Origin of the sequence: Bartonella sp. CL71SXKL, assembly GCF_042194935.1 — a bacterium.
Lineage (GTDB): Bacteria > Pseudomonadota > Alphaproteobacteria > Rhizobiales > Rhizobiaceae > Bartonella.
Genome location: NZ_JBHINI010000012.1, coordinates 1 through 57,036, shown reverse-complemented (window position 1 = coordinate 57,036; position 57,036 = coordinate 1). Strand labels below are relative to the sequence as shown.

The 57,036-nt window shown below is 37.1% G+C and carries 46 protein-coding genes, 3 tRNA genes and 2 pseudogenes; 10 read left to right on the top strand and 41 right to left on the bottom strand.

The window, feature by feature from the left end:
* The 3 genes and pseudogenes from ACFILA_RS07160 to ACFILA_RS07150 form a co-directional block, all read right to left on the bottom strand.
* Positions 1-76 (bottom strand): annotated as a pseudogene (locus ACFILA_RS07160) (elongation factor Tu); the annotation flags it as partial.
* Between the two features lie 180 nt (positions 77-256).
* Positions 257-330: transfer RNA gene (locus ACFILA_RS07155), tRNA-Gly, on the bottom strand.
* Between the two features lie 31 nt (positions 331-361).
* A tRNA-Tyr gene (locus tag ACFILA_RS07150) sits at positions 362-445 on the bottom strand.
* Positions 446-651: 206 nt separating this feature from the next.
* On the opposite strand from ACFILA_RS07150, the gene ACFILA_RS07145 reads away from it, so the two are divergent.
* The gene (locus ACFILA_RS07145) at positions 652-1,482 is read left to right on the top strand and encodes an RNA methyltransferase (protein ID WP_273791163.1); all 831 of its coding nucleotides are present in this window, start codon (positions 652-654) and stop codon (positions 1,480-1,482) included.
* Here the strand turns inward: ACFILA_RS07145 and ACFILA_RS07140 are convergent.
* The 6 genes from ACFILA_RS07140 to ACFILA_RS07115 all read right to left on the bottom strand — a co-directional run bounded on the left by ACFILA_RS07140 (position 1,479) and on the right by ACFILA_RS07115 (position 7,466).
* The gene (locus ACFILA_RS07140) at positions 1,479-2,210 is read right to left on the bottom strand and encodes a rhomboid family intramembrane serine protease (protein WP_375660888.1); all 732 of its coding nucleotides are present in this window, start codon (positions 2,208-2,210) and stop codon (positions 1,479-1,481) included. The two genes, ACFILA_RS07145 and ACFILA_RS07140, sit on opposite strands and share 4 nt — an antisense overlap.
* A gap of 884 nt (positions 2,211-3,094) precedes the next feature.
* Positions 3,095-3,520, bottom strand: a complete 426-nt coding sequence (locus ACFILA_RS07135) for a DUF2155 domain-containing protein (protein ID WP_273791166.1) — start codon at positions 3,518-3,520, stop codon at positions 3,095-3,097.
* Positions 3,521-3,610: 90 nt separating this feature from the next.
* Positions 3,611-4,009, bottom strand: a complete 399-nt coding sequence (locus ACFILA_RS07130; RefSeq protein ID WP_012755018.1) for an NADH:ubiquinone oxidoreductase subunit NDUFA12 — start codon at positions 4,007-4,009, stop codon at positions 3,611-3,613.
* A 182-nt stretch (positions 4,010-4,191) separates the two neighbouring features.
* Positions 4,192-5,691 (bottom strand): Asp-tRNA(Asn)/Glu-tRNA(Gln) amidotransferase subunit GatB, encoded by a 1,500-nt coding sequence (gene gatB / locus ACFILA_RS07125; RefSeq protein WP_273791161.1) that lies wholly within the window; start codon positions 5,689-5,691, stop codon positions 4,192-4,194.
* 129 nt (positions 5,692-5,820) lie between these two features.
* Positions 5,821-7,248 carry a trigger factor gene (gene tig, locus ACFILA_RS07120; RefSeq protein WP_375660887.1) on the bottom strand — a complete coding sequence of 476 codons (1,428 nt, stop codon included), beginning with the start codon at positions 7,246-7,248 and terminating at the stop codon, positions 5,821-5,823.
* Between the two features lie 135 nt (positions 7,249-7,383).
* A tRNA-Leu gene (locus ACFILA_RS07115) sits at positions 7,384-7,466 on the bottom strand.
* A 134-nt stretch (positions 7,467-7,600) separates the two neighbouring features.
* On the opposite strand from ACFILA_RS07115, the gene trmFO reads away from it, so the two are divergent.
* Positions 7,601-9,013, top strand: a complete 1,413-nt coding sequence (trmFO, locus tag ACFILA_RS07110; RefSeq protein ID WP_273791159.1) for a methylenetetrahydrofolate--tRNA-(uracil(54)-C(5))-methyltransferase (FADH(2)-oxidizing) TrmFO — start codon at positions 7,601-7,603, stop codon at positions 9,011-9,013.
* Positions 9,014-10,112: 1,099 nt separating this feature from the next.
* On the opposite strand, the gene ACFILA_RS07105 is transcribed toward trmFO, so the two are convergent.
* The 8 genes from ACFILA_RS07105 to ACFILA_RS07070 form a co-directional block, all read right to left on the bottom strand.
* A complete protein-coding gene (locus ACFILA_RS07105; protein ID WP_273791158.1) occupies positions 10,113-10,391 on the bottom strand; it encodes an HU family DNA-binding protein in 279 nt (92 codons plus the stop codon).
* A gap of 229 nt (positions 10,392-10,620) precedes the next feature.
* Positions 10,621-13,047 carry an endopeptidase La gene (gene lon, locus ACFILA_RS07100; protein ID WP_375660886.1) on the bottom strand — a complete coding sequence of 809 codons (2,427 nt, stop codon included), beginning with the start codon at positions 13,045-13,047 and terminating at the stop codon, positions 10,621-10,623.
* Between the two features lie 183 nt (positions 13,048-13,230).
* The gene (gene clpX / locus ACFILA_RS07095; protein WP_273723371.1) at positions 13,231-14,505 is read right to left on the bottom strand and encodes an ATP-dependent Clp protease ATP-binding subunit ClpX; all 1,275 of its coding nucleotides are present in this window, start codon (positions 14,503-14,505) and stop codon (positions 13,231-13,233) included.
* 183 nt (positions 14,506-14,688) lie between these two features.
* Positions 14,689-15,321, bottom strand: a complete 633-nt coding sequence (clpP, locus tag ACFILA_RS07090) for an ATP-dependent Clp endopeptidase proteolytic subunit ClpP (protein WP_273791156.1) — start codon at positions 15,319-15,321, stop codon at positions 14,689-14,691.
* Between the two features lie 146 nt (positions 15,322-15,467).
* Positions 15,468-16,277 (bottom strand): hypothetical protein, encoded by an 810-nt coding sequence (locus ACFILA_RS07085; protein WP_375643072.1) that lies wholly within the window; start codon positions 16,275-16,277, stop codon positions 15,468-15,470.
* A 10-nt stretch (positions 16,278-16,287) separates the two neighbouring features.
* Complete coding sequence (gene trkA, locus ACFILA_RS07080; protein ID WP_273791154.1) at positions 16,288-17,664, bottom strand: Trk system potassium transporter TrkA; 1,377 nt, start codon at positions 17,662-17,664, stop codon at positions 16,288-16,290.
* Between the two features lie 3 nt (positions 17,665-17,667).
* Positions 17,668-19,026, bottom strand: a complete 1,359-nt coding sequence (locus ACFILA_RS07075) for a sigma-54 dependent transcriptional regulator (protein ID WP_273791153.1) — start codon at positions 19,024-19,026, stop codon at positions 17,668-17,670.
* Between the two features lies 1 nt (position 19,027).
* Positions 19,028-21,295 (bottom strand): PAS domain-containing sensor histidine kinase, encoded by a 2,268-nt coding sequence (locus ACFILA_RS07070; RefSeq protein WP_273791152.1) that lies wholly within the window; start codon positions 21,293-21,295, stop codon positions 19,028-19,030.
* Between the two features lie 173 nt (positions 21,296-21,468).
* Here ACFILA_RS07070 and rirA point away from each other — a divergent pair, with 173 nt between their 5' ends.
* Genes rirA through ACFILA_RS07055 form a run of 3 tightly spaced genes read left to right on the top strand, consistent with a single transcriptional unit; the run spans position 21,469 to position 23,612 of the window.
* Positions 21,469-21,912: an iron-responsive transcriptional regulator RirA gene (gene rirA / locus ACFILA_RS07065; protein ID WP_273791151.1), complete on the top strand. Its 444-nt coding sequence runs from the start codon at positions 21,469-21,471 to the stop codon at positions 21,910-21,912.
* 24 nt (positions 21,913-21,936) lie between these two features.
* Positions 21,937-23,127 (top strand): bifunctional 2-C-methyl-D-erythritol 4-phosphate cytidylyltransferase/2-C-methyl-D-erythritol 2,4-cyclodiphosphate synthase, encoded by a 1,191-nt coding sequence (locus ACFILA_RS07060; protein WP_273791165.1) that lies wholly within the window; start codon positions 21,937-21,939, stop codon positions 23,125-23,127.
* Positions 23,124-23,612, top strand: coding sequence for a CinA family protein (locus ACFILA_RS07055; protein ID WP_375631353.1), 489 nt, complete (start codon positions 23,124-23,126; stop codon positions 23,610-23,612). Before ACFILA_RS07060 ends, ACFILA_RS07055 begins: the two co-directional genes overlap by 4 nt.
* A gap of 577 nt (positions 23,613-24,189) precedes the next feature.
* Here the strand turns inward: ACFILA_RS07055 and ACFILA_RS07050 are convergent.
* The 15 genes from ACFILA_RS07050 to tpiA all read right to left on the bottom strand — a co-directional run bounded on the left by ACFILA_RS07050 (position 24,190) and on the right by tpiA (position 39,204).
* The gene (locus ACFILA_RS07050) at positions 24,190-24,651 is read right to left on the bottom strand and encodes a type II toxin-antitoxin system RatA family toxin (RefSeq protein WP_273791149.1); all 462 of its coding nucleotides are present in this window, start codon (positions 24,649-24,651) and stop codon (positions 24,190-24,192) included.
* Between the two features lie 2 nt (positions 24,652-24,653).
* Positions 24,654-25,616, bottom strand: coding sequence for a lipoyl synthase (gene lipA / locus ACFILA_RS07045; protein WP_273791148.1), 963 nt, complete (start codon positions 25,614-25,616; stop codon positions 24,654-24,656).
* A 67-nt stretch (positions 25,617-25,683) separates the two neighbouring features.
* Positions 25,684-27,144, bottom strand: a complete 1,461-nt coding sequence (gene lpdA, locus ACFILA_RS07040) for a dihydrolipoyl dehydrogenase (RefSeq protein WP_375660885.1) — start codon at positions 27,142-27,144, stop codon at positions 25,684-25,686.
* Positions 27,145-27,357: 213 nt separating this feature from the next.
* Entirely contained in the window at positions 27,358-28,701 is a 1,344-nt protein-coding gene (locus ACFILA_RS07035) for a pyruvate dehydrogenase complex dihydrolipoamide acetyltransferase (protein ID WP_273791146.1), read from the bottom strand.
* 14 nt (positions 28,702-28,715) lie between these two features.
* Positions 28,716-30,083 (bottom strand): pyruvate dehydrogenase complex E1 component subunit beta, encoded by a 1,368-nt coding sequence (locus tag ACFILA_RS07030; RefSeq protein ID WP_375660884.1) that lies wholly within the window; start codon positions 30,081-30,083, stop codon positions 28,716-28,718.
* Positions 30,084-30,099: 16 nt separating this feature from the next.
* Entirely contained in the window at positions 30,100-31,140 is a 1,041-nt protein-coding gene (pdhA, locus tag ACFILA_RS07025) for a pyruvate dehydrogenase (acetyl-transferring) E1 component subunit alpha (RefSeq protein WP_273791144.1), read from the bottom strand.
* A 135-nt stretch (positions 31,141-31,275) separates the two neighbouring features.
* Positions 31,276-31,587, bottom strand: a complete 312-nt coding sequence (locus tag ACFILA_RS07020; RefSeq protein WP_012754998.1) for a septum formation initiator family protein — start codon at positions 31,585-31,587, stop codon at positions 31,276-31,278.
* Positions 31,588-31,768: 181 nt separating this feature from the next.
* The gene (locus ACFILA_RS07015; protein WP_375660883.1) at positions 31,769-32,221 is read right to left on the bottom strand and encodes a TM2 domain-containing protein; all 453 of its coding nucleotides are present in this window, start codon (positions 32,219-32,221) and stop codon (positions 31,769-31,771) included.
* A gap of 383 nt (positions 32,222-32,604) precedes the next feature.
* On the bottom strand, positions 32,605-33,036 hold the full coding sequence (locus ACFILA_RS07010; RefSeq protein WP_375643078.1) for a TM2 domain-containing protein: 432 nt from the start codon (positions 33,034-33,036) through the stop codon (positions 32,605-32,607).
* A gap of 381 nt (positions 33,037-33,417) precedes the next feature.
* Complete coding sequence (locus tag ACFILA_RS07005) at positions 33,418-33,825, bottom strand: TM2 domain-containing protein (protein ID WP_375631359.1); 408 nt, start codon at positions 33,823-33,825, stop codon at positions 33,418-33,420.
* A gap of 92 nt (positions 33,826-33,917) precedes the next feature.
* Positions 33,918-35,204, bottom strand: coding sequence for a phosphopyruvate hydratase (gene eno / locus ACFILA_RS07000; RefSeq protein WP_375660882.1), 1,287 nt, complete (start codon positions 35,202-35,204; stop codon positions 33,918-33,920).
* Positions 35,205-35,275: 71 nt separating this feature from the next.
* Entirely contained in the window at positions 35,276-36,112 is an 837-nt protein-coding gene (gene kdsA, locus ACFILA_RS06995) for a 3-deoxy-8-phosphooctulonate synthase (RefSeq protein ID WP_273791141.1), read from the bottom strand.
* Between the two features lie 36 nt (positions 36,113-36,148).
* Positions 36,149-37,777, bottom strand: a complete 1,629-nt coding sequence (locus ACFILA_RS06990) for a CTP synthase (RefSeq protein WP_273791140.1) — start codon at positions 37,775-37,777, stop codon at positions 36,149-36,151.
* A gap of 127 nt (positions 37,778-37,904) precedes the next feature.
* Entirely contained in the window at positions 37,905-38,357 is a 453-nt protein-coding gene (gene secG / locus ACFILA_RS06985) for a preprotein translocase subunit SecG (protein WP_273791139.1), read from the bottom strand.
* Positions 38,358-38,439: 82 nt separating this feature from the next.
* Positions 38,440-39,204, bottom strand: coding sequence for a triose-phosphate isomerase (gene tpiA / locus ACFILA_RS06980; protein WP_375631362.1), 765 nt, complete (start codon positions 39,202-39,204; stop codon positions 38,440-38,442).
* Positions 39,205-39,358: 154 nt separating this feature from the next.
* Here tpiA and ACFILA_RS06975 point away from each other — a divergent pair, with 154 nt between their 5' ends.
* Positions 39,359-41,248, top strand: coding sequence for a peptidyl-prolyl cis-trans isomerase (locus ACFILA_RS06975; protein WP_375637375.1), 1,890 nt, complete (start codon positions 39,359-39,361; stop codon positions 41,246-41,248).
* A 913-nt stretch (positions 41,249-42,161) separates the two neighbouring features.
* On the opposite strand, the gene ACFILA_RS06970 is transcribed toward ACFILA_RS06975, so the two are convergent.
* The 9 genes from ACFILA_RS06970 to tatA form a co-directional block, all read right to left on the bottom strand.
* Positions 42,162-43,022 (bottom strand): phytoene/squalene synthase family protein, encoded by an 861-nt coding sequence (locus tag ACFILA_RS06970; protein ID WP_375660881.1) that lies wholly within the window; start codon positions 43,020-43,022, stop codon positions 42,162-42,164.
* A gap of 897 nt (positions 43,023-43,919) precedes the next feature.
* Positions 43,920-44,306 carry an Mth938-like domain-containing protein gene (locus ACFILA_RS06965; RefSeq protein WP_273791135.1) on the bottom strand — a complete coding sequence of 129 codons (387 nt, stop codon included), beginning with the start codon at positions 44,304-44,306 and terminating at the stop codon, positions 43,920-43,922.
* A 462-nt stretch (positions 44,307-44,768) separates the two neighbouring features.
* Positions 44,769-45,221: a preprotein translocase subunit YajC gene (gene yajC / locus ACFILA_RS06960; protein WP_273791134.1), complete on the bottom strand. Its 453-nt coding sequence runs from the start codon at positions 45,219-45,221 to the stop codon at positions 44,769-44,771.
* A gap of 685 nt (positions 45,222-45,906) precedes the next feature.
* Complete coding sequence (locus ACFILA_RS06955; RefSeq protein WP_375660889.1) at positions 45,907-47,088, bottom strand: peptidoglycan DD-metalloendopeptidase family protein; 1,182 nt, start codon at positions 47,086-47,088, stop codon at positions 45,907-45,909.
* Between the two features lie 155 nt (positions 47,089-47,243).
* Entirely contained in the window at positions 47,244-47,903 is a 660-nt protein-coding gene (locus ACFILA_RS06950; RefSeq protein ID WP_273791164.1) for a protein-L-isoaspartate(D-aspartate) O-methyltransferase, read from the bottom strand.
* 133 nt (positions 47,904-48,036) lie between these two features.
* Positions 48,037-49,314 carry a serine--tRNA ligase gene (serS, locus tag ACFILA_RS06945; RefSeq protein ID WP_375631757.1) on the bottom strand — a complete coding sequence of 426 codons (1,278 nt, stop codon included), beginning with the start codon at positions 49,312-49,314 and terminating at the stop codon, positions 48,037-48,039.
* A gap of 60 nt (positions 49,315-49,374) precedes the next feature.
* Positions 49,375-50,157, bottom strand: coding sequence for a twin-arginine translocase subunit TatC (gene tatC / locus ACFILA_RS06940; protein ID WP_375637380.1), 783 nt, complete (start codon positions 50,155-50,157; stop codon positions 49,375-49,377).
* Positions 50,154-50,558: a twin-arginine translocase subunit TatB gene (locus tag ACFILA_RS06935; RefSeq protein WP_273791130.1), complete on the bottom strand. Its 405-nt coding sequence runs from the start codon at positions 50,556-50,558 to the stop codon at positions 50,154-50,156. Before ACFILA_RS06935 ends, tatC begins: the two co-directional genes overlap by 4 nt.
* A gap of 55 nt (positions 50,559-50,613) precedes the next feature.
* Complete coding sequence (gene tatA / locus ACFILA_RS06930) at positions 50,614-50,916, bottom strand: twin-arginine translocase TatA/TatE family subunit (protein WP_273791129.1); 303 nt, start codon at positions 50,914-50,916, stop codon at positions 50,614-50,616.
* 1,643 nt (positions 50,917-52,559) lie between these two features.
* On the opposite strand from tatA, the gene ACFILA_RS06925 reads away from it, so the two are divergent.
* The 4 genes and pseudogenes from ACFILA_RS06925 to ACFILA_RS06910 form a co-directional block, all read left to right on the top strand.
* The gene (locus ACFILA_RS06925) at positions 52,560-53,423 is read left to right on the top strand and encodes a 23S rRNA (adenine(2030)-N(6))-methyltransferase RlmJ (RefSeq protein WP_273791128.1); all 864 of its coding nucleotides are present in this window, start codon (positions 52,560-52,562) and stop codon (positions 53,421-53,423) included.
* 398 nt (positions 53,424-53,821) lie between these two features.
* A complete protein-coding gene (uvrC, locus tag ACFILA_RS06920; protein WP_273791127.1) occupies positions 53,822-55,801 on the top strand; it encodes an excinuclease ABC subunit UvrC in 1,980 nt (659 codons plus the stop codon).
* 72 nt (positions 55,802-55,873) lie between these two features.
* Positions 55,874-56,455 (top strand): CDP-diacylglycerol--glycerol-3-phosphate 3-phosphatidyltransferase, encoded by a 582-nt coding sequence (gene pgsA, locus ACFILA_RS06915; RefSeq protein WP_273723320.1) that lies wholly within the window; start codon positions 55,874-55,876, stop codon positions 56,453-56,455.
* Between the two features lie 456 nt (positions 56,456-56,911).
* A pseudogene (locus ACFILA_RS06910) lies at positions 56,912-57,036 on the top strand (integrase); the annotation flags it as partial.

The following is a 57,036-nucleotide window of genomic DNA, read 5'->3' as shown; positions in this document are numbered from 1 at the left end:
TCTTCCCATGATCAACGTGACCAATCGTACCAATATTAACATGCGGTTTTGTTCGTTCAAACTTGCTCTTCGCCATTGCTATTAATCTCTTGTTTTATTCCCTATTTTTGTTAGCACCTAGGGTCAGTCCTGCAAAAATGAGTCTGACCAGACTGTAAACAGCCCAATAACCACAACTCTTAGAGGCAAAACCCCACCCAATCTATAAATGGAATATCCTCCATCATACCTATTTGCCCAATCATCAACAACCATTTGGAGCGGGTAGCGGGAATCGAACCCGCATATTCAGCTTGGAAGGCTGCTGCTCTACCATTGAGCTATACCCGCATGACCCACGTACTAACTCTCCTTCGATGAATGGTGGAGGGGGTTGGATTCGAACCAACGTAGCATACGCAACGGATTTACAGTCCGCCCCCTTTAACCACTCGGGCACCCCTCCATTACACCGATAAAGTCACGCAATGAGACATCACGACAACCATCTTGAATACCCATTCAATTCAATCTGATTGCGAAGTGGTTATGACGATTACTATTGTATCTGTCAACAGAATAAATACAGTTCTGTACAAATTTCCTGCTCATAATTTTAAATCATAGATTTTTTTCTCTCTATTTTTCTTATTAACACGCTATAAAGAAGCTATGAAAGAAAAAACATCACAAAATTCTCATTATGCTCGTTTGCGTCGCCGATATCGCGATACAAAAGGCTCTCCTTCTCGATCTTTTACACACCCAAAGAAGAAAGCTGCTTCTTTACAGCAAGGGATCATCTATCTTTATGGTATTCATTCTGTTCAGGCTGCTTTAGAAAACCCAAAAAGAATTTTAAAATGTCTTTACGTTACACAAAATGCCTTAAAACGATTAAATATATCCGAATCAGATTATCCTTGCTCTGTTACATTATGCACCCCCAAATATCTTGATTCGCTTGTTGGAAGTGAGGCTGTTCATCAAGGTATTGTTCTGGAAACTCTCCCCCTCAAACCATGCAAACTGTCGGAACTAACCAATACTGATCTGGTCATTGTCATGGATCAAATTACCGATCCACATAATGTTGGCGCTATTATGCGCTCTGCAGTTGCATTGAAAGCTAAAGCACTTATTACAACTTGCCGTCACTCTCCCCACGAAAGCGGTGTTCTTGCGAAAGCGGCATCTGGAGCTCTGGAAATGATTCATTATATTACCGTACGAAACCTCGCTGAAGCTCTTCAAGAACTTCATCAAACAGGTTTTACAAGCTTTGGTCTCGATTCAGAAGGTGACCAACCTCTAGAAACAGCATTAACAGGGAATAAAATTGCTCTTGTTTTAGGAGCAGAAGGTAAAGGTTTACGTAAAAAAACACGCGAAACCGTTTGCGCTTTAACACGCCTTGATATGCCTGGAAATATTAAGTCATTAAATGTTTCAAATGCAGCAACAATAGCACTTTATGTGGCACATCAATATCTTAGATCCTAGTTTTTAATTTTTTGTGAAACATCAAAAAAACCAACCAACAAAAAACCCGCAAAAAAACCGCCAATATGAGCTTCCCATGCTATTGAGATGCCATTTTCTTCAAACAAAATAGAAGAAATACCTATGATAAAATCAGTCGCTAGCCATACACTCATATAAACAAGCACCCCCTTAGAACACAGAGCTTTTTTGACAGACAATAAAGGTCCCAAAAGTTTTTCGTTCTGCGCATTGACAGCTAGATTCCCACTAGGAAAACCGTAACGTGCAATAGCACCCATCATTCCAGATACGGCACCTGACGCCCCAATAAGTGATATGGTACTTTCTTGATGAAATGTAAAATAAGTCAAAACAGAAATAACTGCCGTTAACACCCAAAAAATTAAAAAACGTAAAACACCAAAATGCCTTGCTAAAGGAGAGCCAAAAACCAAAAGCCAAACCATATTAAGAGCAACATGTTTAAAACTACTATGCATAAATGAATAACTCACCATGGTATAACAAAATGCTACAGGATCCCCCTTAAACAATGCTGGTATAAATGAAAAAAACTCAAGGCTTTCAACATAAAACTGATGAGAAAAAAAATACTGAGAAATGCAATAAAGACAAAAACAAAATGCTATCAAAACAACTATAATAAATGGAACATTCAATAAGGGTTCTTTAGGTTGTTTCGGCAATCGGGAAACATCATTATGGTGGTGACTAGAAACTTTCATTGTATAAAATCTCGTACTTTTCAGAAAATGGGTTATTCTTTATACAAAATAAATATACCACTCCCAGTGATACAAAATCTTTTTAACGCCTCTTCGAGGCCCCTTTTAAAATTTTCAATAGCTCTACATGAAAACACGTGTATTTTATACAAAAGATTTTAAAAAGCACGGATACCAAGAATATGATTTACAAACTTAATGGTATTCTGCTTACTTAAATGTGAAGTTATCATGCAATATACAAGAACTTACAAATAGACAAACTCACTTATGAGTGTGGTATATAATAAAAATATATAAACATTATTTTCTTACTAGAAATATATTGATTATTGCATTTTTTAACCAAGCTATACTTCGATTGATAAACTTTAAAGAATCTTAAATCTCAATTTTTCCATTAATATAGCCTGCATTGCTTCTACGCTTTGAACGAAAAGCGACATCTCTATGAGAAAAAATACCAATACAGCGTTCTCTAGATATAATAATTAGTGTTTCATGATGAATTACTTACTTGATAGTCTGTTTCCCTCATAAATGCAAAAGCGTCAGTTCATCTCTTTAACAAATATAAACAAGCCTTTCATTTCAACCTTTTACAGATATAATTCAAGAACTGTCTCTTATGAAACACTGAAAAAATATGTTTATTCTAATGATGCATCTTTGAATTTAAACAGTTCATGACGGAGTTTTTTATTCCTTTCTTAGACAGTCTTATTTACACATCCGTTACTTTTAACGCGCAAGAGAATAGTTTGGATCAATTCAATATAAAAAATTTTAAATGAGGTAATCATAGGAATTTGAACCTCCTATTAAGTTGTAAAATGATAAATAACCATTATAAATCAATGTATTATAAATAGATAATACACTAATCATTGAAGAGGAAGATCTTGAGAATTCTGCTTGCAATCCTTTAACCATACATCATAAATAGGATGCTCAACAGCGTTCAAACCAGGACTATCCGCAAACATCCATCCTGTAAAAATACGCCGTATTTTTTTATCTAATGTCACTTCATTGACTTCAACAAAACCTGTTGTACGCGTGGGTTCATCTTTAGAGCTCGTATAACACGCACGTGGAGTTACCTGTAATGCACCGTACTGATAAATTTTACCAAGAGTAACTTCAAAACGTGTAGTCCGCCCCGTGATTTTGTCAAGACCCGCAAAAACAGCAATTCCATTGCTAATACGCTCAGCCCGCACTCCACTATTTAAGGATAAAAACACTAAAATTCCCATTAAAAAAATATAAAAAAAATGCCTCACCCCTAACAATAAAAAAAATCTCATCATATCAAAATCAATCGCACCTTAAAAAAATAATTCTTTTCATAACATAGAGTCAAATAAGACAAAAATACACACGCACATTAAAACATGTTATTTTTTAGGTGACCACGCATCATAATCTTCATGCACACAAGAACGCTCTCCATTGGAAGTGATAGCCCCCTTTGGTCGATAGTCCTCACTTGTTCCTGTCATATTTGCAACATGAGGCTTTTCCCATTCATAAGGATGATAATCCTCCTGTGTTGGTGGACACTCACAGCGATGATGAATCCAGCCGTGCCAACCTGGTGGAATAGTAGAGGCCTCAGAATAGTCTTTATAGATAACCCAACGGTGCGGATAACCATCCTTATGAAGTCCTCCTTCATAATATATATTTCCAAATTGATCTTCCCCTATCCGCTTACCTTTGCGCCATGTGAAAAAACGCGTACCAATGGTATTGCCATTCCACCATGTGAAGATTTGCTTAAAAAAACGAGCCATCTGCTATTCCATTCATTTAGTGCGCTCATGAAATTAATCGTTGGAATAAAATTATTAACGATTGAAATTATCGAAAAAGTTACTCGTAAATTCAACTACAATTCCAATTGATAGGTTAACGTGCTATCCTTTAATTTCAAGAAGATATCATATGTATGGCTTCTTCTCCACCCCATAAAAATTTAATCTATGCCAAGTTTCATCTTAACCAATTCATTAACAGCTTGGGGATTTGCCTTACCACCTGTTGCTTTCATTACCTGTCCAACAAACCAACCAGCTAAAGCAGGTTTGTGCTTTGCTTGCGCAACTTTATCAGAATTATTAGCAACGATCTCATCAACAGCTCTTTCAATAGCCTTTGTATCCGTTACCTGCTTCATATTTCGCTCTTCTACAATTTGGCGTGCATCACCCCCCTCATTCCAAATAATCTCAAAAAGATCTTTGGCAATTTTTCCAGAAATAACTCCTTCTTTTATGAGATCAATAATACTTCCCAATTGATTTGGCGATACTGGGGACTCTTCAATCTCACGATTATCTTTATTTAAAGCCCCTAAAAGGTCGTTAATCACCCAATTGGCAACTATTTTTCCATCACGCCCACGCGCTACCTCTTCAAAATAATCAGCAATAGCCTTTTCTGTCACAAGAATGGAAGCATCATACACTGTCAATCCCATTTCCTTAATAAAACGTGCTTTTATAGCGTCAGGCAATTCTGGTAAGTCTGCTGCCAAAGCATCCACAAATGCTTGATCAAATTCTAATGGTAAAAGATCAGGGTCAGGAAAATAACGATAGTCATGCGCTTCTTCCTTTGAGCGCATAGAACGCGTTTCACCTTTAGCGGCATCAAAAAGCCGAGTCTCTTGATCTATGACGCCTCCATCTTCTAAAATTGCGATCTGACGACGCGCTTCATACTCAATTGCTTGACCAATAAAGCGAATAGAATTAACATTTTTAATTTCACAGCGCGTTCCAAAATCTTCACCAGGACGACGAACAGATACATTGACATCTGCACGCATAGAACCTTCATCCATATTGCCATCGCAAGTGCCCAAATAACGAACAATCGTACGCAATTTTGTCATATAGGCTTTGGCTTCATCTGATGAGCGCATATCAGGTTTGGAAACAATTTCCATAAGAGCAACACCAGAACGATTAAGATCTACAAAAGACATCGTTGGATGTTGATCGTGCATCGATTTTCCAGCATCCTGTTCAAGATGCAACCTCTCAATTCCCACTTCAATATCCTCAAATTGGCCATTCGAATCTGGACCAACAGATATGATAATCTTTCCCTCTCCCACAATGGGATAGCGAAATTGAGAAATCTGATACCCCTGCGGTAAATCTGGATAAAAATAATTTTTGCGATCAAAAACAGACTTTAAATTAATATGCGCCTTTAATCCTAACCCCGTTCGAACCGCTTGACGAACACATTCTTGATTAAGAACAGGCAACATACCTGGCATGGCTGCATCAATAAGTGATACATGATTGTTCGGCTCTGCACCAAATTTTGTTGATGCTCCTGAAAAAAGTTTTGAATTTGATATGATTTGCGCATGAACTTCCATGCCAATGATGACTTCCCAATCACCTGTAACTCCAGAAATAAAACGCTTAGAATCAGGAGTACGCGTATCAATGATGCTCATTGCCAATCCACTACCAATATTTAAAATATACTCATGGCTTATCTAAAACCATTCTCTCAATGTAACCCCAGAACATAAATCTTACAACACAAGCCCGTTTCTATCGGGCTTGTTCTGTTTGCATAAATATTAAGCTTTTTTAGGAGCCTTTTTCTTAGCTGTTTTTTTCTCTGTAGACGTTTCTTTCACTGCAGACTTTTTCTTTGCCGGCTTTTCTTCAGGGACATCTGATTCGTCATATTCTTTCATCAACTCTTCAACCGTCACTTCTTTATCTGTGACTTTTATCTGTGCTAATAAATGATCAATGACCTTTTCTTCAAAAATCGGAGCACGTAGATTTTCAACAGCTTCCGGAGTCCTACGGAAAAAATCCATAATCTCTTTCTCTTGTCCAGGATACTGGCGAACCTGATCAAAAACGGCTGCTTTTAGCTCATCCTCACTAACTTTAACACCAACCTTCATTCCAATTTCAGAAAGCACCAAACCAAGACGAACACGACGCTGCGCAAGGACACGATATTCCTCCCGCGCCTTTTCTTCTGTAATACCTTCATCTTCAAAACTGCGCCCAGCCTTTTTCAAATCATCATTAACCTGAGCCCATATATTGTTAAACTCAACCTCTAAAAGTTCTTCAGGAATCTCAAAATTATAATCAGCATCTAAAGCATCAAGAATTTGACGCTTAACTTTTTGACGTGTCACTGAACCATATTGGCTTTCAATCTGCCCACGAACGACCTCACGTAAGCGATCTAGAGACTCTAAACCAACTTTTTGCGCTGCTTCATCATCAATTTTTAATTCATCTGGTTTAAAGACAGCTTTGACAGTAATGGCAAATTCTGCTTCCCGTCCCGCCAAATGTGCCGCACTGTAATTATCAGGAAATTTAACAAAAATCGTTTTTACATCCCCAGCTTTCACACCAACCAATTGCTCTTCAAAACCAGGAATAAATTGTTTTGACCCAAGAATCAGTTGTGCATCACTATCTGTCCCACCTTCAAATGGAACGCCTTCAAGCTTACCTTGATAATCTATGGTAATACGATCACCTTCTTCAGAATTCCCCTCTTTTAGGGAATAATTACGCGTAGAAGAAAGGACGCGTTTGACTTGATCATCAATATCCTGTTCAGGAACAGTTGCAATTTCACGGATAACCGTAATGTGTTCAAAATCTTTAATGTCAATTTTTGGTAAAACTTCATACTTTAAACTAAAAGTAAAATCAGCTTTGCCATCTAGAATTTTTTCATCTTCATCTATATCAATTTTTGGCTGCATCGCTGCACGTTCATTGCGGTCTGCTAGAATAGAACGGGGTGCATCACTGAGTATCTCATTGAGAATCTCCGCCATAAAGGATTTACCATACATTTTTCGCAAATGCCCACTAGGCACTTTACCGGGACGAAAACCATTAAGCTTGATTTTTCCCTTGGTATCATCCAATCGTTCATTCAACTTTTCTTCTAAATCTTTCGCTGGAACCACGATCTTAATTTCGCGCTTCAGTCCTTCATTAAGCGTCTCGGTAACCTGCATTAAACACCTTCATTTTTCTAAGGAGAGGGATCAACCCACTCTAATAATCATTACATTCTAACACTTCGAGTGTTACATTTACCATGAAGCGGAATTTCAGACACGTAGAAATCCGTAGCACCTAAGGGATTGCTTTGGTGCGGATGGAGGGACTCGAACCCCCACGGTCTCCCGCCAGAACCTAAATCTGGTGCGTCTACCAATTTCGCCACATCCGCTCAAACTTACAAGCTAATAACCTTATACAAGCGGCGTTTCTATACCATTAATTACAGAAAAAAAGCAAACAAATATATTAAAAAAAACAAAATCTATGCTTTTCATACATAACTGCTTACGCTAAAAGTCAATTATGTTAAAGACATTTGATATCCCAATTCATATCATCGGTGGCGGTCTTGCGGGGTGTGAAGCGAGCTGGCAAATCGCTCAATCAGGAATTCCTGTTGTTTTGCATGAAATGCGGCCTGAAAAAAAATCAGATGCCCATAAAACAGATAAATTGGCAGAACTGGTTTGTTCAAATTCGTTTCGTTGCGATGATTCATTAACAAATGCCGTAGGGCTTTTACATGCTGAAATGCGATTAGCAAAATCGTTAATTATGAAAGCTGCTGATGCCAACAAAGTTCCCGCAGGGAGTGCTCTTGCTGTTGACCGTGATGGATTTTCAAAAACCGTTACGACAGCACTCGAAAACCACCCCCTTATAACAATCAAACGTGAAGAAGTTCAAGAAATTCCTAAAGCTTGGAAACATGTTGTCATTGCAACGGGCCCCCTTACATCGCCTGCACTTGCTCAAAAATTACAAGCAATAACCGGTATAAAAGCTCTTTCTTTTTTTGATGCGATTGCACCTATTATCCATACCGACAGTATTGATATCAACATTTGTTGGTATCAATCTCGCTATGATAAAATTGGTCCTGAGGGAACAGGAAAAGATTATCTTAATTGTCCTCTCAACAAAGAACAATATGAAACATTCGTTGAAGCGTTAAAAAATGCTGAAAAAACAGAGTTTCGTGACTTTGAAAAAACGCCCTATTTTGATGGATGCCTCCCCATTGAAATTATGGCTGAGCGCGGACTTGAAACGTTAAGACATGGTCCTATGAAACCTATGGGCTTAACTAATGCCCATAACCCTACAGTTAAACCCTATGCTGTCGTTCAATTACGCCAAGATAATAAACTTGGAACGCTTTATAATATGGTCGGCTTTCAAACAAAACTGAAATATGGTGAACAAATTCGTATTTTTAGAATGATTCCCGGTCTTGAAAAAGCAGAGTTTGCGCGTCTTGGTGGTCTTCACCGCAATACCTACCTCAACTCGCCAATTATTCTTGATCAAACCCTTCGTTTAAAACAAAAAAGACAACTACGCTTTGCAGGGCAAATTACCGGATGTGAAGGTTATGTAGAATCAGCGGCAATAGGGCTTCTTGCTGGACGTTTTGCTGCTGCCGAATATCATCATATTTCCCCTTGCCTCCCCCCACAAACTACAGCATTCGGAGCCCTTTTGAATCATATTACGGGGGGACACATCATAGATGAAAAAGCAGAAACACAGTCTTTTCAGCCAATGAATATCAATTTCGGACTTTTTCCCCCTATTGCTTCTATTAAACATTCAGGGAAACGCTTACCAAGTAAAGAAAAAAAATTAGTAAAAAAACAAGCCATAACAGCGAGAGCTCTCAATGATTGTACTCAGTGGTTAGCAGATAAAGAATCAAAGAGCTCCTGTTTATAAAAAACATACGATTCGCCTCTCACCTACTGAATAGATCTTTATGACTCTCGTGAAAAAATCATTCTAAAGCCTTTTAAAGACTGTCTCCTACAATCAATAAATACTACCTACATTTCATCATTTATTCAATTATGTAGGTGCTGTGAAATAACTTTTGGCTATAAAAAACCTTTATCGCTATCAACAATTTAATATGATTTAATGACTAAAAAAAATAATCATATAAATATATTATGAATAATCAAAAAAATAGATGAAAAATACGCACGTAATACTGTACTATCTTTATTAATAGTTTTTATATTACGTAATGTATATTATTTTATAAGAGTAATTTTTCTGTTTTGTAACTTCCTCCCTCAAAATTTGTGATGTTCTCTCATTTTAACTCTTGTATGATGAAGGAAAAATACTCGCTTGCATATCACAAGTGAAATAAAGATATGGAAAAAATATTTGTAGGATAGAGCTGGAGCTATCTCTCCCCTCTCAAATGCCAAGAAAAATCACAATATTGAAAACCAAATCTGAATATCAAAAGATTCTTTCATTTCAGGCTCTCTAATAAATCAATAAAATTATCCTCTTGGTGTGTCACAAGAAAGGTTGGCGTATAAGAGTAAAAGAATAAAACTATCCCTTATGCACTCGTCTCAGATATCTGGGGCTAGTCGCAACATTATAGGAACTGAGAAAATAGATAGCACGGTGGCACCAACATGCACTTTTATTAAGCGTAAATGGTGATATATAATAACTTTTATGGACTTTACAGAGTTTTCCGCCTCATATTATTTACGGATCTTGTTTTGAAATAAATACCGTAACACTTCAGCGTAATAAAAGTTAATATTACATTTTATAAGCCATACCCGTGCTCAATTAATACAGTGCAATATTTTTTGAAAATACTAAAAAAAATATATTTTAAGCTGACAGTATTTTATACAAAACTTAAAATCATTTTCAAAAATACCAGCAATACATGAAAATAAAAAGTATCGCAAAGATCTCAAAGTTTTATATGAAAAATGCGCATAACACATGTGTTAAAAAAACCCGCTTATAAATAAATCGGGTTTTTTTAATGTAGCTTAAATTATTTTTTATTAACTGCTTCTTTAAGGCTTTTTCCTGCAGAAAATTTGGGTACAGAACGTGCTGGAATATCGATTTCAGCACCAGTTGAAGGATTACGCCCCTTTGTTGCAGCACGATGAGAAACTTCAAAAGTGCCAAAACCTGGAAGACGAACATCTCCCCCTGAAGCTAAAGCTTCTGTTACAGAAGCCATAAAAGCATCAACAACAGCACCAGCTTGCGCTTTCGAAACACCTGCCTTTTCAGCAACGGAGCTAACCAATTCACTTTTATTCATAAAATATTTCCTTTCCCTATATTACCTGAGCATGACTTAATCATGTTATTGGTCAGTTTATTGAAAAGTACAGCAAACAGAAGTCTTATTTTTATCCAAAACATTGTTTTTTTAGCAATAATCACAGTTATTCACGGAATTTTTCACTTTTTCCAACAAAAAACAAAATAATAACCTCAACAACGCCTTCTGCCACCTAAAAAATGCCGTTATAAATGAGATAAGTGAATCAGTGCGCAATCTGTATTCCGTCACTATCACTGCTCTCTGACCGGATTGGGACAGCCACTGTAGAGGGTTCTTTCCATTCAATAGTATCTGGAAAACGAACCAAAGCGTGTTTCAAAACTTCACTCACATGATTTACCGGAATAATTTCCATATTATTTTTGACATCATCAGGAATATCAACCAAATCTTTTGCATTTTCTTCAGGAATAAGTACTTTTTTTATCCCTCCTCGAAGAGCTGCTAAGAGTTTTTCTTTTAATCCACCAATGGGTAAAACGCGTCCACGTAAAGTAATTTCACCAGTCATTGCAATATCTTTATGCACAGCTACTCCTGTAAGGACCGAAACAATTGCTGTCACCATTGCAATCCCAGCCGATGGGCCATCTTTTGGTGTCGCACCCTCTGGAACATGAACATGGATATCGCGTTTTTCAAAAAGTGGAGGTTCAATACCAAAATCAACAGCACGAGAACGTACATAAGATGCTGCCGCTGAAATGGACTCTTTCATAATATCACGTAAATTTCCAGTTACAGTCATCTTCCCTTTGCCGGACATCATAACTCCTTCAATGGTCAATAACTCTCCACCGACTTCTGTCCACGCAAGACCTGTTACAACACCAACTTGATTTTCTCCTTCAATCTGATTGTAATGATAACGTTTAACACCCAAGAAATCATGAATATTACTTTCTGTAACTTTTACAGATTTTTGATGTGTTTTGAGAATTTTTGTAACGGATTTGCGGGAAATTTTCATGAGTTCACGTTCAAGGTTACGAACGCCTGCCTCACGTGTATAAAACTGAATAATTGACCTTAGTGCTCCATCAGAAATACTGAGTTCTTTTTTAGACAAACAGTGATCTTTTAGTGCCTTTGGTAAAAGATGCTGTTTAACAATTTCCATTTTCTCACATTCAGTATAACCAGCGATACGAATAATTTCCATACGATCCATTAACGGACCTGGAATATTAAGCGTATTGGCAGTTGTGATAAACATGACATCAGAAAGATCATATTCAACTTCCAAATAGTGATCAATGAACGTACCATTTTGTTCAGGATCAAGAACTTCTAATAAAGCAGATGAAGGATCGCCACGAAAATCTTGTCCCATTTTATCAATTTCATCAAGCAAGAAAAGCGGATTAGATTTTTTTGCTTTTTTCATAGACTGGATAATTTTTCCAGGCATCGATCCAATATATGTTCGGCGATGTCCACGAATTTCTGCTTCATCTCGGACACCTCCCAATGAGATACGAACATACTCACGTCCCGTTGCCTTTGCAATAGAGCGCGCTAATGATGTTTTCCCTACACCTGGAGGACCTAACAAACAAATAATGGGACCTTTTATCTTTGACGCGCGACTTTGTACGGCCAAATATTCAATAATTCGCTCCTTAACTTTTTCAAGACCAAAATGTTCATTATTCATGACCTTTTCAGCAAAATCTAAATTGTTTTTAATCTTAGATTTTTTACCCCAAGGCATTGCTAATAACCAATCAAGATAGTTACGTACAACTGTCGCTTCTGCAGACATAGGAGACATATTCCGTAATTTTCTCAATTCTGCTCCAGCTTTTTCCTGCGCTTCCTTGGATAGTTTTGTATTCTTGATACGTTCTTCTAATTCAGAGAGTTCATCTCGGCTATCATCACCTGCTCCTAACTCTTTTTGAATAGCCTTCATCTGCTCATTGAGATAATATTCTCGTTGGTTTTTTTCCATTTGCCGTTTAACATGCGAACGAATACGTTTTTCAACCTGCAAAACAGAAATTTCTCCTTCCATGAAGGACAAAACACGTTCAAGACGGGCCCGCACAGGTAAGAGCTCTAATATTTCCTGCTTTTCTGCAAGTTTAATCATCAAATGAGAAGCAATCGTATCGGCAAGCTTAGAAGGATTATCAAGCTGGCCAATCGCATTCACAACTTCAGGAGAGATTTTTTTATTAAGCTTTACATAGTTTTCAAAATAAGCAATCACTGACCTTGAAAGAGCTTCAATCTCAACATCACTCTCTCTAGGTTCTTCTGTAACAGTTGCAAAAGCCTGATGATAACCTTCACTTAAAGCAAATTGACTAATTTTTGCACGTGCAGTTCCCTCAACCAAAACCTTTACAGTACCATCAGGAAGCTTTAAAAGTTGAAGAATATTAGCAAATGTACCAATATGATAAATATCCTCTGATTTTGGATCGTCATCAGAAGCATTTTTTTGTGTCACCAATAGTATTTGCTTATCAACCGCCATCGTTTCTTCAAGAGCACGAATTGATTTTTCGCGGCCCACAAAAAGTGGAACAATCATATGGGGGAAGACAACAATATCACGAAGAGGTAAAACAGCATAAACCCCATCTCTTACTTCATCTGTCTTTTCATCAATATATTGCATAACTCTCCTTTCTGGAGCCTATGAGCTATCTACAACAACCAGCCCACCTTTAGAAAACCTCAGCTCTTCACTGTACATGAAGTGGTAATTACTCATACATAAATCAAGCATTATAATGATATTATTAGAAACACCCATCAAATACCATTCATTACCACCTTTTATATTGTGCATCGCACAATGTCATGCTGATACATTTTCTTTATCTTCTGCACGTTCTGAGTAAATATAAAGAGGACGCGCTTTCCCATCAACGACATCACTCGAAATAACCACTTTTTGAACGCCTTCAAGAGCCGGTAGCTCAAACATCGTCTCAAGAAGGATCTTCTCCATAATTGAACGCAAACCACGAGCACCAGTTTTACGTTCAATTGCTTTCTTTGCAATAACACGTAAAGCATCTTCATGAAATGCTAACTCGACATTCTCCATTTCAAAAAGACGCTGATATTGCTTTACTAATGCATTTTTAGGTTGTGATAAAATTTGCATGAGGGCGTTAACATCTAAATCCTCTAAGGTAGCGACTATAGGAAGGCGTCCAATAAATTCTGGTATTAAACCAAATTTTATAAGATCTTCAGGCTCTAAATCACGAAAAATTTCACCGACACAACGCTCATCAGGAGCCTTAACGGTCGCAGAAAAACCAATAGAAGTTTTTTCACCACGCCCTGAAATAATCCGTTCTAAACCTGCAAAAGCTCCCCCACAAATGAATAAGATGTTTGTGGTGTCAACCTGAAGAAACTCTTGTTGCGGATGCTTACGTCCACCTTGAGGAGGAACAGAAGCAATCGTTCCTTCCATAATTTTTAATAACGCTTGCTGAACTCCTTCCCCCGAAACATCTCTTGTAATAGAAGGATTATCTGCTTTACGAGAAATCTTATCAACCTCATCGATATAAACAATACCACGCTGTGCACGTTCAACATTATAATCTGCTGCTTGAAGGAGCTTAAGAATAATATTTTCAACATCTTCCCCCACATAACCTGCTTCAGTCAAAGTGGTCGCATCCGCCATCGTAAAAGGTACATCAATAATACGTGCTAATGTTTGTGCGAGATAAGTTTTACCGCAGCCCGTTGGACCAACAAGAAGAATATTTGATTTTGCCAACTCAATATCATTGCTTTTAGACTGATGCGCCAACCGTTTATAATGATTATGCACAGCAACAGAAAGAACACGCTTCGCATGCTGCTGACCAATAACATAATCATCAAGAACTGTTATAATTTCCTGTGGCGTGGGAACACCATCACGCACCTTAACCCCAGAAGACTTATTTTCTTCCCGAATAATATCCATGCAAAGCTCTACACATTCATCACAGATAAATACAGTAGGCCCCGCAATGAGCTTACGCACCTCATGCTGACTCTTGCCGCAGAACGAGCAATAGAGAGTATTTTTTGATTCGTTCCCGCTATTGCTAATTTTGCTCATTTTTCTTTCCTTTCACCACGATATATGAATACTTTGCCTTTTCAAAGGAAGCTTTTCATCATGAAAACTAAAAGACATATAGAAAACCATGCATGTCTCAATATTTTTAGGTGTTTCTCTTATTTTGCGATATTTTTTATAAAACTCTTTGATTTAAAGTAGCTGTTTTTTCTATAAAAATTCTTAATCTTTTTCTTCTTTTTCAGTTTCTGCACGATATTGTATAACATCATCAACTAAGCCAAACGCTTTGGCTTCTTCTGCTGTCATAAAATGATCGCGATCGAGAGTTTTCTCTATAACCTCATAATCTTGACCCGTATGTTGGACATAAATTTCATTTAAACGCCGTTTCATCTTTATAATATCTTGCGCATGTCGCTCAATATCTGAAGCTTGACCTTGAAAACCTCCAGATGGTTGATGCACCATAATACGTGCGTTTGGCAATGTAAAACGATGACCTTTTGCTCCAGCTGTTAACAATAAAGACCCCATAGATGCCGCTTGCCCCATGCAAAGCGTAGAAACAGGAGGGCGAATAAACTGCATAGTATCATAAATAGCCATACCAGATGTTACGACACCACCTGGAGAATTAATATAAAGACTAATTTCTTTTTTAGGATTTTCCGCTTCTAAGAAAAGCAATTGTGCACAAACAAGCATTGCCATACCATCTTCAACAGGACCATTAATAAAAATAATCCGCTCCTTTAAAAGACGGGAAAAAATATCATAGGCCCGCTCACCACGATTGGTTTGTTCAATAACCATAGGAACAAGGCTTAATGCTGTTTTCATTGGATCACTCATATTTTTACTTTCCGTTCATATAACAACCGCTCTTTACACATTCAATGTTTTTATCCATATGCTAACATTACTCTCTTGTGCAAGCTACAATCAAGAGATGTATAAGATAGATTAAAATCTCAATAGTTAAAATAGCAATAATAACTCTACCTAAACAAATGATGAACATCAGGAATGCGAGATACCGCCCAATGGTAAAAACTTCCTTCCTGAGGTCTTTTCGTGGTCTTTGTCTTTCTGTGAATATGAAAGCCTATCAAGCGTGAATCTGTAAGCGGCTTTACGCCAAAAGCTGGTTCAAAAATACGTTCAGTTTTTCGCCCAGTCCAATAATAAAAAGTTTCCTTTTCCCTTGCTTCATGAAAAAAACCATATCGTTTTGCTAATCGTGAAATACCATCATTGCCAAATATTGTAACGCCAAGATTTCCCGGTAAAATCGGCATTTTTTTCCTCTTTAACCAGAACGGTCTCCAAACACGACGCTTAAACCCAAGCCAATGAGGAATAATTTCTGTGCCTGCCCAATAATCTTCAAATATTTTTATAACAGGGTTATTGGGTGGAAAATAAAGTGCAGAAACGCCTACTCTTGTATTATTTTCTCTTGCCAACCAAACCTTATCGGCATCTGGATGAAATTGTTTAACAAGGTAAACATCTGTATCTAACCAAACACCTTGTTGATATTTCATCAGCATAACACGAAAAAAATCCGAGAACTGAACAATTGTACACCCTAGTTTATCATCAGAAAAATCGGGATCAAGGCGATAAATTGCTGAGCGTGGTAAAATTGATTCGGCTTCATGCAGCTCAACACCAGCAGGGAGATTATCTATTTTTTTATCATAACTAAAAAGCTTAACGCGCTGTCCAGTTTTAACCATTGAAGACAAACAAAGCCTATCCACCAATCTTAATTGTCCACTATACCAAAAAGTACAAATATCCATAGATAATACATCAAAAATATTCTAAACTTACGCGAAAGAGTTGTTCAACATCACGAACTCTATCAGCAAGAGCAAAAATCACTATTCTATCACCAGACAAAATACGCGTATCTGCCGAAAGCTGTATTATTGTCTTATTGCGATAAATTGCACCAATTCTCAAACCATCTGATAAATTGAGCTCTGATAATGACTTACCAACTAATGAAGATGTTTGCATCACTTCAGCTTCAATAATTTCTGCTCGGCCATTAAAAACTGAATGAACAGAACGAATACGCCCACGGCGCATTTGTTGCAAAATTCTCGATATTGTAACGCTATGGGGATTAAGATATGCATCCACACCAACAGCACGACTAAATTCTTGATAGGCAACATTATTAATCAATACCATATTGGCTTTGCAGCCCAATCTTTTAGCAATAATAGCGCTTAAGAGATTAACCTGATCTTGATTGGTCAATGTAATCATTAAATCGGACTGATCAATTCCTGCATCTTGAAGAATCACTGGATCTAACACGTTACCGTATAAGACTGTCGTTTTTTCAAGCTGATCAGCAATTGTAAGAGCTCTTTCTCTATGCGATTCTATAATCTTCAATTTTAATTTATGGAAACGCTTTTCAATCGCCTGTGCAACATAAAGGCCAATGTGACCACCCCCTGCAATAATCATGCGGTGTGCATCTTGTTCTTTATGACCAAAAAGCCCAACAGCACGACGCATCTGTTCACGAGAAACAACAAGATAGGTTATATCACCAACGCGTAATTGCGTTTCTGAATGTGCAACCAATAATTCCGCGCCACGTTTAATAGCGGTAACCGTCGTATGAAGATCTGGAAAAAGCTCTGTTAATTGACGCAAAGGTGTATTAATAACTGGACAATCTTCCATACATTCCAAGGCTAACGCAACAATATCATCATTACAAAAATAAAGAACATCTATTGCACCAGGTAAAGCAATACGGCGCAAAACCATTTCCCCAACTTCAACTTCTGGCGAAATAACCACATCAATGGGAATATTCTCTCTGGAAAAAAGCGTCTTATAACGTGGCTCTAAATAAGATTGTGAGCGAATACGAGCAATTTTTGTGGGCACATTAAATAATGAATGTGCTACTTGGCAAGCTACCATATTGACTTCATCAAACAAAGTAACAGCAATCAACATATCAGCTTTGTCTGCATCCGCTGCCAAAAGAACTTCAGGCCGTGAACCGTGACCAACAAAACCTCTCACATCCAATGTATCGCGAATCTTTTCAATTAATCTCGTTTCGATATCAATAACAGTAACATCATGATTTTCAGCAGCAAGACGCTCTGCTATCCCATAACCAACCTGTCCTGCTCCACAAATAATAACACGCATCGCTTAAGAAACTCCAAGCGCTTTAAGTTTACGGTGCAAAGCTGAACGCTCCATGCCTATAAATTCAGCAGTACGTGATATATTTCCACCCAAACGCCCAATCTGCGCCACTAAATATCTCTTTTCAAACAATTCTCGAGCTTCACGTAACGGCAAATCCATTATACTTTCATCTGAATCCATTTGAAGGCGTGGCAAAGAATCACTTACTTCACTGGGAAGAAAGTCCGCTGTTATAGGACCATCACCATCCCGCACAAGAATAAGAAGACGCTCAATATTATTACGTAATTGCCGCACATTACCCGGCCAAGCGTGCGTTTGCAAAATAGCAATCACATCATCACTGATTGCACGCGGTTTAATCCCAACCTGCTGTGATATTGTTTTTACAAAATGATGTACAAGTTCTGGAATATCTTCACGACGCGCTGAAAGGGGCGGAACAACAATAGGAACAACGGAAAGACGGTGAAAAAGATCCTCCCTAAAGCGCCCATCAGAAATGAGGTTTTCAAGATTTTGCGCTGTCGAAGAAATGATACGGACATCCACCTTAACACGTTTTGTGCCGCCAATTCTTTCAAATGTTTGCCCCGTTAAAACCCGAAGAATCTTCCCTTGAGTCTCACGTGGCATGTCAGCAATTTCATCAAGATATAATATACCGCCATGAGCTTCCTCTAAGGCACCGATTTTACGCTCTCTTCCCTCCATTTCGCTGCCAAACAGCTCTATTTCCATTCTTTCCGGAGTAATCGTTGCAGCATTTATTGTAACAAATGGCCCATTCGAACGCGTTGAGAGCGCATGAATAGTTCGTGCAACAGTCTCTTTTCCTGCCCCTGAAGGACCTGTTATCATGATGCGACTATTGGTTGGTGCTACTTTTTCTATGATTTGACGCAAATTTTTTATAACTGTCGATTTTCCGAGCAACTCTAATGTCTCGTTCGAACGCTTTCGTAATTCTAAAAGCTCACGTTTTAAATTTGAATTTTCAAGTGTTCTCTCTGCAACCAATACAAGTCTATCAGCTTTAAAAGGTTTTTCAATGAAATCATATGCCCCTCGCTTTATAGCGGAAACAGCCGTCTCAATATTACCATGACCAGAGATCATAACGACCGGAAGAGCCGGATATTGTGTTTTAATTTCATCAAGCAGTGCTAAACCATCGAGACGACTACCCTGTAGCCAAATATCCAAAAAAATGAGCTTTGGAATACGCTCACTAATTTGAGCCAATGCTTCATCAGAGTTACAAGCAACGCGCGTTTCATAACCTTCATCCTCTAAAATACCAGCAACAAGCTCACGAATATCTGCTTCATCATCAACAATCAAGATATCTGATACCATACTATTCCCCTATCTTATGATTTATGGCTTGTATAATATTACCCTGCTTACCCCCATCCGCAGGAAATATCAAACGGATCATCGCACCACGACCTTCATAAAAACTCTCCGGTGCATCATGAAGCTCCATGAAACCACCGTGATCTTCAATAACTTTGCGCACAATGGCTAACCCCAGTCCTGTTCCTTTTTCCCGCGTTGTTATATAGGGTTCTAATAACTTTTGTCTTTGCTCTTTAGGAAGTCCTTTCCCGTTATCAACAACATCCACAACCACCCATTCTTTCTGTCGATAAGAACGGACAAGAATATGACCGTGAATATTTTCCTCTCGCATAACTGAATCTATGGATTCGCTCGCGTTTTTGATAACATTGCAGAAAGCCTGTACAATGAGACGGTTATCAAATGCACCCATAAGTGGTAGAGTTCCTAAATCTTGCTCAAAATGAATATCATGTCGCGTCACCTCTATCAAGAAACATGCTTCGCGCAACAATTCTCGTATATCTAAAATATGCATTTTGGGTTTGGGCATACGTGCAAAAGAGGAAAACTCATCAACCATACGCCCAATATCTCCAACCTGCCGAATAATCGTGTCAATACACCGCTCAAAAACCTCTCTATCTTGTGTAATAGCTTTGTTATAACGTTTACGAATGCGTTCAGCGGATAACTGAATAGGTGTAAGAGGATTTTTAATTTCGTGCGCAATACGCCGCGCAATATCCGCCCACGCCGCTGTACGTTGCGCTGCAACAAGGTCAGTAATATCATCAATTGTTAGAACCCAAGATTGCCCCTGTCCATCATCCTCCTCCATCGTAACTTGAACATTACAGACACGCTCTTTTCCTGCAACGTTTAAAGTGACCTGTTCACGATGGTTTTTACGATCTAATGAACGCACAAACTGAAAAACCTGCCAAATTTCAGCGCTTAAAGATAAAAGACTTTGTCCAACAACGTGCTCAGAGCGAATATCAAACATCGCTTCAATAGACCGATTGATAATGGTGATATCACCATTATCATCTATACCTGCTACTCCCGCTGTTACACCCGATAACACAGCTTCAGAAAAACGCCGTCTTTCATCAATTTGATCACGCACTGCAATCAACTCATTACGCCGACTTTTCAATTCACTGACCATGTAATTAAAAGTTTTGGATAATTGCCCAATATCTCCATCTTTTGCTCGTACTGGCACGAAAATTTCCATATTTCCAGAAGCAACATCATCGGCAGCACTAATGAGAAGACGAATAGGACGCACTAAACGATCAGCAACAGCAATAGCAGCCCAAATAGCTGATAAGAATAAACTAAAAAAAAGACACAAATAAAGCATACCAAATGCAATCTGTGTCAGCAGGCGATTTTCATTTAAATCACGATAGCGATCTGTATTAACTTCTGTCAAACGCAAAGCAGATAAAACACCTTTATCAACGTCACGCACCAAATATAAAAATGTGTTTGGAATGTTGGTAAATTTTAAAATAATACCAAAATAATCATGAACGCCTGGTTGAAAAGAAAAAGGTCTCGCACTGGTTGCACGTTCAATAAGATGAGAAGGAGGAATTGGCAGTTTATCTTCATCACCAAGAGCACTCGATACAAAAATAGCTCCGCTAGAACTTAACAAAAATGCACCACGCAAATTGCGTCCTATAGCATGACGCGTCAATTGCATCCTATATTCAGCTGGATTACGTTCTAAGAGTTTTTTGTTATCAAGTGCAAATGCCATCGCGTAGGATAAATTTTTTAAATTTTGAAGCATTTCATCTGCATAAGCATTTGCTAAATCAATAGAAGAGCCCACAATTTGCCGCGTTGTTGTATCAAACCATCGATCAAGTCCCAAATTTAGTGCTGGACCCGATACAAGAGCTACAGCAACAGCTGGCATTGTCGCAACAAGTGCAAACAATGAAATAAGACGCACATGAAGACGCGATCCTGCACGCCTTGAACGCCAAGCACGAATGATCGGAATCATCTCATAAAAAACGATGACAATAAGCCCTAAAACCCAAAAACTATTAATCCCTATAAGAATAAGGGTTACCGTTCTACTGGGAACAACAGGAGTTAATCCAATAAGAATAATAAACGAAACAGAGGCCGTAAGTAAAGCCAATACAATAATTGTAATCCCTAAAAAAATATATACCTTACTTAAACGATACAACTCATCGTTATAAGTATTTTTATCTATGTCTTGAAGATTCGTCACAGATGTTATATTCGTCATGAGCTTACATACCCTTATCCCATTATTCTCATATAACCTTTTGTAGCAAAAATTGACAATACTAATACTACATTTAAAATAGGGCAAATATAGTCAATGAGGAAAAGCTTCTATATTTTGCAAAATATCTTTAAAATAGACTGTGTTCGACGATACTTTACGAAGGAAATGAGATGCGATTAACAAAACAAACAAATTATGCTCTTCGAATGCTCATGTATTGTGCAGATAATCAGGGAACTCTCAGTCGTGTTCCAGAAATTGCTAAAGCATATGCCGTTTCAGAACTTTTTTTATTTAAAATCCTTCAGCTGCTTGTTCAAGCAGGTTTTATACAAACAGTGCGTGGACGCAATGGTGGAGTTAGATTGGCTAAACCCGCAGCAGAGATTTCAGTCGCTGATGTTGTGAAAGTAACAGAAGACAACTTTTCCCTAGCAGAATGTTTCGATACTGCAGAACCAACTTGCCCCTTGTTTGATTTTTGTGGTTTAAATACCGCACTTCAAAAAGCATTAAATGCTTTTTTTGAGGTGTTGTCCATGATATCCCTTGCTGATCTACAACAACCATCCTTTCAAAATCATTTTAAAATTAATGACAAAAAAGAAAACTAAGATTATAATACAAGGAGATTAAGTATTTCTATTGCAGCAATAATATTAGCCGCTGGACGGGGTGAAAGAGCAGGATCTCCCTATAAAATTCCAAAACAATATCGGCTTCTAGGACAAAAGCCGATTATTTATCATACCGTGCATTGTTTTTTGCAGCATCCAGCTATCACAACAATTATCCTTGTTATTCATCCAGAAGATCGTCAAATCTGTGAACAAGCTATTGGCGATTTTAAAGAGCGCCTTATTATCGTTGAAGGAGGCAATACACGTCAAATCTCTACCTTACATGGACTTCAGGCACTTAAAAAATTTTCCCCCCAATATGTGCATATTCATGATGGTGCACGCCCTTTTATTGAAAACAAGCTTTTTAATAACATTCACAACACTATCACGCCTCAAGAAGGTGTTCTTCCTGTTCTGCCCATCTCTGATACCCTTAAACGTATAAATAATCAGCATGTTTTAGAAACAATTCCCCGTACCCATCTTTATAGTGCACAAACTCCACAGTGTTTTCCCTTTGAACATATCTTAGCGGCCCATAAACAAGCAAAACAAGCTTGCAAACAAGAATTCACTGACGATTCTGCAATTGCCGAATGGTTTGGAATTCCTATGCGTACCGTTCCTGGGGATCCTAACAACATAAAAATTACATGGCATGAAGATTTTAATACTGCACATTTATATCTCCAAAAGAAAATGCAAATGTTTCCTGATATCCGTACCGGCAATGGTTATGATGTTCACTCTTTTGAAGATGGTGATTTTCTTATATTATGTGGTATAAAAATCCCTTTTCATAAAAAATTAAATGGACACTCCGATGCGGATGTTGCTCTTCATGCATTAACAGATGCCCTTCTTGCAACTCAAGGTGCTGGAGATATCGGTACACATTTTCCTCCCTCTGATCCTCAATGGAAAAATGTATCATCAGAAATTTTTCTCCGTCATGCTCTCGATATTATAAAACAAGCAGATGGTCGTATCGCCAATGTTGATATCACAATTATCGCTGAAAATCCTAAAATTGGTCCCTATCGTCATGCTATGACAGAAAATCTTATGACAATACTTGCAATGACACCTGATCGAATCTCTATCAAAGCAACAACAAATGAAAAGCTTGGATTTATTGGTCGTGGTGAGGGAATTGCTGCTCTTGCAACAGCGAGCGTTCTTTATTCAGGAGAAATTCCCCAATGACATATCTTTGTGAAAAACAAGCACATGAAGTCCTTAATACCTTTCGCCAAAAAGGTTTACTGTTAACAACTGTAGAGTCTTGTACAGGGGGGCTCATTGCTGCAAGCCTCACAAATATTGCAGGATCGTCAGATGTTCTCGATTGTGGATTTGTTGTTTATTCAAATGAATCCAAAACACGCCTTGTTGGCGTTTGTGCTGAACTTATAAGAACCTATGGTGCCGTTTCAAAAGAAGTTGCTCTTGCAATGGCTGAGGGTGGATTAAAACATTCACAAGCTGACATTGCAGTTTCTGTAACAGGGATTGCTGGTCCAGGAGGTGCAAGTCTTGATAAACCTGTAGGACTTGTGCATTGCGCAGTTGCTTACAAAAATCACCCCCCCCTGCACAAAGAAATGCACTTTGCTCATCTTAATCGCAATGCTATCCGCCATGCAACTGTTGAAAATGTTTTTAAAATGATTCTGGAATTACTTCACTGAATTCCCCATACTAATTTCAAAATTCTCTATTCCACATTGAGTCTATAATCGCCCACAACTTGAAAATGAAAGACCTGAATAGCGTAAAGTTATCTCACTTCAGCCCTGTGTAGGTTGAATTAATCAAATTTATTCACTTGCACGCCACAAGAGAAAAAAACTGTAGTAAATAAAATGATTAAAGAAAGGGACACTTGTACCTCTCTCTCAAGTGCTAAGAGCTGGCGCAACATCTTGAGAGATGGCAAATAAATGGTGCAGGCTGACTTGTTCATAAACGTACAGATGTGGAGTTTATATGCTTTTACGAAGGATCTATACTATTTATTATGAGCACTATTATGAAATGGGTATGACGCAAGCATGTTCTATTTGGACGTTCTGTTTAACGGATATGTATCCATTAAAAAAGAGAGAAACAAAAGAGTGAAGCTGTACATCATCTTCATCATTTAAAATGATGTTCCTTCAATATGCTTTTGAAAGCTGAATTAAAAACAAATAGTAAAGATGGAAACCGGTTTTCACCTTCATGCTGTTATAAGCAATACGTATTGTTAAAAAATAACAGAATAGACTATGTTACCGTAGAGCCATAAATCTGATGCGCACGCTTCTCAAAAGCCTCGGTAAATTTACGAAACGCAATATCAAACATTGAGCCCATCACTAATCCAAGCGTTTTACTTTTAAATTCATAATCAATAAAAAACTCTACATTACATGCATTGGTATTTTCAATATCATGAAAGGCCCAACGATTTTCAAGATATTTGAATGGACCATCAATATATTTAACTTCTATAAGACTTTTTTCCGGCTGAAGAAATACTTGAGTCGTAAAAGTTTCACGAATAATCTTATAGCCAACGGTCATATCCGCAAGAAGCAATATTTTTTTTCCATATTCTTTTCGAGAACGTATTATTAAAGACTCACACATTGGTAAAAATTCAGGATAACGCTCAATATCTGAAACCAGATCAAACATTTCACTGGCACTATGGGTGATCTGCCGATGTATTGTAAAAATCGGCATAATTATCTCTGTAAGGAAAATTTTTCATCACGCGCTTTTTGCAAAATGGCAAAATCATCTCCAGCGTGATGAGATGAACGCGTCAGAGGATTGGAAGCCATATGTAAAAATCCTTTTACTTTTCCAATCTTGGCAAAAGACTCAAATTCTTCAGGAGGCACAAAACGAACAACTGGATGATGTTTTCGTGTAGGCTGCAAATATTGTCCAATTGTCATAAAGTCAACATCAGCAGCGCGCAAATCATCCATCAATTGCAAAATCTCATTTCGCTCCTCCCCAAGGCCAACCATAATTCCCGATTTTGTAAAAATTGTTGGATCAAGTTCTTTAACGCGTTGTAATAAACGAATTGAATGAAAATAACGCGCCCCTGGACGGACCTTCAAATATTTAGAAGGAACTGTTTCTAAGTTATGATTAAAAACATCAGGCTTAGCAGCAACAACAACTTCTAAAGCGCCATCCTTATGACGAAAATCAGGTGTAAGAACTTCAATTGTTGTTTTAGGAGTTTTTTGACGAATCGCATAAATAACTTTTGCAAAATGCTCAGCACCACCATCAGCAAGATCATCACGATCAACAGATGTAATGACAACATGTTTTAATTCCATCCGTGCAACAGCATCGGCGACACGTTCTGGCTCATTATCATCAACGGCAAGTGGAATACCTGTTGCAACGTTACAAAAAGCACAAGCACGCGTACATATTTCACCTAAAATCATAAAGCTAGCATGCCTCTGGCTCCAACATTCGCCAATATTAGGGCAACCAGCTTCTTCGCATACAGTCACTAACTTATGCGTACGTACAATACCATGTGTTTCCTTATAAATTGGTGATGTTGGCGCTTTTACACGAATCCAATCTGGCTTTTTTTGAACGCTTGTATCAGGACGATGTGCCTTTTCAGGATGACGCAAACGTCTATTTGTAACTCTATCAACAACCGTAACCATTTAAGCCTTTGCCTTATAAATACGAAGTAACAATCAAAAATATAAAATTTTTCATACAATCCAGTCATCAAGCGTTTAAAACTTGACCATAAGCATCCAATACACTTTCTTTCATCATTTCCGATAAGGTCGGATGTGGAAAGACAGTATGCATTAATTCTTCTTCTGTTGTTTCAAGATTCATAGCAATAACAAAACCCTGTATCAATTCTGTTACCTCAGCCCCTACCATATGGGCCCCGAGAAGCTGTCCTGTTTTTTTATCAAAAATCGTTTTTACTAACCCCTGATCTTCACCCAAAGCAATCGCCTTACCATTCGCAGCAAAAGAATAACGACCAATACGTATATCATAACCTGCTTCTTTTGCAGCCGCTTCTGAAAGCCCTACAGAGGCAACCTGTGGTGTACAATATGTACACCCTGGAATTTTTCTTTTATCAAGCGGATGAGCACTCTTCAAACCTGCAAGATGCTCAATACATATCACTCCTTCTTCTTCTGCTTTATGGGCCAACATAGGAGGACCTGCTACATCACCAATAGCATAAATGCCTTCCACCCCCGTCCAACTCCATTCATCAGTTACAATGCACCCGCGATCGGTTTTTATTCCCAAAGATTCTAAACCAAGATTCTCAATATTACCTTGCACCCCTACAGCGGAAATTAACCGGTCAACAGTTATTGTCTCTATTTTACCTTGAACATCAATATGTACAGTCACAGAATCGGAAGACTTTTCAACCTTTGTTACTTTTGCTTGACGAAGAATGCGTAAACCTCTTTTCTCTAACTGTTTACGAGCAAACGTTGAAATTTCAATATCTTCAGCAGGCATGATATGGGGCATCATTTCAACAACAGTTACTGTCGCCCCCATATCACGATAAAAAGAGGCAAATTCAATGCCAATAGCCCCAGACCCTATAACCAAAAGCGATTTTGGCATTGATGACGGTATCATAGCTTCAAAATAAGTCCAAATGAGTTTTCCATCTGGCTCAATACCAGGAAGGACACGAGGACGTGCACCTGTTGCAATAATGATATGTTTTGCTTGATAAGTTCCCTCCCCTAACGTCCCTTTAGGGACTGGATTTTGCGGTTGCATAATCGGTTTGGAGGATGAAGAAACCACAATTTCCGCAGGATGGCTTCCCTTTGCTTCTTTAGTAAGCTTTGCTTCACCCCAAATAATATCAATTTTGTTTTTTTTCATTAGAAAATCAACACCAGCATTTAAACGTGCTGAAACACCGCGTGAACGTGCCACAACATCTTTGATGTTTGCCTCAATTGAACCATTAATTTTTAGTCCATAATTTTTCGCATGTTCAGCAAAATGTTTCATTTCCGCTGAACGTAGAAGGGCCTTTGTGGGAATACATCCCCAATTTAAACAGATCCCTCCCAAATGTTCACGTTCAACAATCGCAGTCTTAAAGCCACATTGTGCTGCACGAATTGCGGTTACATATCCGCCTGGACCTGATCCAATCACAATTACATCATAAAGATTTGCCACAGTAATTCCTCCATGGATATATATAAAACGGATATGCACTTTTTGAACTTAAGTCTGCAAAATAACATGACAGAATTATCTTATGTCTTTTGCTTACGTAAATGCTTTACCCAAACCAGAAATAGCAATAACATTGCTCTTCAAACTCGTTAAATTTGCTTTTATTCTCTTAATACACTCTCTCACAATTTACGTGAAAAACTGTTAAACAGTTCAAACCAACATTGCTAATGGATTTTCAATCATCTTTTTAAAAGTCCGCGCGATCTCTGCTGCTAAAGCACCATCGACAGCACGATGATCAGCAGAAATCGTAACTGACATAACTGTCGCAACGACTAATGCATCATTTTTAACAACGGCGCGCTGCTCCCCTGCTCCAATCGCAAAAATCGTCGCATGCGGTGGATTAAGAATAGCAGAAAAACTTTTTATACCATACATCCCCATATTTGATACAGCTGTTGTTCCACCCTGATATTCTTCCATTTTTAACTTGCCCTCGCGCGCACGCTTTGCAAAATCCTTCATCTCTTTGGAAATAAGTGATAACGGCTTTTCCTCTGCATGGCGAATAATCGGTGTAATTAATCCATTGGGAATGGAAACAGCAACCCCAACATCACAATGTTTATGATGAATCATCCCACCTTCAAGCCAAGAGACATTCGCATCAGGAACCGCTTTCAAAGAAAGTGCGACAGCTTTGATCACCATATCATTAACAGAAAGCTTATAAGTAGGCTGAGTTTCTTCTTGCCTTTTAACCATTGGTGCAGCAGCATTCAGTTGTGTACGCAGTGCTAATAGCGCATCAAGTTCACAATCTACCGTTACATAGAAATGTGGGACTTTCTGTTTTGATTCCACCAAACGTGTCGCGATTGTTTTACGCATATTATTATGGGGAACGAAGCTATATTCATCCTCTTTGAAGAGTTTCAATATCTGTTTGTCTGAAGCACCTGTAGCTGTTAGCTCCCCTATCTGTGATGAATAAGACACTTTAGAAATATCGCTGCTCACAGCTTTTTCCACATCGCGCTTAATAATACGCCCATGCGGACCACTTCCAGAAATAAGGGATAAATCAAGACCTGCCTGAGATGCTAATCGCCGCGCTAAGGGAGAGGCAAAAAGACGAGCTTCTTTTTTATCTTGCTGTATTAATTGCCCAGTTGATGATTCATGAGACATTTTTATTCCCTTTGAGTCCGTCTGTTTCAGAGAATCTGTCTGTTTGATGCCCTCTGATTCTTGTCTTGTAGAAGAAGAGATTTCTTCTGTAACTTTTGCAGCTTCAGCTAAATCTTCACCTTCTTCTGCTAAAACAACAATTAAAGCATTTACTTTAACGCCTTGTGTTCCAGCAGGAACAACAATTTTAGCAACCCTACCTTCATCAACGGCTTCGACTTCCATTGTCGCTTTATCCGTCTCAATTTCAGCAATAACATCACCAGAGGAAACCTTATCTCCCTCCTTAATATTCCATTTTGTTAAATTTCCCTCTTCCATCGTAGGGGAAAGCGCTGGCATTGTAATTTTAATGGGCATTATGCTTTCCTCCGTTATGCTCTGTATGTCACAGCCTGAACTGCCTCAATAATTTCAGCAGTATTAGGCAAAGCCAACTTCTCAAGATTAGCGGCATAAGGCATCGGAACATCTTTGCCAGAAATCGTAGCAATTGGCGCATCAAGATAGTCAAAAGCCTGCTGCATAACACGCGTTGCTATTTCAGTTCCCACGGATGACTGAGGAAATCCCTCTTCAATTGTTACCAAACGACCTGTTTTTTTAACTGACGAAAGAATTGTAGGAAGATCCATAGGGCGAATGGTTCGTAAATCAATCAATTCAACATCAATACCAAGTTTTTCAATTTCTGGTAACGCTTGAACAGCATAATGCATCCCAATTCCACATGCAACAATCGTCACATCTTGTCCAGACTTATGAATACGCGCCTTACCAATAGGCAAAAGAAAATCATCCAGTTGAGGAACATCAAATTGATGCCCATACAAAATCTCATTTTCAAGGAAAATAACAGGATTATCATCACGAATAGCAGCTTTCAGCAAACCTTTTGCATCTGCAGCACTATAAGGCATGACAACTTTCAGACCTGGTACATGACTATACCATGCAGCATAGCATTGAGAATGTTGAGCACCAACACGGGCAGCCGCACCATTGGGACCTCGGAAAACCATAGGAGCGGTCATTTGTCCACCAGACATATAACGTGTTTTGGCTGCTGAGTTAATAATTTGGTCCATCGCCTGCATCGCAAAATTAAAGGTCATAAACTCGACAATAGGACGTAACCCACCAAAAGCAGCCCCAACAGCCAGCCCAGCAAAGCCGTGCTCTGTAATTGGGGTATCAATAACTCGGCGTTCTCCGAATTCTTCCAACAAACCTTGACTAACCTTATAAGCACCTTGATATTGCGCGACTTCTTCCCCCATAAGAAAAACTGTTTCATCACGCCGCATTTCTTCAGCCAAAGCCTGATTAAGCGCTTCACGAACTGTCATTGTAACCATTTGTGTTCCCGCTGGAATATCAAAATTAAGAGATGTATCAAAAGTAGGAGCAGCCTGCGGAACTGACAAAGGTAGAGAAAGAGCAGATTCCTTAGTTTTTTGTGCTGTATCCGTAGGCTGCGAAATATCCTCAGCACGCTCACCTTCTTCTAACAAAATTGCAATAACAGTGTTAACCCTTACGCCTTCTGAACCTTCAGGCACAAAAATTTTACCAAGAGTACCTTCATCAACGGCCTCTACTTCCATTGTAGCCTTATCCGTTTCAATTTCAGCAATAACATCGCCAGAGCTAACCTTATCACCTTCTTTCTTGAGCCATTTAGACAGTTTACCTTCTTCCATAGTTGGTGAAAGCGCCGGCATCAAAATATCAATAGACATACTTGCTTCCCTCGCATCAAACTAAAATATCAGTATAGAGCTCAGAAGCATCTGGCTCTTGATCACTTTGTGCAAAATCTACCGCATCAGCAACAATTGCACGGACCTCTTTCTCAATAGATTTTAAATCGTCTTCGCTCGCCCAATTTTTTTTAAGAATCCGACTTTTTACTTGATCAATCGGATCGTGCTCCTCTTTTATTTTTTGGACTTCTTCCTTTGAACGATATTTTGCTGGGTCAGACATGGAATGACCACGATAGCGATAGGTCTGCATATCAAGAATGATCGGCCCTTTACCTGAGCGTGCCCAAGAAATTGCTTCATCAGCAGCTCCTTTTACTGATCGAACATCCATACCGTCAACAACAATACCTGGAATTTCAAAAGAAAGACCACGTCGGGAAAAATCAGTTTCTGCAGATGCACGTGAAACTGACGTTCCCATAGCATACTGATTGTTTTCAATAATATAAACAACGGGAAGCTTCCAAAGTGAAGCCATATTAAAACTCTCGTAAACCTGCCCCTGATTTGCAGCACCATCACCAAAATAAACCAATGTCACATTATCTTTACCAAGGTACTGATTCGAAAATGCCAAACCTGAACCAATGGGAACCTGCGCACCAACAATACCATGTCCTCCATAAAAGTTCTTTTCTTTAGAGAACATATGCATCGAGCCACCTTTCCCTTTGGAAAAGCCACCTTGGCGCCCCGTTAATTCTGCCATGACACCACGCGGACTCATCCCAACCGCTAACATATGACCATGATCACGGTAAGACGTAATAACCTGATCACCTTCTTTTGCCGCTTTCAATGTTCCTATAACAACGGCTTCCTGACCAATATAAAGGTGACAAAATCCCCCAATAAGCCCCATACCATAAAGTTGTCCTGCTTTTTCTTCAAAACGGCGAATTAAAAGCATTTCACGATAAGCATCAATTTCTTCTTCTTTTGTAAAATCTGCTATTGGTGCTTTCTTTGTGGTGCTTGATAATGCAGTGCGCGCCGCCGACGCAGAATTTTTTTTAAGTCGTTCTGCCATATTAAACTCCCTTTTATGATTATTTAGGAATAACCTTTACGAACAAAAGTTACAAGCCTTATCAATCGGCTTAAACAATATCATTGCTGATTGTTGTTTAAATTAAGCGATTTTTCATTTACCTTTGGTATCATTTCAAGGTATTAAGATTGTCAGTTCATTTGGCTTAGAAAAGTTCAAATTCTTTCGGACATACTCATCCAACATATCTTTTTCTATATGCCCATTGCGTAAAAGAGAAATACGCTTTTCCATGAATATCCGCTCAGCTTCTATTTTATGAAGCTCCTTTTCTAATTCGCTAATATGCTGATTAACTTCACTGCGTGAATACAATCCATACTCACCATGATAAATGTGATAACTGAAATAGCTTAAGACTCCCACCGTCATAAGAGGTAGTACAAAGCGTACTTTGATTGATCGACGTTTCTGCTTTGTCCACATAAAATAGCACAGTCTTTACAGCACAAATTTCTTAATATTTTGCCCAACTATGCATGATTTTGATTAATACCTCATTACCAAATCTACACCAAAATAATTTGTTATCACCAAAGCCCCCCCCTTAATACAATCAAAGCAAACTGAATGATCCACTTTTTATATTATAAATATTGGATATCCTCTAAGTTGTGATTTTACACCCATCTTTGTCCTTAAAACTTCCTGTTAAAATGACTATAAAATCAATCAATACCCAAGGTGTAATTATCAAAAAAATTCCTATAAGCCCTACCGGCATAAATATTATACTTATTATACTTATTACACTTATTATATTTATAAGAAGTATTGCAATACCAGTTCCAACTTTACCAACCATAAAACGATGAATTCCTAGTCCACCTAGAAAAAAACAAACGACCGCTAACGTCACTTTTGATTGCTGTGACTGACCTTCAGTTGAGATAGGGAAAATAGATTTAATGGTATCCCCTTCACACACAAAATCAACGACGTCACCAACTTTCGGCGGCGTTTTTCCTGACCAATCCCAATTCGCAAACTGATAGCGCTTACCATCAGCCCCTGAAATGAAATAATCTCCTTGATCATGACCAATAATCTTACCTTTCATCTTCACCACCTATAAAATTGTTATTCATAAAGAAGCTTTTCTTCTAATATGATAATATGTTGAATAAACCTCACAGCATGAATACAGTCTGTATTCACCGTGATATATGACAATTTAAAAAGCTAAAAATTCCCCAACAACTTAAAATTCCCGCAATTACAAGTGGTAATACAAAGCACGCTGTTCGATTTGCACCTTTGCTTTTTTCATATGAAATAGTACAGTCTTTTTCAATAGTTTTATTTAAATATTCATAATTTTCTTTAATATTTCACATTTAAAGACATATATTAAAATAATTTACATTATTAAATTAATATATTGACAACATTAAAAGTAAAGAAAGTGCCTCACTCTTTACATTTTATATTATTCTAAAATTTCTACCAATTTATAATTTTATCCCCATTTTCATCCCTAAAATATCCGGATAAAATAACTATAAAATCAATGAATGACCAAGGACCAGTTACTAAAAGTATCCCTACCCCAAAAGTAAATGGTATACTTAGTAGGCTTATAAGAAGCATTACAATACCCGTTCCAACTTTACCTGCCATAAAGCGATGAATTCCCAACCATCCAAAAAACCAACAAACAAGTGCTATCGCCAATCTTGATTTTTCTGACTGAGTTTTACTCACGAGAGGGAGAACAGATTTAACAACATTATCTTCATATACAAAATCAACGGTATCACCCACTTTTGGTGTTTTTTTTCCTAACCAATCCCAACTCGTAAATTGATAACGCTTACCGTCAGCCCCTGAAACAAAATAATCTCCTTGATCCTGACCAATAATCTTACCTTTCATTCTTGCCCACCTATAAAGCTGCTCCTCATGTGTTATTCATAAAGAGATTATTTCTAATTCGATAATATGCGGATTAACCTCACGGTGTAAATACAATTCGTACTGACCATGATAAACATGAAATTAAAATAGTTCGTAACTCCCCAATAATCTAATATTTCCCCCTGCTATAAGCAGTAACAAAAAACATGCTTTAGTTGATTTATATCTTTGCTTTACCCATATAAAATAGCATTGTCTTTTTCAATACGTTTACTTAGCTGTACATGTTTTTTATATCTCATATTAAATAAATGTAGTACAATAATTTCGCATGATGCAACTTAATATATTTATAAAAATAAAAAGCGAGCTAAATTACCTTTTTTTATTATAAGATTTTCACAAATCTGTAATCTGATTTCCATCTTTATCCGTAAATCTTCCACCAAGAATGACTATAAAATCAACAATTGCCCAAATGCCGGTAATTATCAATCCAAACAATGATAAAGATAGAACTAGCATTAAAGCACCAGTCCTAACTTTACCAACCATAAAGCGATGGACACCAAAGATACCTGCAACCCAACAAAGCAGTGCGAACATTATCTTTGTGTTCTCTGTACCTGATCTCAACAATGGAAAAACAGAACTGACAACCCCCCCTTCACAGACAAAATCAACAGCATTACCAATCCTTGGTGGATTCTTTCCCAACCAATCCCAAGTCGCAAACTGATAACGTTTACCATCATCACCAGCAACGAGATAAGTTCCTTGATCTTGACTAATAATTATACCTCTCATCTTAATCCCTATAAATTTAAACACTTAAAAATTATTGCGTATATGCCTTTGATAAGAAATCTCAATTTCATAATCTAAATGATCTTATACTTTCATATTTTGTGCTCAGAACTATACACTAAATCACCAGCATAACGCGCTTGGGCTCCTAGCATTTCTTCAATACGAATAAGTTGATTGTATTTGGCTAATCTATCCGAACGTGCAAGAGAACCTGTTTTAATTTGTCCACAATTCGTTGCAACCGCAAGATCTGCAATGAAAGAATCCTCTGTTTCGCCTGAACGATGAGATATAATGGTACGATAACCTGCTTTATGTGCTACTTCTACAGCATCAAGTGTTTCACTCAATGTACCAATTTGATTAACTTTTATGAGAATAGAATTGCCTACCCCCATTTTGATACCATCACGCAAACGTGCTGAATTCGTTACAAACAAATCATCGCCAACAAGCTGACATTTTTCTCCAATTGTGTCAGTGAGTAACTTCCAACCTTCCCAATCATCCTCTGCCATTCCATCTTCAATTGTAATAATAGGATAATTTTTCACAAGATGTGCTAAATAATCTACCTGCTCTTGGATGTCACGGCATTTCCCCTCACCTTTATAAAAATATGAACCATTTTTATAAAATTCGGTTGAAGCACAGTCTAAACCAATGGCAATTTGTTCACCTGGTTTATAGCCACATATCATGATAGATTCCATAATAAAATCAATTGCTTGATCAGCACTTTTAAATTGAGGTGCAAAACCACCTTCATCACCAACATTGGTATTATAACCCGCATCTTTTAAACGCTTTTTCAATGCATGGAAAATCTCAGCGCCATAACGGATAGCTTCTCTTACAGTAGGAGCTCCTATAGGGATAATCATAAACTCTTGAAAATCAATCAAATTATCAGCATGAACGCCACCATTAATAATATTCATCATGGGGGTTGGAAGAATATGCGCTTGTGTACCACCAATATAACGATACAAAGGTAAATTTAATGAATCCGCAGCTGCTTTTGCAACAGCTAATGAAACACCAAGAAGTGCATTGGCACCAAGACGGGCTTTGTTTGGCGTTCCATCCAAAGCAATCATTGCTTGATCAATAGCAATTTGATTTGTTGCATCCCGCCCACCAAGTTCTTCAAGAATTTCGCCATTAACTGCAGCAACCGCTTTTTCAACACCTTTCCCTTGATAGCGCAAACCACCATCACGAAGCTCTATAGCCTCGTGTGCTCCTGTTGAAGCTCCCGAAGGAACCAGAGCGCGACCAAAAGCTCCATTCTCCAAATGAACATCAACTTCTACCGTTGGATTACCACGGCTATCAAGAACTTCACGCCCAATGATATCGACAATTATAGTCATATGTGTTTCCTTATCCAATAAAAGTCTCGATTCATTTATAATGCCCTATTAATGAAATATTTTTTCTCTTCTCAACTCAACTTTTTTGACAGATAATCAAATTCCATTAAAGTCTCAAGCAATCTTTGTAAATCATCAACTTTAACCATATTGGGTCCATCAGAAGGTGCATTATCTGGATCTTGATGTGTTTCTAAAAAAATACCAGCTACCCCAACAGAGACAGCTGCACGCGCTAAAATTTCAACAAATTGACGCTGCCCACCAGATGAAGCCCCCTGCCCTCCAGGTTCTTGAACAGAATGCGTTGCATCAAAAATAACAGGAGCACCAAATGAACGTAAAATAGGCAACGAACGCATATCAGAAATAAGTCGGTTGTAACCAAATGACGTGCCTCGCTCACAAAGCATAACATTCGGATTACCACTGTAAACAACCTTTTTTAAAACATTCTCCATGTCCCACGGCGCTAAAAACTGACCTTTTTTAATGTTAATAACACATTCTGTTTTGGCTGCTGCTACCAAAAGATCTGTTTGACGACATAAAAAAGCCGGTATTTGTAAAATATCAACTGTAGAAGAAACAATTGTACATTGCTCTTCTGTATGCACATCAGTTAATATGGGACAATTAAACTCTTTTTTTAAATCAGAAAAAATGGACATTGCTTTTTCAAGACCAATACCACGTGCCGCCCCCAAAGAGGTTCTGTTGGCTTTATCGTAACTTGATTTATAAACAAACCCGATACCAAGCTGATCGGTAATTGTTTTAATACGACCAGCCATTTCAAAAGCATGATCACGACTTTCCATCTGACACGGCCCTGCAATTAATGAAAGAGGCATTTCATTTGAAAAAATCATATTTCCAACTTTCACACGGGCATTTGGTTTAGTCATTTTATCCCTCAAGAGCAAAGTAACCCAATTTATGCATTAAACTAATCGACTTTGTTCTACAGCAGCTTCAATAAAAGAAGAAAAAAGCGGATGTGGATCAAAAGGACGGGATTTTAATTCTGGATGATATTGAACACCAATAAACCATGGATGATCTACATATTCTATCGTTTCTGGTAAAATACCATCAGGAGACATCCCAGAAAAAATCAAACCACACTGTTCTAACTTATCCTTATAATCAATATTGACCTCATAACGATGACGATGTCGCTCGACAATCTTGGTCATCCCATAAATTTGAGCAATATGACTCTCTTCTTTTAATTCAGCAGCAAAAGCACCAAGGCGCATCGAACCGCCGAGATCACCATTTCTTGTACGTTTTTCAAGGACGTCTCCTTTAAGCCATTCTGTCATTAAACCTACAATTGGATTGTCTGTTTCGCAAAACTCACTCGATGAAGCATTCTCAATCTGTGCAATATTGCGCGCAGCTTCTATACAAGCTAATTGCATCCCAAAACAAATCCCTAAAAATGGAACTTTACGCTCTCGTGCAAATTGAATTGCTCGAATCTTCCCTTCTGCCCCACGTGCCCCAAAAGCACCTGGAACCAAAATACCATGGGCTTTTTGTAAAGCTGAAACAGAATCTTCTTTTTCAAAAAGTTCCGAATCAATCCACTCAATATTAACTTTCACTCTATTCGCTAAACCACCATGCGCAATCGCTTCAATAAGAGATTTATAAGCATCCTTTAAGCCCGTATATTTCCCTACAATAGCAATCGTGACTTCTCCTTCAGGATTGTGAATACGATGCGTAATATCCTCCCAACGATCCATCTTGGGGGAAGGTGCCGAATCGATTCCAAAAGCGCAAAGAACTTCAGAGTCCAAACCTTCCTTATGGTATGCCATAGGAACATCATAAATCGTTGGCATATCTAATGCCTGAATGACTGCATTGGAGCGAACATTGCAAAAAAGTGATAATTTGCACCGTTCTGTTTCTGGAATAGATCGATCTGCACGTACAAGCAAAATATCAGGAGAAATACCAACTGCTTGCAATTCTTTGACAGAATGTTGTGTTGGTTTCGTTTTTAATTCACCTGCTGAAGGAATATAAGGCATTAATGTGAGATGGACATAAACGACATTTTGTCTCGGTAACTCATTGCGAAGCTGACGAATCGCTTCTAGAAAAGGCATTGCTTCAATATCACCAACCGTTCCACCTATCTCACATAAAACAAAATCAAATTCTTCATTTCCCATCGTAATGAATCTCTTAATTTCATCTGTAACATGAGGAATAACTTGGACTGTTGCCCCCAAATAATCACCACGCCGCTCTCGTTCAATGATATTGCGATAAATACGCCCTGTTGTAATACTATCTTGGCTATTTGCAGAACGCCCAGTAAAACGCTCATAATGACCAAGATCAAGATCCGTTTCTGCACCATCATCGGTCACAAATACTTCACCATGTTGATAAGGTGACATCGTACCTGGATCAACATTTAAATAAGGATCAAGTTTGCGAAGACGTACGCGATAACCACGAGCCTGTAATAACGCTGCTAACGCCGCCGCTGCGATGCCTTTTCCAAGGGAAGAAACCACACCACCAGTAATAAAAACATAACGTGCCATGGGCTTATGGTGATAAGCAATTTATAATGATTTTTCCAGCAAAAAATGCAAAAAGAAACAATTTTTCTTCTAAAATAAAAAAGGTGAAAAAATCACCTTTTTAAAAAGTCTATATTTTCTTAAAAAACTATTTTGTACTGTTATCCGGAACTGTGTTTTCAAGAACCTGTGGAACTGGACTTTCTGCTTCAGGATTTGTGGACTGTTTCTGTTCCTGCGGAGAATTCGAAGTGCCTCCTAGCTGTTCAAGAACAGAAGGGGAAGACTCATCATTTGATGATGGAACTGAGCCTGAGCCTTTATCGGTAGAATTCTGTTCTGAATTAACCGGTATACGCTTTAAGATATCAGAACTAGAATTTGATATATTACCCACCACGGTAAGTCCAATAGACACAACAAAAAAACAACAGGCTAAAATAGCAGTCAAACGTGTTAAAGGGTTTCGAGATCCACGAGTTTTCATCAACCCTGAGCTATTACTCACACCTAGCCCACCACCTTCTGAAGGTTGAATTAATATAACACCAACCAAAGTAATCACAATCAAAAAATGAATAACTATAAGTACTGTTTGCATAAACCCTGCTCTTCAAATAACTCTTTAATAGCTATTTACACATAAATAACGCACAATCCAAGGGGAAACTCAAATTTCTCTGCTATAGTTTACGACAAACATCGCAAATAGTTAAAAAATCAATCGCTTTTAAGCTTGCTCCACCTATCAAAGCACCATTAACATGAGCAATGCTTAAAAGCTCAAATGCATTGGATGGCTTTACGGATCCACCATAAAGCAAACGAATCTTATTGCCTTCATCACCAAAACGAGAGCGCACCTTATCACGAATGAAATGATGTACTTTTGCAATATCTTCTGGAGTCGCTGTATTGCCGGTGCCTATCGCCCAAACTGGTTCATAAGCGATAATGGTATTCTCTTCTGTTGCATCATCTGGTAAAGATTCTTCAAGCTGCTGCGTGAGAATATCCAGTACTTTATTATTCTTACGCTCCTCCAATGTTTCACCAATACACACAAGAGCCACAAGACCTGCTCGCCACGCAGCTTGTACTTTGGCACAGACAATCGCATCATTTTCTTGGTACACTGTACGACGTTCTGAATGCCCAATAATAACATGACTTGCTCCCGCTTCTTTAAGCATAAAAGCTGAAATATCTCCAGTATAAGGACCATGATCATCAAAGTGACAATTTTGTCCTCCTAAAAGGAGATTTTCACCATTCAGCGTATTAGAAGCACGCGATAAAAGCGTTGCTGGAACACAAATAAGCGCCTCAAAAAGATGACCTAGATCAGAGCTAACGCCTGTAGCAATAGCACGCAACTCTCCAAGCGATTCACTCGTTCCATTCATTTTCCAATTTCCAGCAAGAAAAGGCCGAATATTTTGAGACATATTTTCACCTCAAGAGCTCTTACAATACATTGTTTATCTGTAGTTACCAAATTATAAAATGAAAGCAAGTCTTTAAAGCTTGCATCTTTCATCTCTTTATTGCAAATTCCATTACAGCTTTGATAATAACTCACATTAAAAATGGACTTGAACAATGCTTGACATCATAAGAAATGCTACAAATTCTTGGATTTTTAGAATTTTCCTTGCTATTTTACTCTTATGCTTCATTCTTTTATGGGGGGTACCGCAGTTACACAAAAAAAGTGAAAGAGATCTTATTACATCTGGACAGTCCACAGTAACTGTCGATGATTATCGTCTTGCACTCGCCGATCAAAGCGCACGTTTAGCATATGCAGCTCATCTTGGACGAATGTTTACAGCAAATGAAATGCAGCAATACCAAATTCCTGCTTTTGTATTTAATCAATTACAACAAAATGTACTTCTTGATGAACAAGCACGTAAAATGAAAATAAGTCTTTCAAAAGATACAATAGCTCATACGATTGGTTCTGATAAGATGTTCCAGGTAAATGGCACTTTTGATAAAAACTTGTTTTATAACTATCTTCAGCATTTACGTATTAGTGAAAGTGCTTTTCTTAATTATTACACCAAACAAGAAAAGCGTAATCAGCTTATTGCTGCTTTACTTTCTGATATGAAGGCACCAAATCTCTTTTATAAAGCACTTGCTCTTTATCAAGAAGAAATGCGTATTGCTGATTATCTTGTTATTGATCTAAAAGAAAAGAAAACAATTGCTGATCCTGATTACGCAACATTACAAAAATGGTTTGAAACACATCAAAGTCAATTTCGTGCTCCAGAATACCGCACTGTCTCTTTGCTATCTATGGAACTTAATGATTTTGTAAAACCTCAAGATATCTCAACAGATGAGGCGAAAGCCTATTATACACAAAATGCTTCACGTTTTGTAACGCCTGAAAAGCGTACATTCGAAGAACTGCGATTCCCCTCACGCGAAGAAGCCGATAATGCAGCAAAAAAAATAGCTGATGGATTGAGTTTTGATGAACTGGTAAAAGCTGAAAAAAAGACTCTTAATGAAATAAAAAAAGGGCCTCTCGCAGAAAATGAACTTCCTAATCATCTGACATCTGAAATTTTTGAACTTCAACAAGGCCAAGTCAGTTCTGTGATAAATGACTTACAAGGACCTGTTATCATTCGCGTCACGCATATTGAACCCTCAAGCTCTCTTCCTTTTGAAAGTGTAGAAGAAAATATTCGCCAAACACTTGCCAAAAATCGTGCTACTGATGATATCCGTAACAATTATGCAGCCATTGAAAATGCTCGTTTTGAGGGTGCTTCTCTCAAAGAGTTAGCTGACCAATACAAGTTATCTTTGCGCACAATTACCATTGATAAAACAGGAAAAACGCTTGAAGGTGCAATACTCACGGATTTACCTCAAAAAGATATTTTACTGAATGCCATCTATCAATCAAACGAAGGAGTCGATCTTGATCCTCTCTCTTTTCAAAATGGTGGATATCTCTGGTACAAGGTCGATAAAATTATTCCTGCCCGTGATAAGACACTTGAAGAGGCTAAGCTAGATGTTCTTTCTCAATGGAAGAATGAGGAAATCCAACGTCTTCTTGATGAAAAAGCCCAAAATGCTCTCAAACAGCTCACGGAAGGAAAAAGTCTTGTTGCTCTTGCTCATACCCTTGGTGTTACAAAACAAACAACACCCACCCTCCGGCGTCAAGACTCATCTGAAACCCTTGGCGTTGAAGGCATTAAAGCATTATTTTCCGCTCCCAAAGGTCATTATGGCATCATAAAAGGTCCGGTTGCAACAAACCGTATCATTTATCAAATAAAGACTGTAACCATGCCTAAAGATATCACGTCTCATACTCTTTCAACTGAAGTCCGCACCAATATAGATATGATGATAAGAGAAGATCTCAAGCTAGAAATGCTACAAGTTGCCAATAAAGAACATCCTTTGGAAATTAATAGCACAAATTATAATCAGATCTTTAACGCTCTCCAATAAAAAGATTTTACATAATTTAAAGAACTTATTTGATAAAGTTTCCGTCAGCTCTTCGTCTATAGTTGAAGAGGTAAGATAGATCTCTTGTTTGCATATCTTAGGATCAAACATTTGTATAATGATTCATTCTCTCGCAAATCAGTGCATGTATGGATTTGCGAGAAAATAGTCAATGGAATGTAGAGTCGTTTTTGCAACGCATTAAAAAACATTATTCATCCAAAGGTTGTAAAGGTTGTCGCCCATTAAGCTATAAATATCATCCCTATCGTCACTCATTTATAGCTCATCATATTACTACTCTTAATATCATTCATAAGGAGCATATTTCTTCTTCCTTAAATGATTTCATTTACACACCAAACTTATAATATACAAAAAAACTATTTTTAAAATTCATTATAAAAATGGAGAAATCTTTTTCTATTCAAGACTCTCATTCAATATGAGAAAAAACGAATTATCATTATAAATCAATATATTCATAAATCATAACAGTCATCAATTATGATGTTATAATTTCTCAAAAATAAGAGTTTTTTATAGACTTATAGACTGCTAAGATAACTTCTCTCATAAAATAGAAATTTTATTTCATTTGCAAATGAGCTACAATCAATACATGCAGAGTACTTAAAAGTTCTTCATCCAACAAACCAATGTATTAAGATTTATCTCATGTTTTTCTTTATCTGCATCTCACCCATCCAATACACTGAATAAAACATATTACTGATGAAGAAATACACTGTATTTTCAAGATCATAAAATTTCTTATTCTTTTGCGTTCATAACAACCAAAACATCAACATTTTTTATAACAAAAAAATGGTTTGGAATCACAATGGCTCCTTTTATCTTCATATGAGAAAATCAGTCTCCATGTTACGCATTCCAACGTAGTAATATTATTTTACAGTATCTTTGGAAAATTGCCGCTTATTGCTGCCCTTGTTATCAACCAATAGCGATATATCAATGGCAAAGTTGCACTCTCTTGAAAAATTGCTGCCCCCAGCTGTATAGCTTTTTGAAGAGAAGCCGGTACAATGACCAATGGAAGAAAAGCTGGCTTAAGAATTCTAGGTAAAGTACAAGAATACTCGTAAAATTGGGTATAATGATCGCGTGATAATGCTACCATAGCTTCAACAATACGACCCTTTTGTTGATCACTGAGACGATGAGATTCCAAATCTTCCCTATTCACTCCTACAGCCTTTAATATATCAGTAGGTAAATAATATTGATATCGTGATTGCATGAATGATAAAAGACGCAATACACCGCTTAACCCTTGAGAAATCCCTCCATGTTCATAGATATCTGTAAACTCTTGTGCAGTTTCAGGATCTAATATCTGACAAGAAAGCTGTAAAATTACGCCTGCTGTCTCACCACAATAATGCTCTAGATCATGAAGTGTTTCTATTGGATTGTGATAAAGATCTAAAATTTGCGCATCACAATAACGTAAAAAAGCTGTCTTAGGTAAATTAAAAAGAGTCATTGCTTTTAATAAATCATTCAAAATCGGATTGTTTCCACTCGTTTGCATTTCACCATGAGCAATAGTATCATACCACCAACGTAACCGTATTTCTCCTATGAGTGGATCATGTACACTTTCGCGAATACGAGAAATTTCAGCATTAAATACATAAAGAGCAGCCAATGCTTGGCGCTTTTTTTTAGGCGCAAATAAAACCGATATATAGCGATCACGATCTATGGTACGTAAAATATCAAGACAATAAGGAAGAGAGCCTATCATTCTATGAACCTATTAACGTCCCTTTTTTAGCAATTAAATTAATATCCTCTTTTTATTCATATTAAAAAATGAAGGATAAGCAAATACAGTTCAGAAAATAAGATTTTTAAATGTGTCTCTTAACTGTATTGTGAATTAAAGTTTCTTTTCTAGTCACTTTTCGTTTTAGAAAGAAAAAAATTAAATAAATAATTTTTCTGATAAAACTTATCTTATAGGACTTCAAGTTTTCATTTGCAGTAAAAAAGCTAAAAAACAATCGTAACATGCATAGTAAAACTTGAACAACAAACAACGAAAAACACTTTTTCAGTGGATAGATGACAATGTTATTTTATAAAAAATGCACTGATCACAAAAACTTCATCAAATCATTGACCTCCTCCCCATCCTAAAAGACAAAGGTTCTTACCAACACCAATTTGTAAAAAGTCCAATTGCTCTCGGTGAGTTTCTGTTACTATCAATACATTGATTTATAATCATAATTTGTTGTTTTGTATGTTAAATTAGAATCCCAAATATCGTAGATATGCTTTCATTTCAAACCAATTCCATGTTAAATTAATAAAAACCATTCCCTTGCACGTCCCAAGCGTAACTGGCTTGTAGGTAACAACTGTATAAGAAAGAATTAAAAATGCCTCTTATGAACTGTCTCAAGTGCCAAGAGTTGATCACTCATGTGATTCATTAGGAACGACGAGCAAGCTTTGTCCTAAATACTTGCCGCTGTATTTAAAAACACTTTTGTATTTAAAAACACTTTAATATGTTAAGTTATGTATATTCTATACCCTTATATCACCGCCTTAAACGACGGTACTTTACGGCGCAGAAAAATAATCGCACAAGTCTTTCATCTAGACGAGAGCATTTGTTTTATTAAACAATACTCTATTCTACCGCAAATAATAACGCCGCAACAGCGCGATCTTCAGCCAATAAAACATTAAATGTACGCACCGCCGCTCCCGTACTCATTGTATCTGATGAAATACGTTTTTCCCCTAAAAGCACCCGTAACTCTTCAGGTAATCGTAATAATTCAATTCCAGTACCTATTAATAAAACTTCGATTTCAGAAGCTTCTTCTAAAACACGAGATATATCCCCTTGAGTGGGAATAGGCCCTGCCATGTCAATGCCATAAATACCTGATGGTACACAAATAATAGAACCTCTATGAGACATATCAGCAAAACGAAACCCACCATTTCCATAAGCATCAATAGGTGCGCGACTTGGAAAATGTGCTTCACGAATTTGAATTGCATCGAACATGAATAAGCACCTTTTATTTTTGAATAATCCAATTGTCTTTGCTACTTCTCACCATAAAAATTAAAGTAAGGCTGATATAAACATTGATATGTTAACCATAACCTAGTACTGAAGTGAAAATTTTTATATAATACCCTAATCTTCTCATACAACAAATATAGGAAAATTTGGTAATAAATCGCGATAAATTGCTATACCTGCTTCAATAAATCTATCTTTTAAAAAGTTTCCTCAGCTTATTTACTCACAAATTTCTTTTTATAAAAACAATGATCTTATTTAAAAAACAGAAAAAAATTGCGTAATATTCTATAAATAAAGCAACTATTTTAATAATCTAAAGAAAACAAAAACTCCATTTTCTGTAGCCACTATAAAAGCCCCTTTTCCAATGAAATTGTCTTGATCTTGCCAAGCTTTTTACAAAAATGCTTAAAAAATGTAATAAACTGCCATTACACCTTAAGATGCATTTTCCTTTGATATAGCTTTTTTCTCTTCAGAGATACTCATATCTTCTTTCGTTGTCGTTTTAGATTTAGACTTTTGTGGTGTTTTTGCTTTAGCATTAAGTTTTGATTTTTTTTCTGCAATCGGCTCACCTTTAACGCGCACATCAGCTAATGTTGAGCGAATAACACGAATATTTATACTCTCACCAATTTCAACCTCTAATTCACCACTCTCGTCGTGAACCTTCGTAACCTTGCCGATAATACCACCACCCGTTATAACTGTATCACCACGACGTACTGCATTAAGCATTTCTTGGCGTTTTTTCATTTGGGCACGCTGTGGACGAATGATAAAAAAATACATAATTGCAAAAATTAAAATGAATGGGACAGCGTTAGCAAATGAAATTCCACCGGAAACATCGCCTGCAACTTGAGCATAAGCGTTCGTAATAAACATTTTTATCTCCTATAGTTAAACCTCAGGTATTTCCCACTCTATTAAAATGAAATTCCGATACAGAAAAAATTCCTAAAGAATTTATCATAAAAAGCAATAACTACATAATCTAATCACAGCTTTACAAAAATACAATAAATCCTTAAGAGGCAGAATACCAAAATACAATGAGAAAAATCTTAAAAAATAGATTCACTTTCCCCTATTGTATATCCTACAATATAAATCTTTTCACTAACTCAATAAATTATACAAGATAATTTTTCTAATGAACAAACTTTAATTTATATAGATAATTTATCGTTTTTGATATCGAACGACAGATCTAAATACAATAAAACGCTCTTGTTTCAAACCTTCTGAATTAATCAAAACGATTTTCTTGCACGTCACACATATGAAATGAGCCTGTAGATAAAAACTTTTTAAGAAAGGCGTGAAATATTTTTTTTCATGCTTCTCTCAAATGCAAGAGCAATTGGAACACTCAAAGCTGACAAATGGTATGATACTATTTCTTACACTTTCATAAATACAAAGATGGTAATATCTAACGCCCCCCACGAACTACTCTCCTGAAACCAATGATTTTTTGCTGCTATGTTATTGATTTAAGAAAATCAATTGTTTTTCATGAATTTTCTATAAACTGTAAGACTATTCAAATGTAAAAGTCATCAATAAATTAGTTTTCTAAATATTTAAGGGGATCAACAGGTAATGAATTCTTACGCATCTCAAAATAGACACGTGGCGTTTTAACATTTCCTGAAACACCAGATTTAGCAATCTCATCACCGCGCCTTATCCTTTGTCCTTTGTTAACAACAAGCTTACTATTACATCCATAAATAGTGATAATATCATTTTCATGTCGAATCATCACAACATTACCAAGCTCTTTTAATCCATCTCCCGCGTAAATAACCACACCATTTTCTGCCGCCTTTACCGAAGACCCTTCAGGCACTGCAATATCTATTCCTCGATTCATTACTGTTCCCTTTTTTTGACCGAACTGGCTTAATAAACGCCCTCGTACTGGCCAACGCATCTTAGAAATTCCTGTGGCTTGCGGAGTCGTCATATTATCTGTATTCGTAACAGTACTTGACAAACCAGTCTCATGTTTCAATTGCGTCATCTGTTTAGAAAAATTTTTCTCAGAACTTGATTTGTTCATCTTTGCAGAGGGTGGCGTTGTTACAGGAGCTTTATATATAGGAGAGGACTTCTTGTTTTTTATAGAGGACATCACTTGAGATTGGGATGTAGATTCTGTAGTTGACACTGCCCAATCGTTATTATTGTGTGCATTTGAAGCTGCTAATGTACGCCTGCTTGGAACAACCAGTACCTGACCGATATAAATGGAATTGCTGTTTATACCATTTGCTAATTTTAATGCCTCAACACTAACCCCTACTTGTCGTGCAATACTGAGCAGTGTATCTCCACTCTGGACAATATAAGAATTCCGCCGAAAAATAGGAGATTTATCCATTTGTGAACGAGAAAGTGTTCCAAGATTACGTGGAGGGGAGCCCATAACGCGACCATCAGAAGAAGTTATCCTATCTTGATGTGGAAAATTATAGGGAGAATTGTCATCTCCCCACGAATCATCACCTGATTCCACAGGTGGCAATTCAGTGCTTTGTATCATACCACTACCGTATGATAGCATTCGCGGGTCTGTATACATAGTGCTTGATATATTTGATTGAGATGATACCGTACGATGAGAGAACGTATTGGAAAAACGCTGTGTACCAGAACTACAACCAGCAACAATAGTTACCACCGCTAAAAAAGTTATTCTCTGAAAATTATGCTGGAAAATATTATCCAAAGCTTTTAGATACATCGTTTTGCTCACTCATCAATAATCAACTCACTCCATTAAAGCTTTTTTAAATTACCGAAGAGTTAAAATGAGATGTTTTATTCATAAATATCTTTATATAAGATCAAAATGAATTTAACGTAGACAATTTGCAGAAACTTCTTAGCTTTTAAAAATTAAAGTATCTCCGCAATGCCTTTAATAAAAGGTTGGTAACGCACTTGGAATAGTTCTAAACACTCAAATCGACTACCAATTTTTGTATAGCGCGTCACCGTTTGTACCCCTTCGTCAGGTCCTATCGCCTGAATGAGAATTCCATTTTCAGCTAAAAGTTCTAAAAATTCCTTTGGTTCATCAAAACGTGATGGCCAAATAAGAATGCGATCAAATGATCCTAAGCCTGTCACACTATGACTTCCATCAATCTGCCTTATAACAATATTTTCAATTCCTAAAGTTTGAAATTTTTGGCGTGCTAAATCAACAAGCGTTTTATAACGATCAATCGTTGTCACGCGGTCACTCAGACATGCCATAAGAGCAGTACAAAAACCAGATCCTGTACCAATTTCTAAGACACGATGCCTTTTTTTCAACGATAATGCCGAAAGAATTAAGAGTTGTTCTTCCAAACGTTCCATATATTCACCACACTCAAGGGGAATAACTTTATTATCATAAGCACTATTGAACCAAGGAGCAGCAACAAACTGTTGACGCGGAATTTTCTCTAATGCCGAAAAAAATCGCACGTCATCAATGCCTTTGCTACGCATTTTCAGTACAAGAGCGGCTAACTCCTCACGAAATTGTAAAATACCCTTTTGCCCCATAGTATCATTCAATCTCCAATGGAGGTACACTTTTATCATACTGACAAACTGCTTCTTTTAAAATGGCAAAAACTTGCGTCTGTGTATCATCACCTCTTGGCAATAAACGCATATTGTCTCTCCTTTCGTAAAATTAAGCAGTAATACAGCGCATGCCTCCCATATAAGGTTGTAAAACATCTGGAATAATAATTGATCCATCAGCCTGTTGATAATTTTCAAGTACGGCAATAAGACAACGTCCAACAGCCGTACCAGAACCATTAAGGCTATGAACAAAATGCAATTTTTTATCGCCTTCTTTACGATAGCGCGCATTCATACGGCGACCTTGAAAATCTCCACAAACTGAACAGCTAGAAATTTCACGATAACATTCTTGACCAGGAAGCCAAACCTCGATGTCATAGGTTTTACGCGCTGCAAACCCCATATCACCCGTAGAAAGAACCACTGTGCGAAAAGGCAAACCAAGCCGTTTTAATATATCTTCTGCACATTCCGTCATACGTTCTAATTCAATTAAAGACTGCTCTTCACTGGTAATCGAGACCATTTCAACTTTCCAAAATTGATGCTGACGCAACATACCGCGCGTATCACGACCGGCTGCTCCCGCCTCTGAACGAAAACAGGGAGATAAAGAAGAAAATCGCAGTGGTAAATCTGATATTTCAAGAATTTCATCGTTGACCAAATTGGTTAATGGCACTTCTGCTGTGGAAATAAGCCATCGACCATCTGTTGTACGAAAAAGGTCTTCAGCAAATTTCGGTAATTGTGCTGCTCCGTAAACAATTTCATCACGAACAAGAAGAGGTATTGAGACTTCTGTGTAACCATTCTCATTGACATGCACATCAAGCATAAACTGGCCTAATGCTCGTTCTAGCCGTGCTAATGCCCCTGAAAGTACTGTAAAACGTGTTCCAGACAAACGACTAGCTCGTTCAAAATTCATCTGCTTGAGATCTTGACCAAGATCAAAATGTTCCTTTGGTGTAAAATTAAATGTTGGAGGTGTACCAAAATGTCGAATGACGACATTATCACTTTCATCTTTACCTTCTGGAACATCATCTAATGGAATATTTGGAAGTGCTGAAAGAATTTTCTCAAGACTCTCCGTCAGCTGTTTTTCTTCCACTGTTGCAGAGGAAAGAAAAGCTTTAATCTCTTCAACTTCAGCTCTAAGACGTTCAGCCATTTGCTGATCTGATACCGCTAAAGCCTGTCCTATTTCCTTTGAAACAGCATTGCGACGTTCCTGCGCCAATTGCACCTTAGCAATATGCGACCGACGTGCAAGATCAAGTTGTATTAACCTTTCAGCTTGTGGCTCAAGACCTCTACTTACGAGTGCTTTATCTAATTTCTCAGGATTGTCACGAATCCACTTAATATCAAGCATAAAAATTCCTCATTTATATTGTTTTATTCATTCCTTATCGCATAAGATTATACACTTTTCTTAAGCGGATTTTCTTCTCTTTTCTATACTGTAAGCAATTAAAATTGAAATCTCGTAAAGTGCTATCGTTGGTAAAGCCACTGCAAACATCGTAAAAAAATCCGACGGCGTTATGATTGCCGCAATAATAAAAGAGAGCAAAATAGCCCATTTTCGTTTAGACGCCAAATCATAAGACGTTAAAAATCCAATTTTTGTTAAAAGACTGATGACAAGAGGTAATTGAAAAATCAAACCAAAAATTAGGATAAACGATGTCATAAAGCCCAAATAATCAGAAATACGCACTATAAACTCTATTTTTAAATGAACATCTGGAAGAAATTGTTGAGAAAGGCTAAACCATAGTATTATTGGCGCTAATAGACCATAAACAAACGCTCCCCCAATACAAAATAAAATAGGCCCCCCAATGAGAAATGGTAAAAAAGCCATCCGCTCATTTTTATAAAGCCCTGGTGCAATAAAACTATAAAACTGAAAAGCCGTATAGGGAAAAGATAAAATAATTCCCCCAAAAGCAGAAAGCTTCATCTTCGTTAAAAAAGTTTCCCATACTTGCGTTGATTGCAAACGAATACCCTCAGGATTACCCCCTGCTATTTTCATTGCCCACTGATATGGCCATAGTAAAAAAATTAAGATATAATCTTTAACAAGAAAACACATCATAAAAGCGATCATAAATGCAACCAAGGCAGCAATAATTCGCTGACGAAGTTCAATTAAATGTTCTAAAAGTGGTGCCATATGGGCATCAACTTCATCTTTCTTAACATTCATGACATATCTTCTTTATCTTTAGAAGCAATAGATACTGTCGTATCTTTATTGGTTACGTTTTGATCGCATTCCAAAATTTCTTTATCTTTTTTTGATTTATGGTGTGTTGCCTTAACATCCAAATTATCGTGGATATCTTCTAATGTATTTTGAATGGGATCAAAAGTTTCTGCCAACTTCTTGCTTGAATCGCTAATATCCGAACATACTTTTTGCAAATCATCGCGCTCGATTTGTTTTATTACATCATCAAACTGATGACGAAGTTCATTTGCTGTTGAATACACATACGCTCTTATCTTTGCTACTGTCTTTAATATTTTAGGTAAATCTTTCGGTCCAACGACAATGATGAGAACAAGTAAGATTACGATAAACTCTGGTCCGTCAATCCCAAACATCTCTTAATTCGACTTTCTCATCAAAAAATAATGCACAATGATGATTGCGTTTTTGTTACTGTTTTTTAGCAACAGATGTTTTGCTTTTTTTAGAAGCAGAAGAAACCTTTCTGCGCGCTGTTGCATGTTTTACCGATAACGGCTGAGATTGTTGAGATTCTACATCAATTATTTGGGAAGTAGGAGCCATTTCAACTTTATCCTCAATGCTGTCATCTTCTTCCTTCATATTTTTTTTGAAGGCTTTAATTCCCTTAGCAACATCGCCCATTAATTCAGAAATTTTACCGCGACCGAAAAGCACAAAGATAATCAATAAAATTATAATTAAATGCGTTGGTGAAAAAATATTACCCATTACTCTCTCTAACTTATGCTTTTAAATTTGATTTCATTTATTCATGCTTCCTCTGAAGAATGTATCAAAATAATATCTTACTTGTATATTTTCTTCTTAACTTAAAAACAATTACACGCTTTTATTGCAAAAGAACTTTTTATCCTCTCATCCCTTTTTAGCGTACTATAACACAAACCATTCAACAATGATAAACCGCCTCATACAAAATTCAAAACACTTAAAAACTTTTCTAAAATAACTTCATCTGATCTCCTAGGTTACTCATCTTCCTGTAAATACTATAGCTAATGTCTCTCCTTTTACACAATGTTTTACGTATCATTACAAACATTTCCGTCAAATTATCCTTTACTGATAAAGATCATAACATGTTGTAAAACACTTTACGTATTCAATTAAAAAATTCAGAAAGAAAAATCTCTAAAAAACTTTCTTAACACATCATCAGTCTCTTCAAAAACTATCATCTTACGCACAACATTTATTCTTTGCGTTGGGGTAGGAATTTTATCATTCATTATTCTATGTACAATACGAAATATGAGCCATCATCGCGTTCAGTTAAATATCTGGCGTGTAAATAAAAACTATTAGCGGAAAGAGTAAAAATGCACTTTATGAACTAACTCAAGTGCCAAGAGGTATGGCAATACTGCTAAAAAATAAAAAAGGTACCAGCTTGCGCCTTTATTCAGAAAATACCTCCATATAACCAGCTCTCTAAGCCACTGTATGCTCTAACTATTACACGTCTCCGGATTCTGGGCATGCGTTCTCATAATATCATGTGTTTAACCTATCTCAGTATTGAAAACAGAATGGGCAGGAATAGAAAATTACATTCAATCAAAGGCATGGTATCGAAGCATAATCCATATAAAAAGAATTTCTTATCCTAGCCTTTTTTATAAGATTACCTCATAAAGCCGCTCGATAATACAGTGTTAGAGATAGATAAACCTATTTACTTTAGTTTAAAATTCCTCATTTTGATTGAGATCGCTTGCAGAGCACATATCAATTTTTAAAAGTTTTATTTTAGCATCATACACAATAACCTAGCTATTTAGCGTGTATAATGTAAAGCTTTGGCTCCGCTTAAAGCAATGAGATTCATTCACACTTTTACAAAAATCTATCACTATAACACCAGCACTTTATTGCTCTATCCATAATTTTACGCTCGCTAAAAAAACTTATAAATGTAACAATGTTTTTATCAAGCATTTGAAATTCTTTAATCTTTAAACAAGAAAATTTATGAATGAATTTGAAAGATACCCTTCAATTTTTCAACAAACTTCACTAATATTCTCGTTAATTGAGTGTTTTTTATAGTCTTCCTGGAAGAGTCCGCGATCATAAAGAAAAATCTCTTACAACATAAATATCTCTATTGAAATGTTTGATCTCTTCTTGTCTATCTTTCATATAAAAAATTTAAAATTTTAACGATTAATCTCATAATATAAAAATAGCCTTGTGAATAAATGCTCCGATGACATTAATATTTTTTCTGTAGTGTATAATGTGGGAGTGAGGGTATTGTTTGATTTCTATAAGAATATTTTTATGGATATCAATTCTATTATTCTATGCTAATAATCCGGTACAGTTATACATATGATAGAGTTTACTCCATGAATTATCGGCATATTTATCATGCTGGCAATTTTGCTGATGTTTTTAAACACATTATTGTCACTCGCATTGTAGAATATCTCAAACGCAAAGAAAAAGCTTTTCGCGTTATAGATACGCATGCTGGAATCGGTATTTATGACCTTTCTTCTTTAGAAGCATATAAAACAGGAGAGTGGCGCGAAGGTGTCCAACGACTTTTTTCAACTCCTATCCCAGAAGATTTAAGAACACTCCTTTGTCCATGGTGTGATATCATTGATGCCCTCAATAAAGGGGAAAAAGAAATTGTATTTTATCCTGGATCTCCTGTTCTTATTCGTCAATTATTACGGAAACAAGATCGCCTCACTGCAATAGAATTGCACAATGAAGATTATCATATTTTAGCAAAAAACTTTGCAGGAGATTATCAGACAAAAGTTCTGCATTTAGATGGTTGGCTTTCCTTAAATGCTCATGTACCACCAAAAGAAAAACGTGGGTTTATCCTTGTTGACCCTCCCTTTGAAAAAACTGGAGAGTTTTCCCGCCTTATTGATGGATTAACGAAAGCCTATCGTCGCTTTTCTGGAGGAATCTACGCTTTATGGTATCCTGTTAAATATGACAAAGAAATTGAAAGTTTTCTTCACGCGCTTTATCAAACCGGAATTCCTAAGATTCTACAGCTTGAAATGCGTATCCGAAAAAGTTCAAGTCCACCGACAATGAATGGAAGTGGTATGATTATTATTAACCCTCCCTACCTTTTGGAAGAAGAAATGAAAAAACTCAGCCCCTTTCTTATCAACCGTCTGGGACAAGATGAAAATGCCCAAATAACGCATAAGTGGCTTCAAAAAGAACATCTATTATGTTAGACTTTTCTCTATATTTTTTCTAAATCAAATATCATGTTGTAAAATACAAAGGCATTAAATGATAAAGTTCTTTGATTCTTTGGATAATACCAACATATTATAATGGTAAGCTAATAACGATCAGCGTGAATTAATTTTTTTCCTTTTAGAAAGTCTATCCTCTTAATCATCACGGATTTCCTATTCCAATCATTTTAATGGATAAATTAGGCAAATTCATAAAACTGTCTTAGAATAACAACTCTCATATTTTTTATGAAAGATCGGCTCTCTAAAATCATACTCTTATGCTATAAGATATTATTTATAGAAAAAAATTATAAAGACATAAATAATCATTATTTAATAAAAAAGAATATTTCATATATTAAACAGACAACATATTTGTAATAAACGGAATGGTCCTGAAAAGTAATACAAATTGTCCGCAAAATGAACGGGAAAAACTTTCTTTTCTCTCTAATATTACATGGCATAATGCTAATCAAAGCAATGAGAAAAATCAATTCCAAGGTATCAAGTTCATACAAGAGTTTGTTAGACACCTTCCGCATAAGCCAGGGGTTTACCGGATGATTGGTGAAAATGGTGATATTCTCTATGTTGGAAAAGCTCGTAATCTCAAAAAACGTGTTTCAAACTATACACGTGAACAAGGACACAATAATCGTATTACCCGCATGATTCGTGCAACATATCATATGGAATTTATCGTCACCCATACAGAAACAGAAGCACTCCTTTTAGAAGCCAATCTCATCAAAAGATTGCATCCACATTTTAATGTACTCCTACGTGATGATAAAAGTTTTCCTTATATTATGATTACAGATGATCATCGAGTGCCTGCACTTTACAAACATCGTGGTGCTCGAATACGAAAAGCTCACTATTTTGGTCCTTTTGCTTCTGCTGGTGCAGTGACACAAACAGTTCATGTTTTACAACGCGTCTTTTTATTACGAACCTGTACTGATTCAGTTTTTGAAAACCGTACACGCCCCTGCTTGCTTTATCAAATTAAGCGATGTTCTGCACCTTGTACTCATGAAATTAGTGACAGTGATTATAAAGAACTGGTGAAAGGAGCAAAAGCGTTCCTTTCGGGAAAAGATCAATCTATTAAAAGCGATATGGTTCAAGCTATGCATAAAGCCGCTGAAAATCTCGATTTTGAACAAGCAGCTTCCTATCGTGACCGCTTATCAGCCCTTTCTCACATACAAAGCCATCAAGGTATTAATCCTCAAACGATAAAAGAAGCGGATGTATTTGCAATTGCGCAAAAAGAAGGAATGACCTGTATTCAAGTGTTCTTTTTTCGCATGGGGCAAAATTGGGGAAACCGTGCCTATTTTCCTAAAGCAGATCCCTCTTTTTCCCGCACTGAAATTTTAGCGAGTTTTCTTGCCCAATTTTACGATGATAAACCACTTCCTAAAAGCATCCTTTTATCTGAAGAAATTGAAGAAAAGACACTTCTTACAGAGGCATTTAGTCTCAAAGCAAATCACAAAGTGTCCCTCTCTTTACCTAAACAAGGTGAACGAAAAACTCTTGTTAATCGTGCCTATCTCAATGCTCATGAAGCACTTGAACATAAGCTTTCTGAAACAGCCACCCATACAAAATTGCTTCAAGGTCTTGCTAAAACATTCCAACTACCTGTTCCTCCACGCCGGATAGAAGTCTATGACAATTCTCATATCATGGGAACAAATGCTGTAGGGGCTATGATTGTTGCTGGTCAAATGGGATTTATTAAAAATCAATATCGAAAATTCAACATTCGCTCAACAGATATCACGCCTGGCGATGATTTTGGCATGATGAAAGAAGTGATTAAACGAAGATTTTCACGCCTTATCAAAGAGTATGATCTGCCAAATAGAAGTCATGACATAAAAGATGATGATCTTTTTCCCATTTGGCCTGACCTTATCTTAATCGATGGTGGTGAAGGACAAATCAACAGCGTACATGCAATACTTGCTGAATTACAATTAAATGATCTCTTCACAGTTGTTGGAATCGCCAAAGGTGTTGACCGTCATGCGGGACGTGAACGATTTTTTATAAAAGGTATCCCCCCCTTTACACTTCCTCCACGTGATCCTATCCTCTATTTTTTGCAACGTCTGCGTGATGAAGCACACCGTTTTGCGATTGGAACTCATAGGATAAAACGAAAAAAAGCAACATTCAAAAACCCACTTGATGAAATCGAAAATATCGGTCCGACAAGAAAGCGTGCATTGCTTCATCATTTTGGAAGTGCCAAAGCTGTTGCTAGTGCCTCATTTGAAGATTTAAAAAAAGTTACGGGAATCTCTATGACAATTGCACAAAAAATTCATAACCATTTTCATGAAAAATAGGCTTGTTTCATAACCTTCGACTTGTTACGTTAAGGAAATATATTCTCTTTCACAAGAATTAAAAATGGCTCCATGAAAAATCATACTTTTTCTTTTCCAAATATTTTAACTTATGCACGAATTGTTGCAGTCCCAATGGTTGTTGCATGCTTTTTTTTAGAAGGGCGGCTACAATCAAGTGATATCACTCGCTGGATTGCTGTTTCCATTTTTATCGTTGCATCCATTACTGACTTTCTTGACGGTTACCTTGCTCGTATTTGGGAACAAACATCCAATATTGGTCGCATGTTAGATCCAATTGCCGATAAACTTCTCGTCTCTGCTTGTTTGCTCTTGCTTGCCGCAGACAGTACCATCGCTGGGTGGACACTATGGGCAGCTATTATCATTCTTTGCAGAGAAATTCTTGTATCAGGATTACGTGAATATTTGGCTGAGTTAAAAGTTAGTGTTCCTGTCTCTCGTCTTGCAAAATGGAAAACTTTTGTACAAATGATCGCTATTGTATTTCTTTTAGCTGGACCAGCCGGTAATAAAATTTTCCCTTACACAGTAGAGTTTGGCATTACTATGCTGTGGATTTCTGCCCTCCTTACATTGTGGACAGGGTGGGATTATTTTCGTGCAGGTTTAAAACACGTTATCCTATGAAGAGTATGGAGATTTATAATGATAATTTATCTTTTTGTACTTAAATAAGAGATAAGAATAGCATAAGATTGATTTATTTTTATTAATGATAAATCAATCAAGCACTTTTTTGCACATTACAAGTAAGGGTGGTATATAGATAAAAGCTCTTCAAAAAAGAGTAAATAGGCTTTATATTTTCGTAAAAGCAGCTGTAATATTAAAAGCTAAAAAACAATTAATGCTCCATATGCTTTCAAAAAAGTCTATAATCTTATAAGCAAAAAACCGAAATATAGTGTTCAAGGCATTGATTTATAATCATAATCTAGCGTTATTCATATTGAATGAGAACCCTGAATAACGTAAGATTCTCTCATCTTAAATCTGTGTATCTTGAATCAATCAAAATCACTTGCTTGCACGTCACAAGCGGGGTTGATGTGTGGGTAAAAACTATAGCAGAAAGGAGTAAAAATGGTTCTTATGAATCGTCTTAATGCAAGGGCTGTCTCAACATTGGGAGCTGGCAAATATAATGATGGTGCCGGCTTGCTTCTCCATAAGCGTAAAGATGGTGGTGCTCAATGGCTTTATCGTTA

What these genes read in the sequence shown, in the direction of transcription:
- pdhA (WP_273791144.1), bottom strand. Translation starts at nt 31,140, where the DNA reads ATGGCAGAACGACTTAAAAAAAATTCTGCGTCGGCGGCGCGCACTGCA.
- ACFILA_RS07085 (WP_375643072.1), bottom strand. Translation starts at nt 16,277, where the DNA reads ATGGATATTTGTACTTTTTGGTATAGTGGACAATTAAGATTGGTGGAT.
- uvrC (WP_273791127.1), top strand. Translation starts at nt 53,822, where the DNA reads ATGGTCCTGAAAAGTAATACAAATTGTCCGCAAAATGAACGGGAAAAA.
- ACFILA_RS06990 (WP_273791140.1), bottom strand. Translation starts at nt 37,777, where the DNA reads ATGGCACGTTATGTTTTTATTACTGGTGGTGTGGTTTCTTCCCTTGGA.
- clpP (WP_273791156.1), bottom strand. Translation starts at nt 15,321, where the DNA reads ATGAGTGATCCAATGAAAACAGCATTAAGCCTTGTTCCTATGGTTATT.
- ACFILA_RS06925 (WP_273791128.1), top strand. Translation starts at nt 52,560, where the DNA reads ATGAATTATCGGCATATTTATCATGCTGGCAATTTTGCTGATGTTTTT.
- ACFILA_RS07140 (WP_375660888.1), bottom strand. Translation starts at nt 2,210, where the DNA reads ATGAAAGTTTCTAGTCACCACCATAATGATGTTTCCCGATTGCCGAAA.
- ACFILA_RS06935 (WP_273791130.1), bottom strand. Translation starts at nt 50,558, where the DNA reads ATGTTTGGGATTGACGGACCAGAGTTTATCGTAATCTTACTTGTTCTC.
- ACFILA_RS06965 (WP_273791135.1), bottom strand. Translation starts at nt 44,306, where the DNA reads ATGTTCGATGCAATTCAAATTCGTGAAGCACATTTTCCAAGTCGCGCA.
- tatC (WP_375637380.1), bottom strand. Translation starts at nt 50,157, where the DNA reads ATGAATGTTAAGAAAGATGAAGTTGATGCCCATATGGCACCACTTTTA.
- pgsA (WP_273723320.1), top strand. Translation starts at nt 55,874, where the DNA reads ATGAAAAATCATACTTTTTCTTTTCCAAATATTTTAACTTATGCACGA.
- trkA (WP_273791154.1), bottom strand. Translation starts at nt 17,664, where the DNA reads ATGCGTGTTATTATTTGTGGAGCAGGACAGGTTGGTTATGGGATAGCA.
- ACFILA_RS07035 (WP_273791146.1), bottom strand. Translation starts at nt 28,701, where the DNA reads ATGCCCATTAAAATTACAATGCCAGCGCTTTCCCCTACGATGGAAGAG.
- ACFILA_RS07030 (WP_375660884.1), bottom strand. Translation starts at nt 30,083, where the DNA reads ATGTCTATTGATATTTTGATGCCGGCGCTTTCACCAACTATGGAAGAA.
- secG (WP_273791139.1), bottom strand. Translation starts at nt 38,357, where the DNA reads ATGCAAACAGTACTTATAGTTATTCATTTTTTGATTGTGATTACTTTG.
- ACFILA_RS07010 (WP_375643078.1), bottom strand. Translation starts at nt 33,036, where the DNA reads ATGAAAGGTAAGATTATTGGTCAGGATCAAGGAGATTATTTTGTTTCA.
- eno (WP_375660882.1), bottom strand. Translation starts at nt 35,204, where the DNA reads ATGACTATAATTGTCGATATCATTGGGCGTGAAGTTCTTGATAGCCGT.
- clpX (WP_273723371.1), bottom strand. Translation starts at nt 14,505, where the DNA reads ATGAGCAAAATTAGCAATAGCGGGAACGAATCAAAAAATACTCTCTAT.
- ACFILA_RS07055 (WP_375631353.1), top strand. Translation starts at nt 23,124, where the DNA reads ATGACATATCTTTGTGAAAAACAAGCACATGAAGTCCTTAATACCTTT.
- lon (WP_375660886.1), bottom strand. Translation starts at nt 13,047, where the DNA reads ATGCAATATATTGATGAAAAGACAGATGAAGTAAGAGATGGGGTTTAT.
- ACFILA_RS06975 (WP_375637375.1), top strand. Translation starts at nt 39,359, where the DNA reads ATGCTTGACATCATAAGAAATGCTACAAATTCTTGGATTTTTAGAATT.
- kdsA (WP_273791141.1), bottom strand. Translation starts at nt 36,112, where the DNA reads ATGACTAAACCAAATGCCCGTGTGAAAGTTGGAAATATGATTTTTTCA.
- ACFILA_RS07005 (WP_375631359.1), bottom strand. Translation starts at nt 33,825, where the DNA reads ATGAGAGGTATAATTATTAGTCAAGATCAAGGAACTTATCTCGTTGCT.
- tig (WP_375660887.1), bottom strand. Translation starts at nt 7,248, where the DNA reads ATGCAGGTTACCGAGACGCTTAATGAAGGACTGAAGCGCGAAATTAAG.
- trmFO (WP_273791159.1), top strand. Translation starts at nt 7,601, where the DNA reads ATGTTAAAGACATTTGATATCCCAATTCATATCATCGGTGGCGGTCTT.
- ACFILA_RS07020 (WP_012754998.1), bottom strand. Translation starts at nt 31,587, where the DNA reads ATGTGGACAAAGCAGAAACGTCGATCAATCAAAGTACGCTTTGTACTA.
- ACFILA_RS07105 (WP_273791158.1), bottom strand. Translation starts at nt 10,391, where the DNA reads ATGAATAAAAGTGAATTGGTTAGCTCCGTTGCTGAAAAGGCAGGTGTT.
- tpiA (WP_375631362.1), bottom strand. Translation starts at nt 39,204, where the DNA reads ATGTCTCAAAATATTCGGCCTTTTCTTGCTGGAAATTGGAAAATGAAT.
- ACFILA_RS07070 (WP_273791152.1), bottom strand. Translation starts at nt 21,295, where the DNA reads ATGACGAATATAACATCTGTGACGAATCTTCAAGACATAGATAAAAAT.
- ACFILA_RS07075 (WP_273791153.1), bottom strand. Translation starts at nt 19,026, where the DNA reads ATGGTATCAGATATCTTGATTGTTGATGATGAAGCAGATATTCGTGAG.
- ACFILA_RS07130 (WP_012755018.1), bottom strand. Translation starts at nt 4,009, where the DNA reads ATGGCTCGTTTTTTTAAGCAAATCTTCACATGGTGGAATGGCAATACC.
- yajC (WP_273791134.1), bottom strand. Translation starts at nt 45,221, where the DNA reads ATGTTTATTACGAACGCTTATGCTCAAGTTGCAGGCGATGTTTCCGGT.
- ACFILA_RS06955 (WP_375660889.1), bottom strand. Translation starts at nt 47,088, where the DNA reads ATGTATCTAAAAGCTTTGGATAATATTTTCCAGCATAATTTTCAGAGA.
- ACFILA_RS06970 (WP_375660881.1), bottom strand. Translation starts at nt 43,022, where the DNA reads ATGATAGGCTCTCTTCCTTATTGTCTTGATATTTTACGTACCATAGAT.
- ACFILA_RS07145 (WP_273791163.1), top strand. Translation starts at nt 652, where the DNA reads ATGAAAGAAAAAACATCACAAAATTCTCATTATGCTCGTTTGCGTCGC.
- gatB (WP_273791161.1), bottom strand. Translation starts at nt 5,691, where the DNA reads ATGAGCATCATTGATACGCGTACTCCTGATTCTAAGCGTTTTATTTCT.
- ACFILA_RS07015 (WP_375660883.1), bottom strand. Translation starts at nt 32,221, where the DNA reads ATGAAAGGTAAGATTATTGGTCATGATCAAGGAGATTATTTCATTTCA.
- lipA (WP_273791148.1), bottom strand. Translation starts at nt 25,616, where the DNA reads ATGGTTACGGTTGTTGATAGAGTTACAAATAGACGTTTGCGTCATCCT.
- tatA (WP_273791129.1), bottom strand. Translation starts at nt 50,916, where the DNA reads ATGGGTAATATTTTTTCACCAACGCATTTAATTATAATTTTATTGATT.
- serS (WP_375631757.1), bottom strand. Translation starts at nt 49,314, where the DNA reads ATGCTTGATATTAAGTGGATTCGTGACAATCCTGAGAAATTAGATAAA.
- rirA (WP_273791151.1), top strand. Translation starts at nt 21,469, where the DNA reads ATGCGATTAACAAAACAAACAAATTATGCTCTTCGAATGCTCATGTAT.
- ACFILA_RS06950 (WP_273791164.1), bottom strand. Translation starts at nt 47,903, where the DNA reads ATGGGGCAAAAGGGTATTTTACAATTTCGTGAGGAGTTAGCCGCTCTT.
- ACFILA_RS07050 (WP_273791149.1), bottom strand. Translation starts at nt 24,651, where the DNA reads ATGCCGATTTTTACAATACATCGGCAGATCACCCATAGTGCCAGTGAA.
- ACFILA_RS07135 (WP_273791166.1), bottom strand. Translation starts at nt 3,520, where the DNA reads ATGAGATTTTTTTTATTGTTAGGGGTGAGGCATTTTTTTTATATTTTT.